At 63.6% G+C, this 56,857-nt stretch carries 55 protein-coding genes, 1 tRNA gene, 2 other RNA genes and 1 riboswitch (2 of these 59 cut by a window edge); of the genes, 18 read left to right on the top strand and 40 right to left on the bottom strand.

Annotated features, from left to right (window positions below; genetic code table 11):
* Positions 1-1,724: the 3' portion of a bifunctional diguanylate cyclase/phosphodiesterase gene (locus BN3266_RS12135; protein ID WP_059005343.1), read on the top strand. Its footprint begins 484 nt before the window's first position; 1,724 of the gene's 2,208 nt are visible here — the last part of the coding sequence; its start codon lies beyond the left edge, outside the window; its stop codon occupies positions 1,722-1,724.
* A gap of 62 nt (positions 1,725-1,786) precedes the next feature.
* On the opposite strand, the gene BN3266_RS12140 is transcribed toward BN3266_RS12135, so the two are convergent.
* A complete protein-coding gene (locus BN3266_RS12140) occupies positions 1,787-3,244 on the bottom strand; it encodes a nicotinate phosphoribosyltransferase (RefSeq protein WP_021659372.1) in 1,458 nt (485 codons plus the stop codon).
* A 187-nt stretch (positions 3,245-3,431) separates the two neighbouring features.
* The gene (locus tag BN3266_RS12145; RefSeq protein WP_195891626.1) at positions 3,432-4,136 is read right to left on the bottom strand and encodes a peptidoglycan recognition protein family protein; all 705 of its coding nucleotides are present in this window, start codon (positions 4,134-4,136) and stop codon (positions 3,432-3,434) included.
* Positions 4,137-4,342: 206 nt separating this feature from the next.
* Here BN3266_RS12145 and BN3266_RS12150 point away from each other — a divergent pair, with 206 nt between their 5' ends.
* From BN3266_RS12150 to BN3266_RS12165, 4 genes are all read left to right on the top strand, one after another.
* Positions 4,343-5,326 carry a nucleoside hydrolase gene (locus BN3266_RS12150; RefSeq protein WP_021659375.1) on the top strand — a complete coding sequence of 328 codons (984 nt, stop codon included), beginning with the start codon at positions 4,343-4,345 and terminating at the stop codon, positions 5,324-5,326.
* Between the two features lie 196 nt (positions 5,327-5,522).
* The gene (locus BN3266_RS12155; protein ID WP_021659376.1) at positions 5,523-6,113 is read left to right on the top strand and encodes a recombinase family protein; all 591 of its coding nucleotides are present in this window, start codon (positions 5,523-5,525) and stop codon (positions 6,111-6,113) included.
* Positions 6,114-6,345: 232 nt separating this feature from the next.
* Positions 6,346-6,600 carry a hypothetical protein gene (locus tag BN3266_RS12160; RefSeq protein WP_059005347.1) on the top strand — a complete coding sequence of 85 codons (255 nt, stop codon included), beginning with the start codon at positions 6,346-6,348 and terminating at the stop codon, positions 6,598-6,600.
* 910 nt (positions 6,601-7,510) lie between these two features.
* Positions 7,511-8,701: a cation diffusion facilitator family transporter gene (locus BN3266_RS12165; RefSeq protein WP_059005349.1), complete on the top strand. Its 1,191-nt coding sequence runs from the start codon at positions 7,511-7,513 to the stop codon at positions 8,699-8,701.
* 117 nt (positions 8,702-8,818) lie between these two features.
* Here the strand turns inward: BN3266_RS12165 and BN3266_RS12170 are convergent, their stop codons facing one another.
* The gene (locus BN3266_RS12170; RefSeq protein WP_021659381.1) at positions 8,819-9,718 is read right to left on the bottom strand and encodes an EamA family transporter; all 900 of its coding nucleotides are present in this window, start codon (positions 9,716-9,718) and stop codon (positions 8,819-8,821) included.
* Positions 9,719-10,053: 335 nt separating this feature from the next.
* Here BN3266_RS12170 and BN3266_RS12175 point away from each other — a divergent pair, with 335 nt between their 5' ends.
* Positions 10,054-10,266, top strand: a complete 213-nt coding sequence (locus BN3266_RS12175; protein WP_044992523.1) for a hypothetical protein — start codon at positions 10,054-10,056, stop codon at positions 10,264-10,266.
* A gap of 81 nt (positions 10,267-10,347) precedes the next feature.
* Positions 10,348-10,740: a pyridoxamine 5'-phosphate oxidase family protein gene (locus BN3266_RS12180; RefSeq protein ID WP_059005350.1), complete on the top strand. Its 393-nt coding sequence runs from the start codon at positions 10,348-10,350 to the stop codon at positions 10,738-10,740.
* 60 nt (positions 10,741-10,800) lie between these two features.
* On the opposite strand, the gene BN3266_RS12185 is transcribed toward BN3266_RS12180, so the two are convergent.
* Both BN3266_RS12185 and BN3266_RS12190 read right to left on the bottom strand, forming a co-directional pair.
* On the bottom strand, positions 10,801-11,148 hold the full coding sequence (locus BN3266_RS12185) for an ASCH domain-containing protein (protein ID WP_059005352.1): 348 nt from the start codon (positions 11,146-11,148) through the stop codon (positions 10,801-10,803).
* Positions 11,149-11,210: 62 nt separating this feature from the next.
* Entirely contained in the window at positions 11,211-11,666 is a 456-nt protein-coding gene (locus BN3266_RS12190; protein WP_207644013.1) for a 3D domain-containing protein, read from the bottom strand.
* Positions 11,667-11,890: 224 nt separating this feature from the next.
* Between BN3266_RS12190 and BN3266_RS12195 the strand changes: the two genes are divergently transcribed.
* On the top strand, positions 11,891-12,313 hold the full coding sequence (locus tag BN3266_RS12195; RefSeq protein ID WP_044992501.1) for an Hsp20/alpha crystallin family protein: 423 nt from the start codon (positions 11,891-11,893) through the stop codon (positions 12,311-12,313).
* A 66-nt stretch (positions 12,314-12,379) separates the two neighbouring features.
* On the opposite strand, the gene BN3266_RS12200 is transcribed toward BN3266_RS12195, so the two are convergent.
* Positions 12,380-12,958, bottom strand: a complete 579-nt coding sequence (locus BN3266_RS12200; RefSeq protein WP_059005357.1) for a rubrerythrin family protein — start codon at positions 12,956-12,958, stop codon at positions 12,380-12,382.
* A 144-nt stretch (positions 12,959-13,102) separates the two neighbouring features.
* Here BN3266_RS12200 and BN3266_RS14125 point away from each other — a divergent pair, with 144 nt between their 5' ends.
* Positions 13,103-13,249, top strand: a complete 147-nt coding sequence (locus tag BN3266_RS14125) for a hypothetical protein (RefSeq protein WP_195891627.1) — start codon at positions 13,103-13,105, stop codon at positions 13,247-13,249.
* A 72-nt stretch (positions 13,250-13,321) separates the two neighbouring features.
* Here BN3266_RS14125 and BN3266_RS12205 read toward each other — a convergent pair whose 3' ends face one another.
* Entirely contained in the window at positions 13,322-13,915 is a 594-nt protein-coding gene (locus BN3266_RS12205; RefSeq protein ID WP_021659391.1) for an RICIN domain-containing protein, read from the bottom strand.
* A gap of 395 nt (positions 13,916-14,310) precedes the next feature.
* Here BN3266_RS12205 and BN3266_RS12210 point away from each other — a divergent pair, with 395 nt between their 5' ends.
* Positions 14,311-15,681, top strand: a complete 1,371-nt coding sequence (locus BN3266_RS12210; RefSeq protein ID WP_059005359.1) for an MATE family efflux transporter — start codon at positions 14,311-14,313, stop codon at positions 15,679-15,681.
* 36 nt (positions 15,682-15,717) lie between these two features.
* Here the strand turns inward: BN3266_RS12210 and BN3266_RS12215 are convergent, their stop codons facing one another.
* Together BN3266_RS12215 and BN3266_RS12220 are read right to left on the bottom strand one after the other, a co-directional pair.
* A complete protein-coding gene (locus BN3266_RS12215; protein WP_059005361.1) occupies positions 15,718-16,464 on the bottom strand; it encodes a YaaA family protein in 747 nt (248 codons plus the stop codon).
* 76 nt (positions 16,465-16,540) lie between these two features.
* The gene (locus BN3266_RS12220) at positions 16,541-16,849 is read right to left on the bottom strand and encodes a helix-turn-helix domain-containing protein (protein WP_059005363.1); all 309 of its coding nucleotides are present in this window, start codon (positions 16,847-16,849) and stop codon (positions 16,541-16,543) included.
* Positions 16,850-17,398: 549 nt separating this feature from the next.
* Here BN3266_RS12220 and mgtA point away from each other — a divergent pair.
* On the top strand, positions 17,399-20,047 hold the full coding sequence (mgtA, locus tag BN3266_RS12225; RefSeq protein WP_059005365.1) for a magnesium-translocating P-type ATPase: 2,649 nt from the start codon (positions 17,399-17,401) through the stop codon (positions 20,045-20,047).
* An 86-nt stretch (positions 20,048-20,133) separates the two neighbouring features.
* Here the strand turns inward: mgtA and BN3266_RS12230 are convergent, their stop codons facing one another.
* From BN3266_RS12230 to BN3266_RS12345, 25 genes are all read right to left on the bottom strand, one after another.
* Positions 20,134-21,309 (bottom strand): metal-dependent hydrolase family protein, encoded by a 1,176-nt coding sequence (locus BN3266_RS12230; RefSeq protein WP_059005366.1) that lies wholly within the window; start codon positions 21,307-21,309, stop codon positions 20,134-20,136.
* Between the two features lie 516 nt (positions 21,310-21,825).
* Positions 21,826-22,581, bottom strand: a complete 756-nt coding sequence (locus tag BN3266_RS12235; RefSeq protein WP_059005368.1) for an ABC transporter ATP-binding protein — start codon at positions 22,579-22,581, stop codon at positions 21,826-21,828.
* An 11-nt stretch (positions 22,582-22,592) separates the two neighbouring features.
* Entirely contained in the window at positions 22,593-23,594 is a 1,002-nt protein-coding gene (locus BN3266_RS12240) for an ABC transporter substrate-binding protein (RefSeq protein ID WP_059005370.1), read from the bottom strand.
* A gap of 21 nt (positions 23,595-23,615) precedes the next feature.
* Entirely contained in the window at positions 23,616-24,386 is a 771-nt protein-coding gene (locus BN3266_RS12245; protein ID WP_059005371.1) for an ABC transporter permease, read from the bottom strand.
* Positions 24,355-24,663 carry a thiamine-binding protein gene (locus BN3266_RS12250; protein WP_021659402.1) on the bottom strand — a complete coding sequence of 103 codons (309 nt, stop codon included), beginning with the start codon at positions 24,661-24,663 and terminating at the stop codon, positions 24,355-24,357. The genes BN3266_RS12245 and BN3266_RS12250 overlap by 32 nt, the downstream gene beginning before the upstream one ends.
* 74 nt (positions 24,664-24,737) lie before the next feature.
* A riboswitch (TPP riboswitch) is annotated at positions 24,738-24,847 on the bottom strand.
* Positions 24,848-24,918: 71 nt separating this feature from the next.
* A complete protein-coding gene (locus tag BN3266_RS12255) occupies positions 24,919-25,641 on the bottom strand; it encodes an amino acid ABC transporter ATP-binding protein (RefSeq protein WP_059005374.1) in 723 nt (240 codons plus the stop codon).
* A complete protein-coding gene (locus tag BN3266_RS12260; protein WP_044992508.1) occupies positions 25,628-26,302 on the bottom strand; it encodes an amino acid ABC transporter permease in 675 nt (224 codons plus the stop codon). The genes BN3266_RS12255 and BN3266_RS12260 overlap by 14 nt, the downstream gene beginning before the upstream one ends.
* A 142-nt stretch (positions 26,303-26,444) precedes the next feature.
* Complete coding sequence (locus BN3266_RS12265) at positions 26,445-27,320, bottom strand: transporter substrate-binding domain-containing protein (RefSeq protein WP_059005376.1); 876 nt, start codon at positions 27,318-27,320, stop codon at positions 26,445-26,447.
* Between the two features lie 190 nt (positions 27,321-27,510).
* Positions 27,511-29,088, bottom strand: coding sequence for a citramalate synthase (gene cimA / locus BN3266_RS12270; RefSeq protein ID WP_075109755.1), 1,578 nt, complete (start codon positions 29,086-29,088; stop codon positions 27,511-27,513).
* A 183-nt stretch (positions 29,089-29,271) separates the two neighbouring features.
* A complete protein-coding gene (locus tag BN3266_RS12275) occupies positions 29,272-30,450 on the bottom strand; it encodes an AI-2E family transporter (protein WP_059005378.1) in 1,179 nt (392 codons plus the stop codon).
* Positions 30,451-30,601: 151 nt separating this feature from the next.
* Positions 30,602-30,922, bottom strand: a complete 321-nt coding sequence (trxA, locus tag BN3266_RS12280; RefSeq protein WP_044992510.1) for a thioredoxin — start codon at positions 30,920-30,922, stop codon at positions 30,602-30,604.
* Positions 30,923-30,947: 25 nt separating this feature from the next.
* Positions 30,948-32,258: a redoxin family protein gene (locus tag BN3266_RS12285; protein WP_059005380.1), complete on the bottom strand. Its 1,311-nt coding sequence runs from the start codon at positions 32,256-32,258 to the stop codon at positions 30,948-30,950.
* Between the two features lie 41 nt (positions 32,259-32,299).
* A complete protein-coding gene (locus tag BN3266_RS12290; RefSeq protein ID WP_059005381.1) occupies positions 32,300-33,673 on the bottom strand; it encodes an FAD-dependent oxidoreductase in 1,374 nt (457 codons plus the stop codon).
* A gap of 106 nt (positions 33,674-33,779) precedes the next feature.
* Positions 33,780-34,199 (bottom strand): RrF2 family transcriptional regulator, encoded by a 420-nt coding sequence (locus BN3266_RS12295; protein WP_021659415.1) that lies wholly within the window; start codon positions 34,197-34,199, stop codon positions 33,780-33,782.
* A gap of 3 nt (positions 34,200-34,202) precedes the next feature.
* Positions 34,203-34,625 (bottom strand): rhodanese-like domain-containing protein, encoded by a 423-nt coding sequence (locus BN3266_RS12300; RefSeq protein ID WP_059005383.1) that lies wholly within the window; start codon positions 34,623-34,625, stop codon positions 34,203-34,205.
* Between the two features lie 560 nt (positions 34,626-35,185).
* The gene (locus BN3266_RS12310; RefSeq protein WP_154669084.1) at positions 35,186-37,393 is read right to left on the bottom strand and encodes a hypothetical protein; all 2,208 of its coding nucleotides are present in this window, start codon (positions 37,391-37,393) and stop codon (positions 35,186-35,188) included.
* A 621-nt stretch (positions 37,394-38,014) separates the two neighbouring features.
* Positions 38,015-38,363, bottom strand: a transfer-messenger RNA (tmRNA) gene (gene ssrA / locus BN3266_RS13345).
* A gap of 43 nt (positions 38,364-38,406) precedes the next feature.
* Positions 38,407-38,874: an SsrA-binding protein SmpB gene (gene smpB, locus BN3266_RS12315; RefSeq protein WP_059005389.1), complete on the bottom strand. Its 468-nt coding sequence runs from the start codon at positions 38,872-38,874 to the stop codon at positions 38,407-38,409.
* Between the two features lie 95 nt (positions 38,875-38,969).
* Positions 38,970-39,569, bottom strand: coding sequence for a recombination mediator RecR (gene recR, locus BN3266_RS12320; protein ID WP_021659422.1), 600 nt, complete (start codon positions 39,567-39,569; stop codon positions 38,970-38,972).
* A gap of 3 nt (positions 39,570-39,572) precedes the next feature.
* The gene (locus tag BN3266_RS12325) at positions 39,573-39,920 is read right to left on the bottom strand and encodes a YbaB/EbfC family nucleoid-associated protein (RefSeq protein ID WP_044992516.1); all 348 of its coding nucleotides are present in this window, start codon (positions 39,918-39,920) and stop codon (positions 39,573-39,575) included.
* 49 nt (positions 39,921-39,969) lie between these two features.
* Positions 39,970-40,281, bottom strand: coding sequence for a hypothetical protein (locus tag BN3266_RS12330; RefSeq protein ID WP_059005391.1), 312 nt, complete (start codon positions 40,279-40,281; stop codon positions 39,970-39,972).
* Complete coding sequence (gene dnaX, locus BN3266_RS12335; RefSeq protein ID WP_059005393.1) at positions 40,205-41,629, bottom strand: DNA polymerase III subunit gamma/tau; 1,425 nt, start codon at positions 41,627-41,629, stop codon at positions 40,205-40,207. The genes BN3266_RS12330 and dnaX overlap by 77 nt, the downstream gene beginning before the upstream one ends.
* Positions 41,630-41,680: 51 nt before the next feature.
* Positions 41,681-41,780: signal recognition particle sRNA small type (ffs, locus tag BN3266_RS13350), an RNA gene on the bottom strand.
* A gap of 1,003 nt (positions 41,781-42,783) precedes the next feature.
* A complete protein-coding gene (locus BN3266_RS12340) occupies positions 42,784-43,473 on the bottom strand; it encodes a response regulator (protein WP_059005394.1) in 690 nt (229 codons plus the stop codon).
* Complete coding sequence (locus BN3266_RS12345; protein ID WP_059005397.1) at positions 43,449-44,996, bottom strand: ATP-binding protein; 1,548 nt, start codon at positions 44,994-44,996, stop codon at positions 43,449-43,451. Before BN3266_RS12345 ends, BN3266_RS12340 begins: the two co-directional genes overlap by 25 nt.
* A 165-nt stretch (positions 44,997-45,161) precedes the next feature.
* On the opposite strand from BN3266_RS12345, the gene BN3266_RS12350 reads away from it, so the two are divergent.
* The 3 genes from BN3266_RS12350 (at position 45,162) to BN3266_RS12360 (ending at position 48,287) form a co-directional block, all read left to right on the top strand.
* A complete protein-coding gene (locus tag BN3266_RS12350; RefSeq protein WP_021658406.1) occupies positions 45,162-45,686 on the top strand; it encodes a hypothetical protein in 525 nt (174 codons plus the stop codon).
* Positions 45,687-45,865: 179 nt separating this feature from the next.
* On the top strand, positions 45,866-46,534 hold the full coding sequence (gene pyrE / locus BN3266_RS12355; protein ID WP_059005399.1) for an orotate phosphoribosyltransferase: 669 nt from the start codon (positions 45,866-45,868) through the stop codon (positions 46,532-46,534).
* Between the two features lie 253 nt (positions 46,535-46,787).
* Positions 46,788-48,287 carry a putative bifunctional diguanylate cyclase/phosphodiesterase gene (locus tag BN3266_RS12360; RefSeq protein ID WP_059005401.1) on the top strand — a complete coding sequence of 500 codons (1,500 nt, stop codon included), beginning with the start codon at positions 46,788-46,790 and terminating at the stop codon, positions 48,285-48,287.
* 47 nt (positions 48,288-48,334) lie between these two features.
* On the opposite strand, the gene BN3266_RS12365 is transcribed toward BN3266_RS12360, so the two are convergent.
* Positions 48,335-48,535 carry a hypothetical protein gene (locus BN3266_RS12365; protein ID WP_021658401.1) on the bottom strand — a complete coding sequence of 67 codons (201 nt, stop codon included), beginning with the start codon at positions 48,533-48,535 and terminating at the stop codon, positions 48,335-48,337.
* A gap of 279 nt (positions 48,536-48,814) precedes the next feature.
* Here BN3266_RS12365 and BN3266_RS12370 point away from each other — a divergent pair, with 279 nt between their 5' ends.
* The 3 genes from BN3266_RS12370 to BN3266_RS12380 all read left to right on the top strand — a co-directional run bounded on the left by BN3266_RS12370 (position 48,815) and on the right by BN3266_RS12380 (position 51,050).
* Complete coding sequence (locus BN3266_RS12370) at positions 48,815-50,419, top strand: MBL fold metallo-hydrolase RNA specificity domain-containing protein (protein ID WP_059005403.1); 1,605 nt, start codon at positions 48,815-48,817, stop codon at positions 50,417-50,419.
* Between the two features lie 94 nt (positions 50,420-50,513).
* Positions 50,514-50,600, top strand: a tRNA-Leu gene (locus BN3266_RS12375).
* 135 nt (positions 50,601-50,735) lie between these two features.
* Positions 50,736-51,050 carry a helix-turn-helix domain-containing protein gene (locus BN3266_RS12380; protein WP_059005405.1) on the top strand — a complete coding sequence of 105 codons (315 nt, stop codon included), beginning with the start codon at positions 50,736-50,738 and terminating at the stop codon, positions 51,048-51,050.
* A gap of 118 nt (positions 51,051-51,168) precedes the next feature.
* On the opposite strand, the gene BN3266_RS12385 is transcribed toward BN3266_RS12380, so the two are convergent.
* Complete coding sequence (locus tag BN3266_RS12385; protein WP_059005407.1) at positions 51,169-51,447, bottom strand: hypothetical protein; 279 nt, start codon at positions 51,445-51,447, stop codon at positions 51,169-51,171.
* A gap of 453 nt (positions 51,448-51,900) precedes the next feature.
* Between BN3266_RS12385 and BN3266_RS12390 the strand changes: the two genes are divergently transcribed.
* A complete protein-coding gene (locus BN3266_RS12390) occupies positions 51,901-52,527 on the top strand; it encodes an SOS response-associated peptidase (RefSeq protein WP_059005409.1) in 627 nt (208 codons plus the stop codon).
* Between the two features lie 579 nt (positions 52,528-53,106).
* Here the strand turns inward: BN3266_RS12390 and BN3266_RS12395 are convergent.
* The 4 genes from BN3266_RS12395 to BN3266_RS12410 form a co-directional block, all read right to left on the bottom strand.
* Positions 53,107-53,667 (bottom strand): inorganic diphosphatase, encoded by a 561-nt coding sequence (locus BN3266_RS12395; protein WP_059005411.1) that lies wholly within the window; start codon positions 53,665-53,667, stop codon positions 53,107-53,109.
* Between the two features lie 66 nt (positions 53,668-53,733).
* A complete protein-coding gene (locus BN3266_RS12400) occupies positions 53,734-55,494 on the bottom strand; it encodes an AAA family ATPase (protein ID WP_059005413.1) in 1,761 nt (586 codons plus the stop codon).
* A 4-nt stretch (positions 55,495-55,498) separates the two neighbouring features.
* Positions 55,499-56,626 carry an exonuclease SbcCD subunit D gene (locus tag BN3266_RS12405; RefSeq protein WP_059005416.1) on the bottom strand — a complete coding sequence of 376 codons (1,128 nt, stop codon included), beginning with the start codon at positions 56,624-56,626 and terminating at the stop codon, positions 55,499-55,501.
* 12 nt (positions 56,627-56,638) lie between these two features.
* Positions 56,639-56,857 carry the 3' portion of a branched-chain amino acid transporter permease gene (locus BN3266_RS12410; protein WP_059005419.1) on the bottom strand. The gene runs 108 nt beyond the window's last position, so only the last 219 of its 327 coding nucleotides appear in the window; the start codon falls outside the window, past its right edge; the stop codon is at positions 56,639-56,641.

Below are 56,857 nucleotides of genomic sequence, written 5' to 3' on the forward strand. Positions count from 1 at the left end.
CGGGCGTCAAATCGAGTGAGAAGATGCGCGCCATCATCGACAACGACTGCTTTGACGGGCAGGGGAGCACCTGCGTCCTCGACAGCGATGGGACCATCCTCGTCTCCCCCACCCAGCGGCCCTTTTCCGCCTTCATCGCCGCCACCCAGTACTCCGAGACGGAGGGGTGGGCGCAGGAGATGCAGGAGGGCCTGCGGCAGGGCCGGGCGGGCAATGTCCTCCTCCCCACCGCCGACGGGGAGGAGATCTGGCTGGACTACCGGCCCATCGGCGACTACGGGCTGTATGTGGCCACCCTCATCCCCCGCGACCTCATCGCCGCCGACGTCGACCTCTCCACCCGGCGGACCATCGGCTTTGCCGTGGGCGCCGCCATCCTGCTGGCGCTGTTGAGCGCGGGCGGGATCATCTACCAGAACTGGACCCGCGCCCAGATGAGGCGGGTCGCCTTTTCGGACCCGGTCACCGGGGGATACAACAACACCCGCTTCCTCTGGGAGGGGGAGCGGCTCGTCCGCCAGCGCCCGGCAGAGGGCTGGGCGGTGATCGCCCTGAACCTGAAGGACTTTCGCCTGGTCAACGAGGTCAAGGGCGAGGAAAATGGCGACGACCTCCTCCGCCGGGTGCACCGCACCCTTCTGCAGCAGCTGGGCGAGGGCGAGTTGGCGGCCCGCGGCGAGGGGGACACCTTCTACCTGCTGGCGCACGGCCCCCAGGAACGGCTGGCTGCCAGGATGGAAGATCTCTCCACCCGGCTGGGGGACATCGACACCGCCGTGGGCCGCCTGCGGGTGAGCCAGGGTGGCTGTCCCGTCGACCCCGCCGACCCCGATTTGGGGGCGGCCGAGCGCCGGGCAAATCTGGCCCGCAGGACCGTGGCCGAGGAATACCCCAGCAGCGCCGCCCTCTTTGACGGCTCATTTGCCGTCCGCCAGGAGGAGGAGATCGAGCGCCTGAAGGAGTTGGAACAGGCCTTTGCCAGGGAGGAGTTCTGCATCTACCTGCAGCCCAAATACCGGCAGCGGGACGGCCATGCCGAGGTGGCTGGGGCCGAGGCCCTGGTGCGCTGGGTCCACCCGGGGCGGGGGTTGGTCCCCCCGGGCGAATTCATCCCCCTCTGCGAGCGCACCGGGCTGATCCGCCAGTTGGATCTGCTGGTCTTTGAAAAGGTCTGCCTGCTGCTCAAAAGATGGGCGGAGCAGGGGCTGGCAGAGGTGCCGGTATCGGTCAACGTCTCCCGCCAGCACATGAAGACCGCCCACTTTTTGGACAGCTACCGCGACATCCTGCAGCGCACCGGTGTCGACGCCCACCGGCTGGAATTGGAGCTGACGGAAAACGTCCTCTTCACCACCCGGGAGATCGGGGAGGCGCGGGACCTGATCGAGCGCATCCACCAGTTGGGGATGCACTGCTCGCTGGACGACTTCGGGGCGGGCTACTCCTCCCTGGGGCTGCTCAAGGACCTGCCGGTGGACACCCTCAAGCTGGACCGGCAGTTCTTCGCCGACAGCCTGCACTCCCCCCGCTCCCAGGCGGTGGTCCGCTCCATCCTCTCTCTGGCCAGGGCGCTGGATATCGAATCGGTGGCCGAGGGGATCGAGGAAGAGGGGCAGGCGGCCTTCCTCTGGGAGGCGGGCTGCGACCTGATCCAGGGATACCTCTACGCCCCGCCCCTGCCGACGGCGGCCTTCGAGTCGCTTCTCCCCCCTGCGAACAACTAAAAAAGGGCCCGCCGGAGCGACCTGCTCCGACGGGCCCTTTTCATCTGCCATGCGCCCTTTATTTAGAAGGTGTTGACCTTTTCAAGCAGGTCGCGCTTCATCCGCCACAGGCTGGGGGAGAGGTCGACATAGTAGCGGTGGGGGTTTTCAAACCGCTTGACCTCTTCCCAAAGGTGGTCCACCTGTTCCAGACAGTAGTTTTGCAGCTGCTGCAAGGAGAGGGGGGTGTAGAGGGACCTGCCCTCGGCAAAGACCTGCTCCAGCACCGGCACCGCGTAGACGTTTTCCAGGGTCTGCTTTTTCCAGGTGGCGTTGGGGTCGAAGATGGTGATGGGCTTCGAGGTGTCCACCTCCTCGCCGAACTCGGTCACATAGTCGGCGATGGCCTGGTGGGTGTCCTTGTCAAAAAAGCGCCAGACCTGCTTGAAGCCGGGGTTGGTGATCTTCTCCACCGTCTCGGAGATCTTGATTTTGGGGATGTAGTGCTCCCCCTCCTGAATGGCCACCAGCTTGTAGACCCCGCCGAACACCGGGTCGGACTTGCTGGTGATGAGGTTCTCCCCCACTCCGAAGGAGTCCACCTTGGCCCCCTGGGTGATCAGGTCGCGGATGATGTACTCGTCCAGCGAGTTGCTGGCCACGATCTTGCAGTCGGTGAGACCGGCCTCGTCGAGCATCTTGCGGGCCTTTTTCGAGAGGTAGGCGATGTCGCCCGAGTCGATGCGGATGCCCGCCGGCCGGTAGCCCCGGGGGATGACCACCTCGTTGAAGACCTTGATGGCGTTGGGGATGCCCGACTTGATGACGTTGTAGGTGTCCACCAGCAGGGTGCAGCTGTCGGGGTAGATCTCGGCATAGGTCTTGAACGCCTCGTACTCCGAGTCGAACATCTGCACCCAGCTGTGGGCCATGGTGCCGGTGGCGGGGATGTGGTAGTCCCGGTCGGCAATGGTGCAGGCGGTGGCGGCGCAGCCGCCGATGTAGGCCGCCCGCGCCCCCAAGATGGCGCCGTCGTAGCTCTGGGCGCGGCGGGAGCCAAACTCCATCACCGGCCGCCCGGCGGCGGCCCGCACCACCCGGTTGGCCTTGGTGGCCAGCAGGGACTGGTGGTTGACCGTCAGCAGGACCATGGTCTCCACCAGTTGGGCCTGGATCACCGGACCCCGCACAATGACCACCGGCTCGCCGGGGAAGACCGGCTCCCCCTCCTTGGCGGCCCAGACGTCGCAGGTGAAGCGAAAGTGCAGCAGGTAGTCGAGGAAGGCCTCGCTGAAGATGTGCTTGCCCCGCAGGTAGTCCACGTCCTCCTGGGTGAAGCGGAGGTTGTTCATGTACTCCACCAGCTGCTCCAGCCCGGCGAAGATGGCGTAGCCGCCCCCGTCGGGGATCTTGCGGAAGAACATGTCAAAGACGCCGATCTTGTCGTCCATCCCGCTCTCCAGGTAGCCGTTGGACATGGTCAGCTCGTAAAAGTCGGTGAGCATGGTCAAATTGCGCTCGTTTTGCAGATCCAGACCCATTTTGCGGTCCTCTCCTTTTTTTGGCTGCCCGGCTCATCCACCCCCGGCAGCCACTCTCATATTTTTCCATCTCCCCCCAAAACGGGGGGAGTGGGCGGCCGCTCTCGGCAGATTGCACAGAAGCCCTTTTCATCCCTCAAACGCGCAGCCGCTTTTCTGTTTATTATAGCACAGAGGGCGGGGGTTGTCATCCCGCCCGATAGCCCTCCACCTTCTGCAAAAAGGACTCCCAGCCGCCGGTGTCCCGCATGATCTGGGGGCAGTTTTTCTCCATGAAATCGTGGTGCTGCTTGATGTTCTCGATCCCCAGCCCGTAGTAGTCCAGCAGGTAGGCGGTGAGCTTGGCGGCGTTGTCCACCGCCCGGTCGTAGTCGCCGTCGTCGTTGACGCAGATCTCCACCCCGATGCCGCACTGGTTTCCCCCGCCGGCGGTCAGCTTGTCGCCGGCGTGCCAGCCCACCTCGTCGTCGGGCAGGTGGTGATAGATCTGGTGGTCGTCCACCGTGTAGTGCCAGGAGAGGGTGCTCTCCACCGATTTTTTCTGTATGTACTCGCTGTGGCGCTGGGCGTCCGCCCCGTCTGAGTGGTTGGCCGTCTCGTGGATGACCACCCACTTGATTTCCCGCTTGATGCCCGGCCGCCCGGCGTTCCCCGCGGGGATGAACTCCTCGGTCACCGGGATGCCGGCGATGGTCTGGGCCCGAGAGGGCTCCACCGGCTGCCGGTACCGGCAGCGCGAGAGGATGAGCAGCCCCCCCAACAGCACCGCCAGCAGCCCAAAGAGGATGGGGCGCAGGGGGAGGTGCCTGTCCCGCCCGCGCGGACGGGGGCGGGAGCGGGGGACCTTTTTCAGCGGCGGCCTTCGCCGAACGGTAGATGGCGGCAATTTCACACTTCCTCTCTCAGCGCTCTCATTTACTAGAGTATACACCATCTCCCGAAAAAATTCTTGACGGCTTTCTTTCGATTTGCCTGCCAACGGCTTCCTTTTTTTGGAAGACATCTGTCCTTGGCAAAGGGCCAATTTGGCGCTACACTGGTAAAAAAAGAGCGGGGGGCCCGCGCGCCGGCCGCCCTGCCACTGGAGGAATCGAGCCAATGGACAAGAGAAAAGTGATTTTAGATGTGGACACCGGCAGCGACGACGCCGTCGCCATCATGACCGCCCTGCTCTCCCCCGAGTTGGAGGTGCTGGGCATCTGCACCGTCAACGGCAACCGCTGCATCGAGATGACCACCGAAAACACCCTGCGGGTGGTGGAGTACCTGGGCAGCGACGTGCCGGTCTTCAAGGGCTGCCATCTGCCCCTGGTCAGCTCCCTGACCCCCGGCCGCCGGCCCCACATGCCCTTCACCGGCCAGGAGGACCCGGAGGAGAACGTCCACAGCGACTACCTGGACTACCTGCCCGCCGCCACCATCCAGCCCCAGCGGCAAAACGCCGTCAGCTGGCTGGTGGACACCCTGATGGCCTCGGACGGGGACATCACCCTGATCCCGGTGGGGCCGCTGACCAACATCGCCGCCGCCATCCGCATCCAGCCCGAGATCGTGGAGAAGATCGGGGAGATCGTCATCATGGGCGGCGCCTATGAGTACGGCAACATCACCCCCGCCGCCGAGTTCAACATCTGGATTGACCCGGAGGCCGCCAAGATCGTGCTGGACTGCGGCGCCAAGATCACCCTGGTGCCCCTGGACGCCACCCACCGCGCCTGCATCTCCCTGGGCGAGTGCGACCAGCTCGACGCCATGAACACCCGCGCCTCCAAGGCCACCTCGGAATTTGCCCGCTACCGCATCAAGGGCTACCGGGTCTTTCAGCCCATGGAGCAGGACGACTGGGGCCCCATCCACGACGCCCTGGCCGTGGCCGCGGTCATCGACCCCACCGTCCTCAAAGACGTCCGCCAGCTCTATGTGGACGTGGACTTCTCCGGCGGCTTTGCCGACGGCATGACCATCTGCGATGTGAACACCCGCGACAAAAAGGCCCGCAAGAACTGTGCAGTCGCCCTGAACGCCGACCGGGAGAAGTTTGTCTCCCTGGTGATGCGCGCCATGGAGCGCTCGCCCAAATAGGGCCTCCCGTTAAAAATCGCCTCTCCGCACTGCCGGAGGGGCGATTTTTTACCTAAAATTTTCCTTTTATTGCGGGGCGGTGGAAAAGCCTTCGCGGTTTTCACAAATCGTGAAACTTGTCGAAAAAAGGGGGCTGTACAGTGTCTATCTCCTGTATGATGCTTAAGGGAAGACTATCTACTAGGAGGTAATAAAAATGAGTACGTTCGCCTATGTGCGGGTCTCCTCCCGCGACCAAAACGAAGACCGGCAGCTGATCGCCATGCAGGAGTTCGGCGTGCCGAAGACCCACATCTACACCGACAAACAGAGCGGCAAGGACTTTGACCGCCCCAGTTACCAGCGGCTGATGCGCCGCCTCAAGCCCGGCGATCTCTTGGTGATCAAGTCCATCGACCGGCTGGGGCGCAACTACGACGAGATCATCCAACAGTGGCGGGAGATCACCAAGCGAAAGCAGGTGGACATCGCCGTGCTGGACATGCCCCTGCTCAACACCCGGCAGGGCGACCGGGACCTGACCGGCGTCTTCATCTCCGACTTGGTGTTGCAGATCCTCTCCTACGTGGCCCAGACCGAGCGGGAGAACATCCGCCAGCGGCAGCGGGAGGGCATTGACGCGGCCAAGCGAAAGGGGGTCGCCTTCGGCCGGCCGCGCAAGCCCATCCCCCCCGATTTCCCCCTGCTCAAACGGCAGTGGCAGGGCGGTTCCATCAGCTCCCGCGAGGCGGCCAAGCGCCTCGGCGTCTCGCAGGATACCTTCCTTCGCTGGACCCGGGAACACTGAAGAGATGCGGCTGATTGGAAATCTTTATGAAAAGAAATGGTAGACTTTACCTTTCGCGCTGCAACCGGCTACGCCCGCCTGTGCTGCGGAAAAAAGCTCCTGAAACCGAGCCTAAAAAAGGCCAACTTTTACAGGAAAACGTGCCTTTTGATGCGCCTTTTACACATTCTCTATTATACCGGCAGCGAAAGAAATTGTCTGCTATATCGAGCAGAAGAGGGAGGGGACGACTTTGCCAAAAGACCTGTTGGAAGAGCTGGCCGACAGCCTTCACTGCACCTATCTGTCCGACCTGCGCCGGGCAGACCTGCGGGCGTTTCTGCCGGAGGCCGTTGCGCGAGTGTCCGCCCACACCTACCCCCTGCGGGAGTGGAACGACGCCGTTGCCTATCTTTTTGGGGAGGATGTGGAGCCCTTTGACGACCCCGAGCAGGCCAAGGCCTTTTTGCAACGGCCCTCTTCTCCCCCGCCCAAGACCCAGTGCTAAATGGCCGCGCAAAAGTTCCCGGACGAGGGCCGTCCGGGACTTTTTTAGTGGGGGCAACTGCCCCGCGATCGGGCAAAAGCGTCCACTCACAGAGGACTCCCCCCGTCGGAAGGGCCCCCTTTCCCTCTTTTGCCGCTGCGTCCCTGGCCGCGGCGAAGACAGGGCCATCCCCCGCACCGGGCCGCCCCCAAACCCAGCGCCGTGTAGGCCCCGCACAGGGTACAGCGGGAGGTCCGGGGGGAAGGCCCTGGGGAACGACCCGCGGGCTTTCCATCCGCCCACCTGCACAGGGGGCGGCTAGAGGGCCCCGACGGCCAGAGGGGCAGCCGGCCGATTTCCAATCTGCGCACCAATGCGGGGTCCGGCTCGGGCCCCACCTGCCGATGTCCGTCTCCGCCTATTCCAAACCGCACGCCTGGACGGGGTGCGGCGGGACACTGTCTGCGCCATCCGCACCGCATACAGGATTTGATTTTCCCTCTGTACAGGGGACCACTTTTAGCCGCCCGGCGGCGCTGGGACGGCGCGAGAATGTCCATCCCCATCCCTCTGTGGGGGCGACCGGGATTTGATGGCCGCTGCATTTTTCGATCCCCGTCCCCGCATGGGAGCGGCTTTGCCGTCGCAGCGGCCAGATATGTGCCCACCCCTTCCGTCTCCCACCGGCGGCCATCGGATCGCGCCCCCCTGCCCTTGAAAACAGACCGCCCTCCCTCTCCCGCCCCCGGCAGGGCGGCGAGCCGGGAAGGGCGGCCAGACGTGTCCCTCGAGAGGAACACCTTGTTTTCTGCCGCCGGATGCGGTAAAATAGATAAGTATTTTTATCACCGGCACCAAAGCGCACAAGGGGGATACGGGGGATGCCTTCCCCGCCTTTTTGGCGCCAATTTTTTAGAAAGGGGGCAGTGATATGGTCTCTCTGCTGGTCAAGGCCTTTGTGCGAGACTGCGAACAGGTGGGGGATACCCGGGTCCGGGCCCGCTACGGCACCCTCTCCGGCGCGGTGGGCATCGCTGCCAATGTCCTGCTCTTTGCCGCCAAGTTGGCGGTGGGCACCCTGGCGGGAAGCGTCTCCATCGTGGCGGACGCGGTGAACAACCTCTCCGACGCGGGCAGCTCCATCATCAGCCTGCTGGGCTTCAAAATTTCCGAAAAACCGGCGGACCGGGACCACCCCTTCGGCCACGGCCGCACCGAGTATGTGGCCGGGCTCATCATCGCCTTTTTGATCTTGCTGCTGGGCTTTGAACTGGGGCGCACCTCGCTGGACAAGGTCCTCCACCCCTCCCCGGTGGAGACCTCGGCGGTGACGCTGGCGGTGCTGGCCGGCTCCATCGCCTGCAAGGTGTGGCTGTGGTCCTTCAACCGGCGCATCGGCAAGGCCATCTCCTCCTCCACCATCCTCGCCACCGCCCAGGACAGCCTCAACGACGTGGTCGCCACCTCGGCGGTGCTGGCGGCGTCGGTGGTCTCCCTGCTGACCCCCCTGAACCTGGACGGGTACATGGGGCTGGCGGTGGCGGCCTTCATCCTCTTTTCCGGGTACGGGGTGGCCAAGGACACCCTGAACCCCCTATTGGGGCAGGCCCCCGACAGCGCCCTGGTGGGCGAGATCTCCCGCAAGGTCCTCTCCCACCCGCAGGTGCTGGGCATCCACGACCTGATGGTGCACAACTACGGGCCGGGGCGGATCTTCGCCTCCCTCCACGCCGAGGTGGACAGCTCCGCCGACATCCTGCAGAGCCACGACCTCATCGACAACATCGAAAAGGACCTGGCCCAGGAGATGGGGATACAGATGATCATCCACATGGACCCCATCGTCACCAACAACGACACCGTCAACGCCCTGCGGCAGACGGTGCTGGAGTGTGTGCAGCGCGTCCGCCCCGACTTGAGCATCCACGATTTTCGCGCGGTGCTGGGCGAGACCCACAGCAACCTGATCTTCGACGTGATGGTGCCGGTGGACTGCCCGGTGAAAAACCACGACCTCTGCACCCAGATCGAGGCGCAGCTGCGGGAAGTCGACCCCCGCTACAATGCCGTCATCACGGTGGACCGAGGGTACCAGGTGGACTACGGCGAGCGCCACGGGTGAAATCCCCCGAAAACAGCCCTCTGACCGAGAAAAAGCCCCCGGCGGGATTTCTTTCCGCCGGGGGCTTTTGATTCGCTGTGCCGCCATTTTGAGGGGACTGGAGGCATGTGCAGGCAATCAGGCGTCGAAGAAGCCGAGGATCGCCATCCCCACCCCCGCCATGGCGATGAGGGCATAGTGTTTGGCCGTGAGTTTTTCCTTGAGGAAGAGCCGGCTCCAGACCACGCTGAGCAGGCAGTAGCTGCTGATGACCGGCGCGGCGATGATGGGGTTGGCGCCGATGGCAAAGACGTAGAAATACTGCCCCACCGTCTCGCAGAGGGCGGCGGCCATCTTGGGCTTTTCGTCCCAGACCACCAGCTTCTGCTTTTTGATGAGCACCACATAGACAAAGGCGCAGATGGCCAGGAAGAGGAAGGTGAACTCATAGGCCATGTTGGCCTGCTCCTCGGCGATCACGGTGTCCAGCAGCAGGGCGTCGGCAAAGGTGCCCAGGCCGTCGATGACGCAGTAGAGGATGGGGAAGAGGACGGCGATGATGCTGCGGGTGTACTTTTTGTCCGGCGAAAGGGCCGCCTCCCGCCGCAGCTGGTCGTCCCGCCGCTTTTCGAGCAGGCTCAAGAGGAAGACCGCCAGGCAGATGAGAAAGACGGCGAAGAACTGGATGCCGTTCATGGTCTGCTTTAGAAAGACAAAGCAGAGGAGGGCCGCCACCGCCCCGGAGGAGTTGCAGATGGGGCTGGAGATGGACAGCTCGATGTAGCGCAGCCCCACATAGCCGAAGATCATGGCCAGAATGTAGAGGAAGCTGGCGGGCAGGTAGGTGATGATGTCCCGCGGCGAAAAGGGGGTGCCGGTGACGAGGAGGTAGATGGCGTGGGTGCCCATCACCAGCCCCACGGCCATCACCATCTTCCAGTGGCTGTACTTGTCAGAGGGCTTGGAGCCCATTTTGCTGAAGAGGTCGGAGCCGCTCCACCCGAGCAGCGCCAACATAGAAAACCAAAACCAGGTCATTGTATCCAATCATCCTTTTGCACAATTTGCCGCCGGGGGAAACGGCCGGTCGCTGCGAAAGGGGCGGTCGCTCACCGCAGCGCGGCGGCTCCCTGCGGGGGCGGCCTGCGGGGAAAGCGGTGGGCAATGCTGTCCCAGCAGCCCACGTGGGGGCAAAACGAAACGGGTTTCACAGTGCATTGTCCTTTCTGCGCGGCCCGCGGGCCCGCCTGGTCTTTTGCAATCACGCAAAGCGGTTTATTGTATCACGGCGGGGCGCGCCCCGTCAAGCCAGGGGCATAAAAAGGCTGTTTGGGGCCCATACTCCCCCTAAATCAAAAGGAGGCGTTATGCAGATGTCTGAAATCAAGAGAAACACCGACCCCCTCGCCGAATTGCCCGAGGGGCTGGGGATGGCCCTGGCCCGCAACTTCCCCGCCATGGAGCGCTTTGGCTCCCTGCCGGAGGCGGCCAAGCGCCAAATCGTCGAGCACACCCACCAAATTGGCTCCAAGCAGGAGATGGCCGCCTTTGTCCAGCAGATCGCCGAGGGAAAAACCGGCTTTTAAGGGCCCTTGCCAAAACCGCCCAAACCGTGTACCATAGGGGTGTGGCAGAGATTGCCAACACAAAATTTGGGAGGTCTTTCTATGCGTGAAATCATCTCTTTTCTGCAAGATGCCGGCGCTTTCTTCCTGGCCACCGACGACGGCGGCCAGCCCCGGGTGCGGCCCTTCGGCTCGGTGATGGAGTTTGAGGGAAAGCTGTTTTTCTGCACCGAGAACACCAAAGCCGTGTACCGCCAGTTGGCGGCCAATCCCAAATGCGAGATCTGCGCCCTCAAGGGGGAGGAGTGGCTGCGCCTGTGCGGAAAGGCCGTCTTTGTAGACGACAAGGCCGCCAAAGAGGCCATGTTTGCCGCCGACCCCGCCCTGGACGCCATCTACGGCACCCCCGAAAACCCCGAGTACGTGGTCTTTTATCTGGACGGGCTGACCGCCCTGCTCTACCCCGAGGAGGGGGAGCCCACCAAACTGCTGTAAACGTTCACAGAAAAAAGCAGAGCCGCCCCCAGCGGGCGCCTCTGCTTTTTTTGTTTGCCCTTACAGCCGCTCCAGCAGCCGCATCTTGATGGCCACCACCCCGGCCGCCTCTTCCTGCGCGGGGGTGTAGTACTGGTAGATGCCCGCCATCTTCTTCTCCAAGCTGTCCGCCGGGCCGCAGCGGCCGTATTCCAGGTCGGAAAAGAGGGCGCGAAAGGTGGGGTAGCGCAGCAGCCCCTCCACCCGCACCACCAGCCGGCGGCTGCGGTCGGCAAAGTCGGTGAATACGATCTCGTCCCCCAGCTGCAGATCCCAGGTCTCCCGGTCGTACAGCCGCAGCTCAAACTCCTTTGAGCCGTTTAAAATATTCCCAAACGCCTTGGGGTTGATGTCCAGTTGGCGGCGCATCGCGCGTCCCCCTCTTCTCTTTTTTTCAAAGCATACCACAACCGGCAGGCTTTGAAAAGGGGTCACTGCACCAGCCAGACCCGGCGGTGCTGCACCCCGAACGAGAGGGCGTCGCTGTGCCGGCCCACCGCCAGGTCGATGGTCTGGCCGCGGATGGCGCTGCCGGTGTCCTGCGCCTTGCGAAAGCCGATCCCCTCAATGTAGAGGGTGGAGCCCAGGGGGATGACTTCGGGGTCCACCGCCACCGTCACCCCCGCGCAGACCGGGTCGCCGCTGCGGGTGGTGTCCGAGCCGCCGCAGATGTGCGCATAGCGCTCGGTACAGTAGGCACAGAGGGTGAATTCCCCCAGCTCCTCCGCCGCAAAGGGGGCGGTGAGGCCCCCCTCTTCCATCGCGGGGAAATGGGCGGAGACGGCCGCGCAGGGGCGGGCGGTCAGCGCGCCCCCCGCCCCGCTGCCGCCGGTGAGGAGGAAGGGGGAGAAGGCGCAGAACAGCAGGGCCACAAACCGTCGTTTCACAGTGCGCGCACCCCTTTTTCAAGTTTTAGCACTCTATACATTTGATTGCCAATCATTTTAAAATTGTTCATATTTCATCCCTTGATTTGTCACAAATGCGCAGTATACTGCAGTTGTAAGGAAGAGAAAGAGGGGATTTCCAATGGGACACAACCGAATGTGACCCCGCAAATGGAGTCCGAAAAACCGTTCACAGCAGAGAATGAGAAATGGAGGAATCGACAATGTTTGAACTCATGCCTTTTGGGACCATCCGCAACAACCCGTTCCACGAGCTGGACAAATTGGAAAAACAGCTGTTTGGCGATTTCGGCAGCGACTTTTCCCAGTTTCGCACCGACATCATCGAAAAGCCGGACAAATACGTTTTGAAAGCCGACCTGCCGGGGTTTGAGAAAAAGGACATCAAGGTGGACCTCAAGGGCGACACCCTGACCATCACCGCCCAGCACGACGAGTCCAAGGAGGACCGCCACGGCAACTACCTGCGGCGGGAGCGCAGAAGCGGCTCCTACACCAGGAGTTTCAGCGTCGCCGGCATCCAGGCCGACGGCATCGACGCCGAGTACAAGAGCGGGGTGCTGACCGTCACCCTGCCCAAAGAGCCCACCATCACTCCCCCGTCCCACCAAATCGAGATCCGCTAATACACCCGCAAAGGGGCCGCGCCGCTGGGCGCGGCCCCTTTTTTCTCCCTCTTCTAAGTCGCCAAGTCAGCCCTCTCCCCCGCCGGAGCGCGCAAATCCCCCCTGCCCGCCGCCGCAGAGGGGGCAATTTTGAGGCGGGGCGCAGTCGTAGGCGGGGAAGCCGCAGCGCCGGCAGCGCCAGCCGCGCGCCTCCCGTGCCCGCAGGAGGGTCCCTCCCTCGACCTGGGCCGCCAGCTGCCCAAAGCGGTCTCCGTGGGTCTTCTCCACCGAGGAGACCTCCAGAAAGAGGGCCGCCGCCTGCAAAAAGCCCTCGTCCCGGGCAATCTGGGAGAGGGCGGCGTAGAGCTCCCACTCCCGGTACTCGTCCTCCTGCGCGTCCCGCAGGGAGGCGCCCAGGTCGCCGCTGTGCACCGGATAGGCGGCGGTGAACTCGATCTGGCTGCCCGCCAACGGGGCCAGCAGCCGGTAAAAGGCGCGGGCGTGGGCCTCCTCCTCTTTTGCCGTCTGGCGAAAGACCCGGCAGACGGTCAGGCAGCCCTCCCTCTCGGCCCCGTCCGCCGCCAGCAGATAGCGGGTGCGGGCCTGGCACTCGCCGGCAAAGGCGCGCATCAAATGTTCTTTTGTCTTGCTGTCTTGCAGCTTCAAAAAAGAAGCCCCCTCTCGTTTTGCTGCCTTGAGTATGGCAATTTTTTGCAGGGGGTATGCACAAAGAGAAAAGCCGCCGGAATAACCCGACGGCTGCCGGCGCAGACTAGCAGTACAGCGCCATTTGACAAGGAGGATTTGGAGATGAACGAGTTTACCGCACACCTGAGCGAGGACAGCTACTTTGCCGGGCTGCCCAAACTGGTCCAGGAGACCATCAAGCAGACGGGGGTCGAGTTTTCCTCGCAGGAGGAGTTGCGCCAGTACGCAGAGAAGCTGATGGACCGCTAGGCGCGTCCACTGCACAAAAAAGGCGGGGAGGCCCAATGGGCCTCCCCGCCTTTTGTCGCGGTGTGAAAAGTGCTACTTCTCTTCGGTTTTGGGGGCCGCCTTTTTGGCGGCGGGCTTCTTGGCAGCCGGTTTCTTGGCCGGCGCCTTCTTGGCTGCGGGCTTTTTGGCGGCCGTCTTGGAAGCGGTCTTGGAGGTGCGGGTCACCGTCTTTTTGGCCGGGGTCACGTCGGTGATCAGCCAGGCCTGGTTGTCGCCGGCCACGTCGTCCCAGATCTGCAGCTGGGCGCCGTCGCACTTGGCCATATCGACGATGTCGAGGCACTTGCCGGTCTGCTTGGATTTGATGCGCACCAGGTTCTCGCCGATCTCCTCTAAAAACCAGAGCTGGTTGTCGCCGCCGGCGAACTCCCACTGGTGCAGGCGGGTGCCGTTGTCGGTGCCGCCCATCTCCACGTCCAGGCACTTGCCGGTGCCCTTGTTGAGGATCTTGTAAAAGCGCCCCTCTTTTTTAAACTGCCACTGCTGCTCCTTGGCGGCGCCCGCCTCGGCCAGGTAGATGGCCTCGCGGCCCTCGCCGGCGGCCTCGATCACTTTGGTGCTGTCTTTGGCGGAAATGGTGTAGACCTTGGTGGCGGTCAGTTTTAAGCTTGTCTCTTTTGCAGGCATGGTGTTGGCTCCTTCTCTCCAAATAGTCGTCTCATTTATAAACCGGCGGCAGGAATCGTCGACAAAACAATACTATGTATAAAGGCAAGACTGCCGGTGATATCGTGTACTCAGTATACCATTTTTTGAAAAAAAGGCAAATTTTTCGCTTTGTAAAGCGGTTTTTTCCCCCTTTGCCCCCAGTTTTTCGGGCGCAAAGGGGGGCGAAGCCCGTCGATAGGGGCTGGCTTTCTCCACCTCTTTGCCAAAAACTCTGTACCTGTCCCCCCGCAATTGGACAGATGCACAGTTTTTCCCAAAATCCCTATGCCGTCTTGACCTGGCGCCAAAAAGGAATACCATAGAAGAGTTGTCAAAAACCGGTTCTCCCGAACCGTCAAGAAAGGACGATCGCCGTGACCCGCGACATGACCCAGGGCAGCCCCATCCGCCTGCTGCTCACCTTCTCTTTTCCCCTCCTCATCGGAAACTTGTTTCAACAGTTTTACAACATGGCCGACACCATCATCGTGGGGCGCACCCTGGGGGTGAACGCACTGGCTGCGGTGGGGGCCACCGGCTCCATCATGTTCTTGGTGCTGGGGTTTGCCCAGGGCCTGGCCGGGGGGCTGGCGGTCATCACCGCCCAGCGCTTCGGCGCGCAGGACGCCGCGGGGGTCCGCCGCTCCTTCACCACCTCCATCCTCCTCAGCGCCGGGTTCACCCTGCTGCTCACCGCCGTCAGCCTGCTGGCCGCCCGCCCCCTGCTGGAGGGGATGAACACCCCCGCCGACATCATCGACGACGCCTACCGCTACCTGTCGGTCATCTTCATCGGCATCTTCGCCTCCCTCTTCTTCAACCTCCTCTCCAGCGTCATCCGGGCCCTGGGGGACAGCCGCACCCCGCTGCTCTTCCTCATCATCGCCTCGGTCTGCAACGTGGTGCTGGACATCGTCTTCATCGTCAACTTCGGCATGGGGGTGGCCGGGGCCGCCTGGGCCACCGTCATCGCCCAGGTCCTCTCCGGGCTGCTCTGCCTGCTCTACATCTTCCGGCGCTTTGCCATCCTGCGGCTGCACCGGGAGGACTGGGCCTGGCGCGGCCGCTTTGCCTGGGAGCACCTGCGCATCGCCACCCCCATGGCCTTTCAGTTTTGCATCATCGCCGTGGGCAGCATCGTGGTGCAGGGGGTGCTCAACGGCTTTGGCTCCACCACGGTGGCGGCCTTCACCGCCGCCTCGAAGATCGACCAGCTGGCCACCCAGCCCCTGGCCTCCATCGGGGTGGCCATCGCCACCTTTTCCGCCCAGAACTACGGCGCCGGAAAGTACCGCCGCATCCGGGAGGGGGTGCGCAAGTCCACCCTTCTCTCCCTGGCGTTCTCCCTGGCGGGGGCGGGGCTGGTCATCGGCCTGGGGCACCCGCTGGTGCGGCTGTTTGTGGGGGAGGCCGACCCCGCCGTCTTCACCCAGGCCCAGACCTATCTCAACTTGGTCTCCGTCTTCTACTTTTTGCTGGGCTGCGTCTTTGTCTACCGCAACACCATCCAGGGGATGGGGCGTGCCATGGTCCCCATGGTGGCCGGCGTCTTTGAGCTGGTGATGCGGGTGGCCGCCGCCCTGGTGCTGGCCCGGTTCATCGGCTATGCCGGCGTCTGCCTGGCCTCCCCCCTGGCCTGGCTGGGCTCCTGCGCCCTGATCGTCCCCACCTATCTGGCCACCCTGCGCCGTCTCCTCCCCCGGGAGGAGACCTCCTCCGGCGAGGGGACGGCCGACGAGAAATGAAAAAAAGGACTGGACCCGCATGGGTCCAGTCCTTTTTTACAGCCCCTTGGCAAAGGTGTAGGTCCGCTCCCCCGACAGCCGGGGCAAGAACTGGTAGCCGTCCTCGCAGAAATCCCGGACGGCGCGCGGGTCTGTCACCCGCTGCTTGACCAGGTAGCGCGCCATCCGCCCCCGGGCCATCTTCGCCTCGGTGGGGAGGCACTTGAGCTCCCGCCCCCGGCGCACCAAAAACCGGCAGGTGATCCACTCCTCCCCGCCGCCCAGGTGGGGGACAATGGCGCGGGCATACTCCCCCGACGCCAGGTTGAGCACCGGCCCGCCCCCCTCAAAGAGGGCCTTCGCCAGCCGGTCGCCCCAGTGGGCGTAAAGGTCGCGGCTCTCCCCCACCGCCAGCTTGCAGCCCATCTCCAGCCGATAGGGGGCCACCCCGTCGCAGGGGGCCAGCAGGCCGTAGAGGCCGCTGCCGATGCGCAGGCAGGTGTCGGCAAAGGCCAGCTCCTCTCCTGTAAAGTCCTCGGGGGCCATGCACTTGTACTGCAGCCCCACATAGGCGTAGAGGGCGGGGGCCAGGGGCCGCTCCACCCCAAACTCCTGGTAGAGGGAAAAGGCCTGCAGTCCTAGCTTGGGGCTGATTTTCATCAAACTCTCCAACTGCCAGGGGGCCAGCTCCCGCAACTGTCCCGCCAGCCGCGCGGCGTCGGCGGCAAAGCGGGGGGCGCGCAGGACCGCGTCGGGGCGGGTGTAGGGGCGCATCTGCTTGGCGGGGGACAAAAAGGCCCGCATCGCTCTCCCCTCCTCTCTTCCAATTTTCTTTCAGTGTACCACAGGTCGGCGGCGCATGCCAGTCAAAAGACGGGCTTCAGCGGCTGTTCAGCTCGAGGGCCAACGCGGCGAGGGCCCCACCTTCCACCGCCTGGAGCGGGAGGTCGAGAAGGGGAGAGAGACACTCCCTCACCTGGCGGTAGCGCGCCGCCAGCGCCTGGGCCGCCTGCTCTCCGGCGGGGGGCAAGCAAGGCCGCCCCTCCCGCTGGGCCACCAAATCGTCTGCCGCCAGGGCCTGCAGCATCCGGTCAACGCTGGCCTGGGCGACCCCCAGCCGCCGCGCCAGGTCGGCCGAGCGCAGCCGCCCGCCCGCTTTCAAAATGAGCAGGTAGCGCAGCCCTACCACCGTCGGCTGCGCCCCTCACAGCCCCTTTGCCCGGGTCTTTGCGGCCATCCCCTCTCCCCTTTGCAGCGCGCCGCGCCCAGCGGTTAGTATTGTATAACTTTGTTTTTGGTTTACCCTTTCCGACAGCGGTTGTCAACCGTCTTTTTTCCCGCTCCTGCCCCAAGGCAGGGGGCGCTTTCCTGCCCCAAATGCCCAAAATTCCGCCCGGGCACACCCCCATCTTCGTGGCAATTGGCCCTTGTTCCCATCCCCTGGCAGCCGTATAATGGGAGGGCCAAACGGGGGCGCAGAGACAGGCGCCCCCATACACTGTGCACATCGGGAGGTGAGAGAGGATGCGTGTTCGAAGGTGGAGGGACAGATCGGCCGGACCCGACTGCCCTCCGGGGCAAATCGCCCTGTGCGCCGCTGCGCGGCCTCTCCCCTCCCGCTTTCGGTAGGGGGCGCGCAGTCCGTCGCCCAGACGGCGAAAAAAAAGACAGTTTCGTTCGGTCCTGTTCATCCAGCTCTGCATTTTTGGCAACACTGGAATGGAGAGGATGATGCAAGATGTTTCTGCAAAGACACAGCGGAGCCGGTTCCAACCGCGCCATTCAAAAACGCCGGGCCAGCGAGGAGCTGCTGCGCCCTTACGCCCGTTGCACCGGGGAGGAGGCCCTGCAATTGCAGGGCAGCAGCCCTCGCGGCCTCTCGGCCGCTGCCGCCGCCGAGAGGTTGGAGGAGTGCGGCCCCAACCGCATTCGCAGCGAGGCGCGCCACGGCCTTCTCTACCGGCTGGGGCAAGCCTTTGTCAACCCCTTTAACCTGGTTTTGCTGCTGGTGGCGGCCATCACCTTTGTCACCGACGTGCTCCTCTCCCAGAGCGGCGACGTCACCACCGTCGTCATCGTGCTGGCTCTGGTGGGGCTGTCGGGCCTGGTCTCCTTTGTGCAGGGCGAGCGCTCGGGCAAGGCCGCAGCCGCCCTGCAGTCGATGATCTCCAACCAGGTCGATGTGGTGCGGGAGGGCGAGACCCGCTCCATCCCCATCGACCAGGTGGTGCCGGGGGACGTGGTCCGCCTCTCGGCGGGGGACATCATCCCCGGGGACGTCCGCTTTCTCGCCGCCAAGGACGCCTTTCTCTCCCAGGCGGCCCTCACCGGGGAATCGGCCCCGGTGGAGAAGTTCGCCCAGCTGCCCGGGGGCGAAGAGGGGGCCCTCACCGACCTGGGGGACCTGGGCTTTATGGGCTCCAACATGATCAGCGGCAGCGCCACCGCCCTGGTGGTGGCCACCGGGAACGACACCTACTTCGGCTCCATGGCCCAGAGCCTGTCGGGCGACCGGGCCAAGAACAGCTTTGAGCGGGGGGTGGACGGGGTCAGCCGGCTGCTCATCCGCTTCATGTTGGCGATGGTGCCGGTCATCTTTCTGGTCAACGGCTTCACCAAGGGGGATTGGGGCAGCGCCCTCCTCTTCGCCGTCACCATCGCCGTGGGCCTCACCCCCGAAATGCTGCCCATGATCATGACCTCCACCCTGGCCAAGGGGGCGGTGGCCATGTCCAAACACCAGACCATCGTCAAGACCCTCAGCTCGATCCAGACCTTCGGCGAGATGGATGTGCTCTGCACCGACAAGACCGGCACCCTCACCGAGGACCGGATCGTGCTGGAAAAGTACATGGACGTGCGGGGCGGGGACGACCTGCGCATCCTCCGCCACGCCTACCTCAACAGCGCCTTTCAGACCGGGCTCAAAAACCTCATCGACCTGGCCATCATCGGCCGCGCCGGGGAAAACGGCCTCCCCCCGCTGCTGGAGGGCTACACCCGGGTGGACGAGATCCCCTTTGACTTCAGCCGCCGGCGGATGAGCGTGGTGCTGTCCGACGGCAGCGGCAAGCGGCAGCTCATCACCAAGGGGGCGGTGGAGGAGGTGCTCTCGATCTGCGCCTTCGCCGAGCTGGACGGGGCCATTTTGCCCCTGACCCCCGACGTGCGGCAGGCGGCCCTCGCCGTCTGCGCCGCCCACAGCGCTGAGGGGCTGCGGATGATCGCCGTCGCCCAGAAAAACGAGCTCCCGGCGGCCGAAAACTTCTCGGTGGCCGACGAGCGGGAGATGGTGCTGCTGGGCTTCATCGGTTTTCTCGACCCGCCCAAGGAGAGCAGTAAGGCCGCCGTCGCCGCCCTGCGCCAACACGGGGTGCGCACGGTGGTCCTCACCGGGGACAGCGAGGGGGTGGCCGTCAAGGTCTGCGGCAAGGTGGGCATCGACACCGGCCACCGGCTCACCGGCGCCCAGGTGGAGGAGATGGACGACAGCGCCCTGGGCGAGGCCGTGCAGCGCTGCCAGCTCTTCTCCAAGCTCTCCCCCCTGCAAAAAAGCCGGGTGGTGGAGGCCTTTCAGCGCGCCGGGCACACAGTGGGCTACATGGGCGACGGCATCAACGACGCCCCGGCCATGCGCCAGGCCGACGTGGGCATCTCGGTGGACAGCGCCGTGGACATCGCCAAGGAGACCGCCGACATCATCCTGCTGAAAAAGGACCTGATGGTCTTGGAGGAGGGGGTGCTGGAGGGGCGTCGCACCTTCGGCAACATCGTCAAATACATCAAGATGGCCGCCAGCGGCAACTTCGGCAACATGATTTCGGTGATGGTGGCCAGCCTCTTTCTCCCCTTCCTCCCCCTGCTGCCGGTGCACATCCTCATCCAAAACCTCCTCTGCGACTTCGCCCAATTGGGCATCCCCTTCGACCGGGTGGACGCCTCCTACCTCCGCTCCCCCCGCCGCTGGGAGACCGGCACCATCCAGCGCTTCATGCTGATCATGGGGCCCCTCAGCTCGCTGTTCGACATCGCCCTCTACCTGCTGCTCTGGTTCTGGCTGGGGGCGAATACAGCGGGGCTGGCCCCCCTCTTTCAGTGCGGCTGCTTTGTCTTCGGCACCCTGTCGCAGATCGCGGTGGTGCACATGATCCGCACCGCCCGCATCCCCTTTGTGCAGAGCAGGGCCGCCCTGCCCCTGGCCCTCTCCACCGGGGTGGTGGGGGCCGTGGCCCTCTTTCTGGGCTTTGGGCCGGCGGCTGCAGCCATCGACCTGCGCCCCCTGCCCCTGGCCTTCCTCCCCTGTCTGGCCCTGCTGCTGGGCGGCTACTGCGTGGCCTCCCAGCTGGTCAAGCGGCTCTATGTCAGGCGCTGGGGCGAGTGGCTATAACCCCTCCCTTCTCCCACGGCGGGCAAAAAAGGCCTGGAAAACCGTCTGGTTTTCCAGGCCTTTTGGCGCGCTTTATAAAGGGGGCTTTACGCCCGGTAGACGACCTCGCCGTTTTTGATGGTCATCACGCAGTTGAGGGCGGCCTCGATGTTTTCCACCGGGTTCTCGGCAAAGACCGCCAGGTGGGCTTTTTTGCCCGGGGCGATGCTGCCCAAGCTGTCCTCCACCGAGCAGAGCTCGGCGGCGTTGATGGTGCCGGTGCGGATGGCCTCCATGGGGGTCATGCCCGCCTTCACCATCAGCACCATCTCGTAAGCGGTCATGGCGTGGCTGTTGAAGGGGGTGCCTGCGTCGGTGCCCAGGGCGATCTTGACCCCGGCCTCGTGGGCGCGGCGGAAGGTGTCCAGGTGGGCCTCCACCGCGTTTTCGGCCTTGCGCACCACGTAGTCGGGGATGCCCGCCTCGGTGCCCTTGACCACGATCCAGTGCACCGCCGCCAGGGTGGGCACGTAGTAGACGCCGTGCTCCTTCATGTAGTCAAAGCACCAGTCGTCCATAAAAAAGCCGTGCTCGATGGAGTCGACCCCCGCCCGCAGGGCGTTTTTGATGCCGGTCATCCCCTGGGCGTGGGTGCAGGTCTTGGCCCCCACCTTGTGGGCCTCCTCAATGGCGGCCCGCAGCTCGTCCTCACCCAGCTGGGGGGACCCCGGCTCCACCCCTTTGGTCATGACGCCGCCGGTGGCCATCACCTTGACCCAGTCGGCCCCCGCCTTGAGCTGCTCTCTGGCAGCCTTGCGGCAGTCGTCGGGGCCGTCGGCCTCCCGCCCCATGGACCAGCCGTGCCCGCCGGTCATGCAGATGCACTTGCCCGAGACCTGCATGTCCGGGGCGAGGATCTTGCCGGCCTTGGCCTCGTCGCGGATGTCCACGTCGATGTAGTGGATGCCGCCCACATCGCGGATGAAGGTCACCCCCGACTGGATGTGCATCTTCAGCTGCTCCAGGGAGAACATGGTGACCTGGGCGTCGGTCTCGGTGTAGGTGGGGTTGGCCACCGGCGCCAGGTTCATGTGGGTATGGCAGTTGAAGAGCCCCGGCAGGACGGTGGCGCCCTTGAGGTCGATCACCTCCGCCCCCTCGGGGGCCTGTAAGGCACCCACCTCTTTGATGCGCCCGTCCTCCACCAAAATGCTGCTGCCGGTGAGAACCGTTCCGGCCTCCACATCCACGATGTTGCCGCCGGTGATAAAGGTCTGTTTCACTTGCAAGATCCTCCTTCTTTTTTCCTTTTTCGATGGGCCTATTATACTCCAATCCCAGCAGATTTTAAAGGTGGAAAGCGGTAAAATTTTCTCTTTTCTCTCCGCCGGCAAAAGGCACTCCTCGCGAGGACCTCTCCCTATCGCCGGGGCGGAAGCCCACAAAAGAGGAGTGGAAGCAGCGCCGGCAATCAAAGCCGCCGGTTGAACGGGTGGGATACATCGGCCCTAAAAGGGTATCACACGGATTTCGTTCTGCAAGGGACACCGAAATTTGAGGCCCGGACGACCCGCACCGCCACCGGCAAATCGGTCGGCTGGGCGACTATTTTTTGCCATTCATCTCCAAAATCGCCTTGCTCGTTGCACCTGTTGCGCCCTTCCCTCTCGGGAAGCCCGATGCGAAGGTCCCCTGGCCCTCCCCGAAAAGAGGCCGCCAAAATTGCGACCAAAAACAGCCCGCCATCCGGGCGGGCTGTTGGGCGGGCTGTCGATGTGGAAAGGCGAACGGGAGGCCCTTTACTCCCCCTCCACCGACCGGCGGATGAAGTGGAGGATGCGCAGCTTGGTCTCCCGGAACTCGTCGGTGAGGGGAAAGTCGGCGTTCCGCCTGCCGCTGCAGTGCACCGGCAACTCCAGTCCAATTTCTCCAGGGGCGCCGGTGAGGATGTAGATGCGGTTGGAGAGGAGGATCGCCTCGTCGATGTCGTGGGTGATGAAGAGGGTGGAGGAGCGAACGGCCTCCATCACCTGCAGGTACCAGCTGTGGATCTGCGACTTGGTGATGGCGTCCAGGGCGCCAAAGGGCTCGTCCAGCAGCATCATCTTGCTGGAAAAGAGGTAGGCGCGCAGGAAGGCGGCCCGCTGCCGCATCCCCCCCGAGAGCTGGTTGGGGTACTGGTTTTCGCACCCTGTCAGGCCGAACTGCGCAAAGTAGGGGCGCACCCGCTCCTGGGCCTCCTTGCGCCCCACCCCCTGCAGCCGCAGGGGGACGCAGACGTTTTGCAGCACCGTCTTGAAGGGGAGCAGCAGGTCCTTTTGCTGCATGTAGCTGACCACCCCGGTGCGGCCGGTGATGTCGACCCCGTCCAGGGTCACCCGGCCGCTGTCGGCCGGCTCCAGCCCGGAGAGGACGTTGAAGAGGGTGGTCTTGCCGATCCCGCTGACCCCCAGCAGGCAGACGATCTCCCCCTCCTCCACCCGCAGGTCGATGTCGCGGATGATGGTGCGCCCATCATAGGACTTGGTGATTTTTTCGGCGGTAAAAAAAGACATGGCGTTTTCCCTCACTGGGCGGGCAGGTAGTCGTTGGTAAAGCCCTCGGTGCTGATGTCCCTGTCCACCAGGCCCTTCTCCTCCATCCACTTGAAGAAGTTCCCCCAGCGCTCCGGGTCAAAGGTGCCCCAGTGGGGCTTGTCGCCCTGGTACTGGTCGGCCAGCCACTTCTGGCTCTCGACGGCGATCGCCTCGTCGATCTCGGGGGCGTGCTTGACCAGGATCTTGGCGGCGTCCTCCGGGTTTTCCATGGCGTACTGGTACCCCTTGGCGGTGGCGGCCAAAAAGGCCCGGGCCTGGTCGGGGTGCTCCTGCAAAAAAGCGTTGCTGGAGGCCAGGAGAGGGGTGTACTCGTCAAAGACGGGGTTCAGGTCCTTCATGTTCATGTAGTCAAAGTCCATCCCCTTGACCTTGCAGGCGACCCCGTCCCAGGCGTAAAAGATCCAGGCGGCGTCGATGTCGGTGTTCAGGGCGGTGATCAGGTCGGTGGCGCTGTTGGGGATCATCTTCACCTTGTCGTAGTCCCCCCCGTCGGCGGACATGATGTCGGTGAGGGTGGCCTTTTCAAAGGGGCTGTCCCAGGCGGCGTAGCGCTTGCCCTCCAGGTCTTTGGGAGAGCGGATGCCGGTCTCCTTCAGGGAGATGATGCCGGAGGTGTTGTGGTCGATGATGGAGGCCACAGCGGTCACCGGCAGCGGGCTGTCCGAGGCGAGGGCGGCGGCGATCTGCTCCTGCACGCTGACGGCGAACTGGGCCTTGCCCCCGGCCAGCAGGGAGAGGGCGCCGTCCTCGGGGGGCTGCTGGATGCGCACCTTGAGCCCCGCCTCCTCGTAATAGCCCTTTTCCAGGGCCACGTACATGCCGGTGTGGTTGGTGTTGGGCACCCAGTCCAGCACCACGGTGATGTCGGTCAGGCCGCTCTCCGCGCCGGAGTCATCCTTTTTGCACCCGCTCAGGGGCAGGGCGCACAGGGTGAGGGCCAGCAGGACAGCCAAGCACTTTTTCATCTTCATCTCTTCTTTTCTCCTCGATTTTCAAGACTTCTGTTTTTGGTTGTAGGGCATTGCCTTCTTCTCCGCCCAGCCCACCAGCTTGAGCAGCAGCAGGCTGATGATGCTCACCAAAAAGATGACGGCGAACATCTTGTCAAAGGCATAGGACTTGCGCACCCGGGTCATGTAGACCCCCAGGCCCCCTTCGCCCCCCAGCCACTCGGCCACCACCGCGCCCACAATGGAGTAGGAGGCGGCGATGCGAAAGCCCGAGAAGAAGTGGGGCAGCGCCGAGGGGATCTTCACCTGCCACAGGATCTGCCACTTGGAGGCCCCCATGGAGGTGAAGAGGCGGATCACGTCCCGGTCCACCGCGGCAAAGCCCGAGAGCAGCCCGATGACCGTGGGGAAAAAGCAGACGATGACGATCAGCAGCACCTTGGGGGTGAGGCCGTAGCCAAACCAGAGCACCAGCAGCGGGGCGATGGCGATGGAGGGCACCGTCTGGGTGAGCACCAGCAGCGGGTAGACCGAGCGGTGCAAAAAGAGGAAGCGGTCCATCAGCACCGCCAGCACAAAGGCCAGGGCGGTGCTGCAAAACAGCCCCAGAAAGGACTCCCAGAGGGAGATGCGGGTGTGGTCCATCAAGAGCCCGAAGTCCTTGACAAAGGCCCGCGCCACCGCCCAGGGGGAGGGCAGCATATACCCCGGCAGGACGCCGAAGTAGGAGATGCCGCTCCAGATCGCCAGCAGCAGGGCGATGAGGGCAAAGGGGTAGAGTTTACTGGTGATGCTTCGTGACCTTTTTGTCAATGGACCACACCCCCACACTCGGATTGTAGGCGATTTTTACGTAGGAGCTGACCCCCGGCGCGCCGGCGCGGATACAGATCTTCTGGCACTCTTTGACCATCTCCATCAACTGGTCAAAGGGGCCCTCCACCGTGGTCTCAAAGGGGCCCACAAAGACCGGCAGACCGCTGGATTTCAGGTAGGCGATGACCTCGTCCACCACGCGGATGACCTCTTCGCCCTCCACCTTGGGCAGGACCTGGATGGCAATGCTGCACTCCGGTTGTTTTTCACTCATTTTTTCTTCCTCCTTCTCTCATCGCAGCGCAAAAAAGGCTGCACGGGCGCGCACCCGTACAGCCTTGGCAGTCTGTTCCCTTGCTGACAAATCCCTACGCCGGCATTATCCGTACAGGTTCGCGGGTCAGGGCAGGTCACTGCCCAATCTCAGCCGGTTTACGCCAGCCCCCCGTTTGACTATTTGTTTTTGATAGCGACTTCATCATACCCCACCGGTTGGGGTTTGTCAATTTCTTTTTTGCAAGGCCCCTGCTCAAAGCACCTTGGAGAGAAAGTCGACGGTGCGGGGGTTTTGGGGGTTGCCAAAGAGCTCCTCCGGGCTGCCCTGCTCCACAATGACCCCGTCGTCCATGAAGAGGATGCGGTCCCCCATCTCCCGGGCAAAGCCCATCTCGTGGGTGACCACCACCATGGTCGTCCCCTCCTGGGCCAGCTGCTTCATCACCGCCAGCACCTCCCCCACCATCTCGGGGTCCAGGGCCGAGGTGGGCTCGTCAAAGAGCATCACGTCCGGGTCCATGGCCAGGGCGCGGGCGATGGCCACCCGCTGTTTCTGCCCGCCCGAGAGGGAGTTCGGGTAGCTGTCGGCCTTGTCCGAAAGGCCCACCATCTCCAGCAGTTCCAGCCCCCGCTTCCGGGCGGCTTCCGGTTTCTGGCCCTTGACCTTGATGGGGGCCATGGTCACGTTTTGCAGCACCGTCTTGTGGGGGAAGAGGTTGAACTGCTGAAAGACCATCCCCATCTTCTCCCGCAGTTTGTCCTCGTCAAAGCGCTTGCCGGTGATCTCCTGCCCCTCAAAGACAATGGTTCCCGAGGTGGGCTGCTCCAGCAGGTTGAGGCAGCGCAGGAAGGTGGATTTGCCCGAGCCGGAGGGGCCGATGACCACCACCACCTCGCCCTTTTCCACCGTCTCCGAGATGCCTTTGAGCACCCCGTTTTCGCCGAAGGATTTGTACAGATCTTTAACGGTTATCACTGACTTTGTACCTCCTCTCCACCCAGAGCATCAGCCGCCCCAGGGTAAAGGTCAAAACGAAGTAGAAGGCGGCGGCCACCAGCAGGGGTTCCAGGGGCAGGAAGGTGGCGCCGGAGATGTTTTTCGAGGTGAAGAGCAGCTCCGCCACCCCGATGACCGAGGCCATGGAGGAGTTTTTGATGACCCCCACGAACTCGTTACCGATGGCCGGCAGGATGTTCTTGACCGCCTGGGGCATCACCACCAGCCACATGGCCTTGCGGCGGCTCATCCCCAGGCTGCGGGCGGCCTCCATCTGGCCCCGGTCCACCGCCTCGATCCCGGCGCGGACCACCTCGCAGATGTAGACGCTGGCGTTCATGACAATGGCGATCACCGCCGCCTGAAAAGAGGTGAAGTTGAAGCCCAGGGCGATTTTGCTGCCCGAGTAGACGATGATCATCAAAAGCAGCATGGGCACGCAGCGCATCACCTCGATAAAGGCCGATGCGAGGAGGGACAGGGGGCGAATCTTTTTATACCCCAGCCGGGAGGTCTTGAGAAAATAGAGCAGTACCCCCAGCAGGGTGGCAAAGAGGATCGAGACAAGGGAGAGCTTCAAAGTCATCCAGAGGCTGGAAAAATAGCTGGCCTTGTACCCGCTCCAAAAACTGAAATTCACGGTGACATCTTCCTCTCTGGCCCCCTCCCGCCGGGGCGGGGGGCCGATCGCTAACCCGCTTGGCACCGGCCGGGCCTGCCGGGATCCCGGCAAAGGAAAACGGGCGGCTTTGCTCGCCCGTTTTGCTCTGCGGTGTGGGGTGCTATTCCTCGCTGCCGGCGTTCTGCGCCGCCAGGGCACAGGCCTCGTCCACCAGCTTCTCCATCTGGCCGTCGGCTTTCAGGCGGGCGATGGTCTTGTTGATTTCGGCCGTCAAGCTGCTCTCCCCCTTGGGGATGGCCACGGCGGTGGAGTCCTCGTCGGGATTTTCGCTGGGGAACTCACAGCTCTGGTTGATGACCAGGTCCGGGTTGGAGATGACCATGGTGCGGCAGACCGTGTCGTCGGTGACGATGCCGTCGATCTGCCCGGCCTTGAGGGACATGAGCAGGGTGTTCATGCTGCCGATGTAGGTCACCTGGGTGCCCTGGGGCTCCAAGTTGTTCTGGGCGTACACCTGCTGGGTGGAGGACATCTGAATGCCGATCTTGTTGTCGGCCAACTCGGCCACGCTGTCCATCCCCGCGGTGTTTTTCTTGTTCATCAAGAGGAGGTTTTTGCCGGTGTAGTAGGGGTCGGAGAAGTCCACCTGCTGGCGGCGCTTCTCGGTGGTGGCCAGGCCGGAGATCAGCACGTCGCACTGCCCGGCGTTGAGGGCGCTGATGAGCCCCTCAAACTCCATCTCCTTGATTTCCAGCTCGACGCCCAGGTCGCTGGCAATGGCCTTTGCCAGCTCGACGTCAAACCCGGAGACCGTGTCCTTGCCGTCCACGATGGCGTGGAATTCATAGGGGGCGAATTCCGCGTTCATTCCCACAACGATCTTGCCTTTGGCTTTGATCTGGGCCAGCAGGTCCTGCCCCTCTCCCTTGGAGGAGGCGTCGGCCGCCGCTGCGCCGCAGCCGGTAAAGGTGGCCAGCGCCATCAGCGCCGCCAGGGCGATGCCCAAAATTTGCTTCACTCGATCCATCTGTTTCATCTGTGATTCCCCCTATTGGTTTTCATCGTGTCGGCGTCTCCGCCTTGTTGCTTCATCATAGTAGCATAGTAGCACGCTAAAGTCAACAAGAAAACAGAGGCGCCCTCTGTTTTTGGCAATTCCACCAGAGGGCGCAAACAATCCCCCAAATTCTGTACACCTTTTCCAGTTTTAGGGGGGCGGATGGGGGTCACAGGATGCCGTCGTCCCGGAGGAGCTTGTACTCCAGCGAATCCACCTGGGCGCGCAGGGAGGCGCGGATGATGTCGTGGGAGACCCCCACCGTGGTCCAGACGTTTTCGCCGTCGGTGGACTCGATGAGCACCCGCACCCGGGAGGCCGAGTTGGCGCTCTGCTCCACCACCCGCACCTTGTAGTCGGTCAGCCGCACCCGGGCGATGGCGGGGTAAAACCGGGTCACCGCCTTGCGCACGGCGTTGTCCAGGGCGTTGACCGGGCCCCGCCCCTCGTCGGCGGTCAGCTCGTACTGGTCCCCCACCCGCACCTTGCAGATGGCCGAGGAGGTGCTGAACACCCCCGCCTCCTGTTCGCTGAAGATGCGGTAGAGCTCCAACTTGAAGTGGGGGCGGTGCATCCCCAGGTGCTTGAGGATCAGCACCTGCAAGCTGGCCTCGGCCGACTCGTACTGGTAGCCCCGCAGCTCCCTGGCCTTCACGTCCTCCAACACCTCGGAAATTTCGGGGGCGTCGGGGGGCACGGTGGGGTCGACCTTGCGGATGCTGTGGTAGAGCACCGCCTTCCCCCCCACCTCGCTGATGAGGATGTGGCGCTTGTTTCCCACCAGGTCGGGGGAGATGTGCTCAAAGGTGCGGCTGTTCTTGTGCACGGCGTCCACATGCATCCCCGCCTTGTGGGAGAAGGCGCCGCCCCCCACGTAGGGCATGCTGTCGGGCAGGGTGAGGTTGGCCACGTCGGAGATGATGCGGGCGGTCTTGGTCAGGCGGGCCATCTGCTCCTTCTCCACGCAGGGGTGGCCCATCTTCAGTTGCAGGGTGGGGAGCACCGTCGAGAGGTTGGCGTTGCCGCAGCGCTCGCCAAAGCCCACATAGGTGCCCTGCACCATCCGCGCCCCGCCCTCCACCGCCGCCAGACTGGCCGCCACGGCGCAGCCGATGTCGTTGTGGCAGTGGATGCCCACCGGGCAGCCCAGCTCCCGGCAGACCTGCTGGGTCGCCCGGCGGACGTCGCTGGGGAGGGTGGCCCCGTTGGTGTCGCAGAGGACGACCCAGTCGGCCCCGGCATCCCGGGCGGCGCGGACGGTCTCCATGGCGTAGCGGGGATTTTGGCGGTAGCCGTCGAAGAAGTGCTCGGCGTCGTAGAGGACCTCTTTCCCCTGCCCCTTCAGGTAGGCGACGGTCTCCCCGATCATCCGCAGGTTTTCCTCCAGGGTGGTCTTGAGCACGTCCTTGACGTGGAGGTCCCAGCTCTTGCCGAAGATGCAGACCGCCGGGGTCCCCGCCTCGCAGAGGGCGGCGATCCCCCGGTCCTCCTGCGGGGCGAGAAATTTGCGGCAGGTGGCGCCAAAGGCCACCAACTTGCTGTGCTCCAGGGGGACCTGCCGCGCCCGCTCAAAAAAGAGCAGGTCCTTGGGCCCGGAGGAGGGGTTCCCCGCCTCGATATAGGGGATCCCCTGCCGGTCCAAGGCCCGCAAGATCTCCACCTTGTCCTCCACCGAAAAGGAGATGTTTTTCCCCTGCGCGCCGTCGCGCATGGTGGAATCCAACAGCCAGACCCGCTCTCTCTCCACTGCAAAACGCCCCTTCTGTCTCGGGCCCGCACGGCCCTTTTGTCAAAGCGCTTTCGGCGCGGCCCGCACCGGCCACAAGCGCCCCTTTCTCTGTTAGTTTACAAGCTGCCCGCCCCCCTGTCAACCGGCGCAAAAAAAGCGGGCCGCCCCTCTGCAAGGGGGCGACCCGCGCGGCGGGGGCGGTCACTCGGCTCTCTCCTCGAGAGGGAGGGCCTCGCCCCCCTCCCCCGCGGGGGCGAGGCCCCGACGCCGCAGCCGCCGGCCGACAAACTCGCCAAAGAGGGTGTAGAGCACCGAGAAGGTGGGCACGGCCAAAAACATCCCCAGGGGGCCGAAGAGACCGCCGCCCACCACGATGGACAGCATCACCCAGAAGGGGGAGAGGCCGATGGACTGGCCCAGGATGCGGGGGCAGATGAAGTTGCCGTCGATCTGCTGCAGGCAGACGATGAAGAGGACAAACCACAGGCACTTGACCGGGTCGGCGATGAGGATGATGATCCCCGAGGGCACCCCGCCCAAAAAGGGGCCGAACACCGGGATGACGTTGGTGCAGCCCACCACCACGCTCACCAGCGGCGCGTAGGGGATTTTGAGCAGGGAGGTGCCGATGAAGCAGAGCACCCCCACCAGCAGCGAGTCGGCGATCTGCCCGGTGAGAAAGCCGCCGAAGGTGCGGTGGGCCAGCGCCCCCACCCGCAGCGCGCCGTCCACCCGCCGCCGCGAAAAGAGGGCGTAGAGGACCCGCTTGCACTGGGAGCAAAACCGCTCTTTGTTGTAGAGCAGGTAGACCGAGGCCACCAGCGCCAGCAGGGCCTTGACCAAAAAGCCCCCCACCGACATCGACCAGCCCAGCAGCCTGGGCAGGGCGGCCTGCAAAAAGGCGATGGCCTTGTCCCAGATCCCCTCCCAGGACTGGAGGACGCCGGCGATCCGGTCCGGGCCGATGCCGTATTCGGCCAGCACCCGCTGCAAAAAGGCGCTCCCCTGGTCGATGAGGCTGCCGCTCTGGGCGATGAGACTGCGGATGCTGGCGACGAGCTGGGGGATGAGCAGGGCGACCAGGGCGGCGATCAGCCCCAGAAAGAGCAGGTAGACGATCCCCACCGCCGCAATGCGGCGGGCGCGGGGGCTCTTGACGCCGCAGAGCCAGCGCCGCTCAAGCCACCCGAGGGGCTTGGCCAGCAAATAGGCGATGCCAAAGGCCGCCAAAAAGGGGGCCAGCAGCCCCAGCGCCGCCCCCGCGGCCCGCGAGATCTCCCCAAAGTGGGAGAAAAAGGCGTAGAGCAGCACCCCCGCCAACACGATGAGCAGGTTGGGCAGCGCTTTGCGGACCAGCCGCCTGGCCTCTCTGTGCTCCATCCCCTCTTCCCCCTCTCTCTTCTCTGCTTATCAGTATACACGATCCCTCCGCCATCCAGCGCCCTTTTTTCTGAATATTTTATGACTTCTCCACCACAAAAGAGGCGCCCCGCTCCCCTCTGTGGGGGCGCGGGACGCCTCTTTGCGCTGTTCAGCGGTGTTTTTCGATGAGGGCGAGAACCGCCTTTTTGTCCTGAAAGCCGACGCTGGTGGCCACCGCCCGGCCGCCTTTGACCAGCAGCAGGGTGGGGATGCTCATCACCTGGTAGCGCACCGCCAGGCCGGGCTGCTCATCCACATTGACCTTGCAGACCTTTATCCCGGCGGGCGGGTCGGCCGCGATCTCGTCGATGATGGGGGAAAACATCCGGCAGGGGCCGCACCAGGGGGCCCAAAAATCGATGACCGCCAGGCCGTCGTAGCGCTCGACCTCCGCTTCAAAATTGGCTTCTGTCAACACCAGTGGTTCCATTTGCAAACGCATCCTTTCTCATCCCTCAAGACCGGCTGCTGCCGTCGAGGGTCTGCTGTACGATCTGTTCCATCACCGAGCGGGTGAGCATCCCCGGCACATAGCCGAAGAGGTTGCCGTCCCGGTCGATCATATAGGTGGTGGGGAAGGCGGTGACGCCGTATCCGTTAAAGACCGCGCCGGTCTCGTCCATCACCACCGGGTAGTCGTATCCGTTTTTCTGCAGGAAGGAGACGACCTCCTCCCGGCTGACGTCCTGGTTGCGGGGGTATTTGGCGCTCTTGGGGTTGGCGACCCCCAGCACCACCACGTCGCCGCTGTTCTCGCCGTACTTTTCATAGAGGGCCTGCACGTCGGGCATCTCCCGCTGGCAGGGGCCGCACCAGGTGGCCCAGAAGTTGAGAAAGACCACCTTGCCCCTGTACTCCGACAGGGTGTGGGTCTTGCCGTTTTGGTCCACCAGGGTGAAGTCGGGAGCGGGGAAGGCGCTGGTCTGCGAGCTGCCCCCCTGGGACTGGCTGCCGCCGGAGGAGGCGCCCCCCTCCCCCGCGTCGCCGGTGGAGGAGGAGGCGCTCTGGGAGGCCCCGTTTTGCTCGGTGCCGCCAGCGCCGATGCCCGAGAGATAGCCGGTGATGCCGTTCATCCAGCCGGTGAACATCATCACCCCCATCAAGATCATCAGCGCGCCCCCCACCTTGACGGTGTAGCGAAGCCCCTTCTGGTGGCGCTTGAAGAAGTTCAGCAGGCTGCTGGTAAAGAGCCCCACCCCCAGAAAGGGGAGGACAAAGCCCAGGGTGTAGACCCCCACCAGCCCAAAGCCCACCAGGGAGGAGCCGGCCGAGGAGGCCATCAGCAGCACCGAGGCCAGGGCCGGGCCCACGCAGGGGGTCCAGGCAAAGCTGAAGGTGAAACCCAGCACCAGGGCCACCAGGGGGCTCATGGCGAAGCGGTCCATCCGAAAGGGGAGGCGGTGCTCCCGGCTCAGCCCCTTGCCGCCGAAAAAGCCCAGTTGGTAGAGGCCGAAGAGGATGACGATCAGCCCGCCGATGCGGGCGAAAAGCGCCCGGTTGCCGCTGAAAAACTTGCCCAGGGCCGTGAAGCCAAAGCCCAGCAGGAAGAAGGCGAAGCTGACCCCCAGCACAAAAAAGAGGGTGTTCAGCAGCACTGTGCTGCGCTTGTAGCGGATCTGCCCGTCGGGGCCGAGCGACTTGGTCCCCCCCGCCAGGTACCCCACGTAGAGGGGCACCAGGGGGAGGACGCAGGGGGAGAAAAAGCTCAACAGCCCCTGCAAAAATACGGTGAAAACCGGCACACCGGTCTCGATGGACAAGCCCATAGAGGACCTCCTTCACTGAAAAGAATCGGCGCTGTTCGCGCTCAGGCGAGGGCGGCAAACAGGTCGTTGAGCGCCTCGCTCATGGTGGGGTGGGTGTAGATGCCGTCGCGCAGGGCGGTGTAGGGCAGACCCGCGTCTATGGCCAGTTTGATCAGGTTGATCATCTCGTAGGACTCCTCGCAGAAGAGGTGCGCCCCCAAAATCCGGCCGGTCTCCCCGTCCACCACCGCCTTGAGCAGCCCCGCCGGGTTTTGCAGCACCTGCGCCTTGGGGATGGCGGCAGCCGCCAGCCGGGCAACCTTTACCCGGTAGCCCTTGGCCCGGGCCTCCTCCTCGCTGAGCCCCACCCGAGAGAAGGCGGGGTCGAGAAAGACGCTGTACGGCACGGCGCCGCGGTTTTGGGTGGTGCGGCTGCCGTCCCCCAACAACTGGGAGCGGACGATCCGGCTGTCGTCCAGGGAGATGTAGGTGAACTGCAGTCCCCCCACCACGTCGCCCATGGCCCAGATGTGGGGGGCGGTGGTGCGCAGCCGTTCATCCACCTTGACGGCGCCCCGCTCGGTCAGCTCCACCCCCGCCGCGTCGAGGGCGAGCCCCTCCACATTGGGGCGGCGGCCGGTGGCCACCAGCACCGCGTCGGCCTGCAATTCGCGGGGGCCGTCGGGGGTCTCGAGGGCGAGGACCGCCTGGCTCCCCTCCTCCCGCACCTCCTTCACCTGGGTGGAGAGGAGCACCTCCGCCCCCAAGCTCTGCAGCCGCTGCAGGACGGCCTGGGCGATCTCCCCGTCCTCCCGGGGGAGGAAGCGGCCGCCGTCTTGGATCACCGTCACCTGGCTGCCGAAGGAGGTGTAGAGGGAGGCAAACTCCATCCCGATGTACCCGCCGCCGATGATGGCCAGCCGGCGGGGCAGCTCCTCCAAATCCAGCAGCCCCTCGCTCAAATAAACCTTGGGGTTCCCCTGTAAGCCGGGGATCGGGGGGACAAAGGGGTGGGAGCCGGTGTTGAGGAAGATGTTCTCCCCCTCTAGCAGCTGGACCTGCCCCGCCCCGTCGGTCACCTGCACCGCGTGGGGGCCGAGGAAGCTGGCCGTCCCGTCGATGACCTGGACATTGGGGTTGCCCGCCAACTTGTCGTAGTTTTTCTGGCGCAGAGCGCCGGTGAGCCGCCGCTTCTCTGCGATGGCCTCCCGGTACCGGGCCGCCTTCTCCGCAAAGCTGCCCCCCTGCGCCTTGGAGAGGGCGGCGCTGTGGACCAGCGACTTGGAGGGGATGCACCCCACATTGATGCAGGTGCCCCCGTACATCGCGGGCGAGCGCTCGATCAGGGCGACCTGTTTGCCCGCCGCTCCCAGCGCCCCGGCCAGGGTTTTGCCCCCCTTGCCGAATCCAATCACAATGGCGTCATACGTTTTCACTGAAAAGACCTCTTTTCCCTTTTGACAGGGCGGGCGCACTGGGCGCCTGCCCGCGTGTATCGACCCGGGCCGCGGGGGAAAGGCCTGCGGCCGGGAAAGCCCTGTGTCAGGGCTGCTTGCCGAATATCTTCTGGCCGATGGAGCGGATGGTGATCTTCTCCAGCCGCGCCTTGCAGCACTCGTCCAGTTCGCCGTAGATGTCGTCCATGATCCTGCCCATGCCGGAGGCCACCAGACAGGGCAGGTCGGTGTCCCCGCTGCGCCAGTTGGCCGAGACAAAGCAGCAGTCCAGCGCCTCGCCGATTTGGCGGAGGGTCACCTCGCCCGCGTCCCGGTCAAAGAGGTAGCCGCCGTCGGCCCCCTCCTTTGTCTCCACCAGGCCCGCCTTTTTGAGCTTGGAGAGCACCTTTCGCACCCGGGCAGCGTTGGTGCAGATGTTCTGGGCCAGCTCCTCGCTGGACAGGGTGCCGCCTCGGTGGCTCAAATAAACCAGGGCGTGCACCGCCACATTGAATTCACTGGTCAACCCCTATTCCTCCCCTCTGACGGTCTCGTAGGGCCAGTCGATGATGCCGCCGAAATCGTACACCTGCTGATACCCCAGGGCCGCCAACTGCTCGGCGGCAGCCTTGCTGCGCACCCCGCTGCGGCAGTAGATCAGCAGCTCCGCCCCGGTCTCCGGCAGGGCAGCGGGCCGCTGGCTGCCGATGGTGTCCAGCGGCACCAGCACCGCGCCGGGGATGTGGCTCTCCCCGTACTCCTCGGCAGTGCGCACATCCACCACCGTCGCCCCGCCGGCCTCCATCCGCTCCTTGGCCTCTCGGGGGGAGATCTTGTGGTACTCCCCCACAGCCGTGGAGGAAGCTGTCCCGCCGCCCGCCGCACCGCAGCCGGTGAGGGCGAGCAGCGAGCCCAACAGGGCGGCCGCCAGTGCCCTTCCCTTTTTCTTCATCTCGACTCACCTCAAACTGTAATTTGTTTTGTATCAGTTTCTAACTGTTATTATATCAGTTTCAGTTTGAATTGCAACCCCATTTTTTTGAAAAGGCGAAAAAATTTTAAGGCGTCTCTTCCGTCGCCCTTTTTAGAGGTGCCCCCCTTTCTTTCCCCCTCACCGCAGGGAGGGAGAAATCTCCCCTCTCCCTGTCCAGTTCCCCACCGCAGCTCCCTTTTCCCTCTGTCTTTGCCTCTCCCCAGCCCCTCCTTTTCTCCTCTCTTAATAAAAAGAGGAAGGGGACGCTGTAATCAGCATCCCCCCGGACTATCGGGTCTCTCTCCCCTTCCTTCTCTCCGCCAGGGCAATCAAAGCCATAGCGGACACCGCAGGAGCAGAACCCCCGTCCTCCATCCGGGTGTCACCGCCAGTTTTCGGGGTGTCCGCTCTGTCCTCGTCCTCCTTTCCCCATTCACACCTCCGAAAAACACCACTGTTTTCACCGCGCTTCATACCTCCCATCTTGTGGGCAAAAAAGGGAAAGAGGGCGCTGCAACCAGCATCCCCTCCCCTCCGGGCTATCGGGTCTCTCTCCCCTTCCTTCTCTCCGCCAGGGCAATCAGGGCCATAGCGGATACCGCAAGGGCAGAGCTCCAATCCTCTATCCTGGTGTCGTCGCTGGTCCGCGGAGTGTCCGTCCCCTTCCCCGGAGGGACAGAGCCCTCTGGGGGCAGCGGTTCTTCCGGCGGCGACGGCTCTTCGGGCAGGTCTGGTTCCTCCGGCGGCTCCGGCTCCTCCGGTTTCGGCGCGTTTGTTATGACGATGGACAGCTGCCGGTTCTCCCTGTCCCATTTGAGTTCGCTGTAACCGACCTGGTAGGCATCCCCCTTTTCGACGACGCCGACGGTGAGGCCACCCAAGCTCGCCGGGTCGGGCAGTTGGGTAAAGGCGGCCGTCCACCCGTTCTCCGCGCAGAGCACGACCTCGTCCAGCTGGTAACTGCCGATGGTCAGACAGACCTGCAGCTCTTTGTCCCTGTACTCCCCTTCCGGGATGCCGTCCCACACCTTGGCGACATTGAGGGTCCACTCGTCCCCCGGGGTGCCGATGACGACCCCGCCGTTGGAGCCGATCCCCCCGCCCCGCGGCGCCTTGTTGCCCCGTATCTCCACCTTTGCCGACGCACCGGCCAGCTCTTTGGCCGAGTCGGACAGGATGGCCTTCAGGGCGATCCCCTCACTGTTTAACTTGATGTTCTCCATCGGCTCGCCCGGGTCTGCCTCATCGTAGCGGGCGGTGCCGTCGGGGGTCCCCAACACGTTTCCGGCCTCCGGCGTCGTGGAGAGGACGCCGCCGTCCCGGTACCATTTCACCTGTCCGCCACCCAACACCCGGTCGGCCAGGGTGACGGTGTGCTTTTTGTCTGTCTGGGGAACGGCGACAAAGTCGTCCCCCGCCCCCTCTGCTGTGTTCTCAAAGATGGCGCCCCCGTTGGTCACGGCGTTGGTCGCATCCCCCGTGGGGCAAAACCACAGCCCGCCCCCCAAAATAGAGGCTGTATTGCCGCGGACCACCGCGTCGTAGATGCGCAGCACATAGGGGGTGGAGCCGACATAGACCCCGCCGCCCTGCCGCTGGGCGGTGTTGCCGAGGATCTTGCCCGATTTGATGACAGCGCAGTCGGTGGCGATGTAGACCCCCCCGCCGCAGCCGCCATCCTGTATGTCCTTGCGGTAGATCGCCTGGTTCTCGCTGATCGTCCCGCCGTCCACAATCAGTTCCGCCGGGAAAAATCTCTTCCAGTTGTTGTGATCCTGCCCCATCCCCATGGAGTGGTAGAGGTCGTAAGCGGCGATCCCCCCGCCGGTCAGGGCCTGATTTTTGGAGATCATCCCCCCGTTGATGGTCACCGTCGCCTGGCCGCAGACCATGATCCCCCCGCCGTAGCGGTCCGCCACATTGCCGGAGATCGAGCCGCCGTTCATCGTCATGGTGGCGATGACCCCGGGCTGGATGACGGGGTAGGCGGGTTCCCCCACCATGACGCCGCCATAGTCCCCGTGGTTGTCCGAAATGGAGCCGCCGTTCATCACAAAGGTGGAGTTGCCCTCGGCGGTCACATAGACGGCGGCGCTGTTGATCTCCCCGCCGGGCTTGGTTTCATTGCGGGAAATCGACCCGCCGTTCATTGTGAACGACCCGCCGTGGGACACCTTCACCACGCCGCCGGACTGAAAGGTGAACAGGTTTTCCTCCAGCACGCCCCCGTCCATCTGCATCCGCGCGCCCTTCCCGTCGACGACGATGATGCCCCCCAAAAATGTTTTGCTCCCCATGTTGCGAATGGTCCCCGACGAAAGGGTGAACTCGCCGCCGCAGTGAATAAAGGCCGCCTCGCCGTCGCGACCGCCCCTGACCGCGCCCTTTCCGTCAAAGCACAGCAGGGCATCGTCTTTTCGGCTTGTGGTTATGCTCAGATGCCCGCCCTGTTCGATCAGAAAGACACCGTGGCTGAGAGCATCGTCCACCGAGACCGTCCTCTGTGTCCCGTCGTCGACGAGGACGATATCCTGCCCAGCCTGGACGGCGATCGCCTCGGTGATTGTAAAATCGCCAGCAATGGCGATGGTCGTCCGGCCCGACGGCGCGTTCAAAATAGCCGCTTTTAGCTCGTCAAAACTCGCCGCGCGAGGGGGGCCTGTCCTTTCCTGCGGCACGGCGCTGTCCTGCGGCTGGCCCTCTTCCGGCCCTTTCTCCTCCTGGGGAAGGATGTCTTCCGCCTGCACGCCCGGCGCGCCATCCTTTCCCTGCTCTGTCCCCTCTTCGCTGGCCAAGCCATAACTTGTGAGCCCAATAGCCGACGCCCCCAGCACAACCGCCAGCAGACCTGCCAATATCCGTCTTTTTCTCATCCTCATTGTGTTTTTAAATCCCCCTATCCCCTGTTTTTCTCATCAAAAGATGGTGTTTTTTTAATAAAAAAAGGTACAGGACCCCATTTGGTCCTGTGCCTTTTCACTCTTCTATTGAAAACAGCTTTTCTGTCTGTCTGTCTGTCTGTCTGTCTGTCTGTCTGTCTGTCTGTCTGTCTGTCTGTCTGTCTGTCTGTCTGTCTGTCTGTCTGTCTGTCTGTCTGTCTGTCTGTCTGTCTGTCTAAAGTGTAGCAATCTCTAAAAATGGATGTCAACCCCTTTTTAGTTATTTACCAGTATTATACATGTTCCCCGCCTGGTTGTCCAGAGAAAACTAGATTCTTTTTATCTGTTTATTGGAAACGGCAGGAAGGAGCTGGATTTGTGGCACCCGCCCATCACGGCAATTTCTCATTCTGTTTTTAAAGTGGGCCCAACAGTGGGCCCAGAAAAGAGAAAAGCGCACGACAAATGGCTTTGTCATGCGCTTTTATTTGGTGGAGGCGACGAGAATCGAACTCGTGTCCGAAAACCGCTCCCCACGGGCATCTCCGAGTGCAGACCATCTTTTACATTCCCCGCCCCGCGCGCCGGTGGTCAGGCTCGCGGGCCAAGTATCCTCATATACCTGATACGCTACGAGGCCCTCGCGTATACATGTTCGCCACTAAAATGACACCCGAACGCGGTCCGTGGCCCCCCCGCGCCGGATGAGCGGCACTAGGCCGCTAAAGCGTAATCGTTGTTATCGACGTTTACTTTTAAGGTGCGGATTGTTGAGGCGGTCCCGCACCGCCACTCGCTTCCCGTGCTTCACGATCCCCGTCGAAACCATTGCGCCCCCTCATAAATGCGCCCCTGCGGGCGCCTGGGTGTGCCGGTTTTTATCAGCGGGTGCGCTCTTTGAGCGCCCGGTCGATCTGGCGCTTGGCGTCCCGCTCGGCGGCGGACGCCCGCTTGTCGTGCAGCTTTTTGCCCTTGCACAGGCCCAGCTGCACCTTGACCTTCGACCCCTTAAAGTATACCGAAATGGGGATCAAAGTCAACCCCTCCTGCTTGATTTGACCCAGCAGGCGGTTGATTTCCCGCCGGTGGAGGAGGAGCTTGCGCTCCCGCACCGGGTCCCGGTTGAAGATGTTCCCCTTTTCATAGGGGCTGATGTGCATCCCCAGCACGTAGACCTCGCCCTTGTAGATGTCGCACCAGCTGTCCTTCAGGTTGACCGCCCCCACCCGCAGGGACTTGACCTCGGTCCCGGCCAGGGAGATCCCCGCTTCGATGCTCTCTAAAATAAAGTAGTCGTGGCGGGCTTTCTTGTTCTGGGCGATGGTCTTGATGGCCTCTTTGTTTCCCACGGGTCTCCCCTCCTTCTTCGGCCCCCTCTGGGAGAGGGTATGCCGTTTTGCTCCGTTTCATGCGCCCCGCAACAGGGGGCAGAGCTGTTTTTGTGTCAGAGTTCGCTGCGCCCCTCCAGCGCCCGGTAGAGGGTCACCTCGTCGGCGTATTCCAGCACCCCGCCCACCGGGATGCCGTAGGCCAGCCGGGTCACCTTGATCCCCAGGGGCTTGATGAGCCGGGAGACATACATGGCGGTGGCCTCCCCCTCCACGGTGGGGGAGGTGGCCATGATGATCTCTTTGACCTCGCTGTTGTTCAGGCGGGCCAGCAGCTCTTTGATGTAGAGTTTGTCCGGCCCGATCCCGTCGATGGGGGAGATGAGCCCCCCCAAAATGTGGTAGGTGCCGAAGTACTCTTTGGTGCGCTCAAAGGCAAAGACGTCCCGCGGGTCCTCCACCACGCAGATGGTGCTCCGGTCCCGCCCCTCGTCGGCGCAGACCGAGCAGACCTCGGTGTCCGACAGGTTCTGGCAGACCTTGCAGCGCTTGATCTCTCGGTGGGCCCGAACGATGGTCTCGGCAAATCTCTGGGCGTCCTCGGCGCTCATTCCCAGCACGTAAAACGCCAGCCGCTGCGCCGTCTTGCGGCCGATGCCCGGCAGCTTTTCAAACTGCTCGGACAGTTCGCTGAGGGCGTTGATGTTGTAGGACACGGCCTAGAAGGGCATCCCGGGCAGGCCGGCGGCCCCGCCGGTGACTTCCGCCATCCGGGAGGACGCCTCGTCCTCCACCTTGCGCACCGCCTCGTTGACAGCCGCCATGATCAGGTCCTGCAGCATCTCGATGTCGTCTGGGTCCACCACCTCGGGCTTGATTTCCAGGGCGGTGAGCTCCTTCTTGCCGTTGATGGTGACTTCGATCATCCCACCGCCGGCCGATACCTTGAACTCGCTCTCCTCGATCTCGTCCTGCACCTGGGCGATCCTCTCCTGCATTTCCTGGGCCTGCTTGATCATCTGGTTCATATTCTTCGGGCCGTAGCCCTGGGGCAGTCTGGCTTTCATGGGCGCTTGCACTCCTTTTTCCATCTCATCAGCTGTCCGAAACAGCCGCCTATTCCTTGATCGTCACGTCGATTCCCTGGGCCTGTGCCCGGGCGATGAGCTGATCCAGCTTCTGGCCGCCCACCTCTGTGGGCGCGGCCTCGTCCTCCGGCTCCCGGTAGGGGCCGAGGCGGCAGGTCTTGCCGGTCACCTCGCTCACCGCCGCCCGGATGTCCGCCTTGGTGCGGGCGTTCTCCCGCATCATCTTCAAAAAAGTGGCGTTCTCCGAGGCGATGAGCACCAGGTCACCCGACAGGTAGGCCCGGGAGTTCGCCAGGGCCGCGGCGGCCAGCCGGTTGTGGTTTGCCAGGGCGTCGAGCACCTGGGGCCACTCCGCCAGCGGCTGGGGGGCGGCCCCTGCGGCCTTCCGGGACCGGGGGCGCGGCGGGGGCAGGGGCGACAGGCTCCTGCCAGCCGGCGTCCTCCGCCGGGGGCGGGGCGTCGGGGAGGGGCACCTCCTCTTCCCGCTCCTCCCGCACCGGTTTCGGGGCGGGGCGGGCGACCGGCTTGGCCTGGGGCGCGGCGGCCGGCTTGGCTGCGGACACCCGGACCGCGGTGACCTGCGGGGCTGTCGGCTGCTCCGCGGCGGCGGTGATCTCCACCAGCAGCATCTCCATGGCGATGCGGGGGGAGGCGGCCCGCCCCACCGCGTCGGCCCCCTTCATCAGCCGGGCCATCCAGCCCATCATCTCCCCCTGGGGGATGCGGGCGGCCTGCTCGACATAGCGCTGGCGGTCGTCGGGGGGACAGAGGACCAGGGTGTCAAAGTCCTCCATCACCTTGCAGAGCATCAGGTCCCGGCCGTGGCTGAGCAGTTCCTGTGCCAGGCGGCCCATGTCCACCGAGTGGGCGAAGAGGTCGTCGAGCAGGGCAATCGCCCGGCCCAGGTCGCGGTCGAGCAGGCAGTCGAACAGGTCAAAGAGGTAGCTCTTGTCGGCCACGCCGCAGAGGTCCTTGACCATCTGCAAGCTCACCCGCTCGCCGGTGGAGGCGCACTTGTCCAGCAGGGAGAGGGCGTCGCGCATCCCGCCGTCGGCCAGTTTGGCCAGCAGGAAGCGGGCGTCGTCGTCCAGCTGCACCCCTTCCCTCTCGGCGATGACCGCCAGCCGCCCGGCGATCTGCTCGGCGGTGATGCGGGCAAAGTCGAAGCGCTGGCAGCGGCTGAGGATGGTCACCGGCAGCTTGTACAGCTCGGTGGTGGCCAGGATAAAGACCACGTGCTCGGGCGGCTCCTCCATGATCTTGAGCAGGGCGTTGAAGGCGCTGGGGGAGAGCATGTGCACCTCGTCGATGATGTAGACCCGCTTTTTGCAGCGGGTGGGGACGAAGTTCGCCTCCTCCCGCAGGGCGCGGATGTTGTCCACCCCGTTGTTGCTGGCGGCGTCCAGCTCCACCACGTCGGTGATGGAATCCTCGTCGATGCCGGTGCAGATGTCGCAGACCCCGCAGGGCTGGCCGTCCTTAACGTTGGGGCAGTTGATGGCCTTTGCCAGGATTTTGGAGCAGGTGGTCTTGCCGGTGCCCCGGGAACCGGTAAAGAGGTAGGCGTGGGAGAGTTTCCCCGTCTCCACCTGGTTTTTGAGGGTGGTGACGATGGGCTCCTGTCCGATCACGTCGTCAAAGGTCAAGGGGCGGTATTTGCGGTAGAGAGCGCGGTAGATGGCGGCCACCTCCTTTTTTGAAAATAGCGCAAAAACAGGGCCCGTACACTGTGGTATGCGGACACACAGGTTGATCTGCGGCACACAAGACGACCCGCTTAATGCTGCTCGGTTCCCCGCCTGACATGGTTCACGGCGCCCTGTCGCACAGGACCCGCATATCCGCATACCAGAGTGCGCGTTTGCCCTGTTTCATAACGAGATAATTGTATCATATCCGCCCCCGGGTTGCAAGCAGAAATCCATCCCATCTCCCCCGGTGCAGGCAGCGCCTTTCCGCCCCTGCGCGGCGGGGCAAAGCGGTATTCCCGCCCGCGCGACCGGCCCATGCCGAGGGGGGCGGCCCAACACAGAAAAAAAGGTGGAAGGAGAGCGACGTTTCCTTCCCCCATGGAAACCACCCCGCGGCTTGTCTCCCGCCTCCCGGTGGCCGCTCCTTTTTCATGGTCTGCTCACCCCGTTTTGAGGGGACGGAGGACCTCAAAATTCGATGGGGCAGCCACCCAGGTTTTCCCCAACCGGCCTCCCCTCATATCCGTCCAGTTTTGCCCAGCCCACCGCCTTGGGTGGACGGAATGCGGACGCTGAAACCTCGTGGGATGGGGACCCAACATCCCCCCAAAGCTCCCCTCCCTTGACATCCGCCCGGTTTTGCGAAGCAAAATCGCCCACTTGAGTGGGCGAAGAGGGGATGTCGAAACTTCGTGGGATGGGGCCCAATGCCCCCCCAAAGCTCCCCTCCCTTGACATCCGCCCGGTTTTGCAAAGCAAAATCGCCCACTTGAGTGGGCGAAGGGGGATGTCGAAACTTCGTGGGGTTGGGACCCAATGTCCCTCCCAAGCTCCCCTCTACTGACATCCGCCCGGTTTTGCGAAGCAAAATCGCCCACTTGAGTGGGCGAAGGGGGGATGTCGAAACTTCGTGGGGTTGGGACCCAATATCCCCCAAAGCTCCCCTCTCTTGACATCCGCCCGGTTTTGCGAAGCAAAATCGCCCACTTGAGTGGGCGAAGGGGGGATGTCGAAACTTCGTGGGGTTGGGACCCAATATCCCCCAAAGCTCCCCTCTCTTGACATCCGCCCGGTTTTGCGAAGCAAAATCGCCCACTTGAGTGGGCGAAGGGGGGATGTCGAAACTTCGTGGGGTTGGGACCCACGAAGTTTTATTCGTCCACAAACCGATACCCCACCCCCACCTCGGTGAGGATGTAGTGGGGGTGGGCGGTGTCCGTCTCGATCTTGCGGCGGATGTTGGCCATGAACACCCGCAGGGACTGGGAGTCCTCGGTGCCGGAATACCCCCAGATCTCCTTGAGGATAAAGCTGTGGGTCAGCACCTTCCCCCGATGCTCGATGAGCAGCAGCAACAGCTTGTACTCGATGGGGGTCAGGTGCACCTCTCCCCCGTTTACCCGCACCTGCCGCCGGCCAAAGTCCACCGTCAGATTACCGGTGGAAAAGACCTCTTCCTGGGGCAGGGCGGCGGGCGGGGTGCGCAGCGCCACCCGCACCCGCGCCAGCAGCTCGCCGATGGAGAAGGGCTTGGTCACATAGTCGTTGGCCCCGCCGTCCAGGGCCTGCACTTTCTCCCTCTCCTGGGTGCGGGCGGACACGACGATCACCGGCACCTGCGAAAAGGAGCGCATCTGGCGCAGCACCTCCAACCCGTCCAGGTCGGGCAGCCCCAAGTCCAGGAGCACCAGGTCGGGCGGGTCGTTCATAACCTGCCCGATCCCCTCGATCCCGGTGGTGACCACCTGGATGTCGTAGCCGCTGGCGCGCAGGGAGATGGAGAGGAAGTTCGAGATGCTCTTGTCGTCCTCGACAATCAAAATACGGCGCTCTGCAAGCATGTTTTGCCCTCCTTGCTCTTTTCCAGCGGCAGCCAAAAGCGGAAGGTGGCGCCGCCGATGTCGTTGTTCTCCGCCTCGATCCCCCCGCCGTGGGCCTGCACGATGGACTGGCAGATGGAGAGTCCCAGGCCGATCCCCCGCCGGCTGTCCCCCGGCGAAGTGACGAAACTGTCAAAGAGGTGGGGCAGCAGCTCCGGGGCAACGCCCCCGCCGTCATCGATCACCTCGAAGACCACCCGCTCCCCCTCCCCGCGCACCGCCAGACGGATGGCGGCGCTGTCGGGGGTGTGGGCCACGGCGTTGCCCAGCAGGTTGACCAGCACTTGCACCATCAGCTTGCCGTCCATGGGCGCCAGCAGCAGTTCATCGGGCAGGGAGACCGCCACCGGGCGGGCGTGGGGCAGCCTCGCCAGGCGGGCGGTGGCCTCGGCCACCACGTCGTCCACCACCTCGTTTTTCACCTGCAGCGCCAGCTTGCCATCCTGAATGCGGGTCATGTTGAGCAGGTTTTCCACCATGCTCTCCAACCAGGCCACATCGCCGGAGATGTCGCCCAGCAGCTTCATCGCCGTCTCCCTATCCAGCCGGTCGTAGCTGTGGCGCAAAAACTCGGCCGAGCCGCCGATGCCGGTGAGGGGGGTGCGCAGGTCGTGGGAGACCGCCCGCAACAGGTTGTTGCGCAGCTTCTCCTTTTCGATCTCCACCTGGTTGCGCTGCTGCAGGGCGTAGAGCTGCTCCCGCTCCACCGCCAGGGCCAACTGGCTGATCACCGTGTCGATGAACAGGGTCTCCTCCTCTCCCAAGGGGGTGTTGCCGCAGTACACCTCCACCACCCCCAGGAGGCGGCTGCCGCTTTTAAAGGGGGCATAGCGCCACTGGGAGATGGCGAAATTTTTGGTGCCGCAGCCGCAGGGCGCCCCCTCCTTTAGACACCACCTAGCCAGGGTGTCGTCCCCCACTTCCACCCCGTCCAGGTAGTGGCCGGGCAGGTAGTAGGGCTGGGAGAGGCCCCCGCCCTCTTCGATGAGATAGACCACGCACCGCCGCTGCACCCCCGCGTAGATGCTGGCGATGCCGTGGCAGACCACCTCTTTTAGCCCCGAGAGGTTGAGGAAGCTGCGGCTGATCTCGTAGAGTCGCTGGGTCTGGTCCTCCTTTTTGCGGGCCAGCTGGGCGTGCCTTTGCAGCTGGGAGGTGAGGCTGGCGGCAATGAGGGAGACCAGCAAGAAGAGGATGAGGGTGACGATGTAGCTGGGGTCGGCGATGCGAAAGGTCAGCCGCGGCTGGGTGAAGAGGAAGTTGAAGACGAAGACGCAGACCAGCGAGGCCACGATCCCCCAGAAAAAGACGCCCGTCTCCACCACGATCACCAACACCCCGGTGAGATAGACCATGGTGATGTTCTCCTGGCGGATGCCGACGCGGTCGAAGAGGGCGGCCACGGCGGTACAGACAAGCAAAATCAAAACCGTCTGCCCCAGGTGGAGCAAGCGGCCCTTTGCGCGGGCTCGGTCAGGACCCATAACGGCCTCCTTTTGTCGGGAAAAGAAGAATTTTGTAACAGCAGTATAGCATACCTGCCAGCAAAAAGAAAAGCGCTGCCCGCCCGATTGCGCAAACGGGCAAAATGCGCTATACTGAAAAACAGTATTGAGCGAAATGCGATAAAGGACGGTTTGACAGAGAGAATGGACAAAAAGCAGAGACACGCCACCCTGATCCTGGTGGGGATCCTGACCATCGCCTGCGCCCTGTTGGTTCTGGTGCGCTGCGACACCGGCTATAAAAACGACGTGAAAGACGGGGCCTTTATCCTCACCGCCAAGCAGGTCACCGACACCTTCAACGCCAAAGCCGCCGGCAAGTTCCCCAACTTCAAGGCCGCCGGGGACGCCACCTATACGGGGGAGGAGATGACCCTCGCCTACACCGCCGAAAAGGAGGGGGGGGTGATCTCGGCCGTCTCCCTGACCGGCAAACTCGACAGCGAGGAGCACATGAAAAACTTTTCCGGCTGTGCCGGCGTCCTGATGGTGGTGATGGACAACAACCTGCGGGAAGAGGAGCTCAGCACCCTCATTGAGGAGTTGGCCTTTGCCAAAGTCGTGGCCGGCGAGGAGGAGATCCACACCCAGTACCGGTACAACCAGCGCGTCTATCGCTTTGACCGCACCGGCGACAGCGCCGTCTTCACCGTCACGGCCCAGAAGTAAAAAAAGAGGAGCAGTGCTCCTCTTTTTTTGTTGGGGCAGCCGAGGCTTCCCTCGGCCGGGGGATTGTGCCGCCCGGCGGGGCTGTGGTATAATTGGGCACAGTAAAGATTGTCCGCGCCGCCGGGCGGTCCCGCACCGGGGCTGTCCGGCGCGCCGGCGACGGGAGGATGTTGGAAGAGATGACCTACAAAGAGGAATTTATCGAGTTCATGGTGCGCTCCGGGGTGCTCACCTTCGGCGATTTCACCACCAAGAGCGGCCGCAAAACCCCCTACTTCATCAACACCGGCAACTACAAGACCGGCTATCAGGCCTCCAAACTGGGGCAGTTTTACGCCGCCTGCCTGCACGACAACCTGGGCGACCAGGTGGACGCCCTCTTCGGCCCCGCCTACAAGGGCATCCCCCTGGCGGTATCCTGCTCCATTGCCCTCTACGAGCAGTACGGGCAGGACGTGAACTACTGCTTCAACCGCAAGGAGGCCAAGGACCACGGCGAGGGCGGCACCATGGTGGGCTACAAGCTGCAAGACGGCGACCGGGTCGCCATCATTGAGGACGTCATCACCGCCGGCACCGCCATCCGCGAGTGCCTGCCGGTATTGCAGGGCGCCGCCAAGGTGGACATCCGCGCCCTCGTCATCTCGGTGGACCGGATGGAAAAGGGCACCGGCGACAAATCCGCCATCCAAGAGGTGAAGGAGCAGTACGGCATCGACGCCTACCCCATCGTCACCGTGCGGGAGATCATCTCCTACCTGCACGGCCGGGAAATCGACGGCAAGGTCTACATCGACGACGAGATGAAGGCCCGGATGGAGGCCTATCTGGAAGAATACGGAATCTGACCGGCCGGGGGCCGGATCGGGGAGGGCTGCGCCGGCCGGCGCGGCCCTCTTTTTTTGCTGTCCCACCGAAAGGAGCGCCCTTCCCATTAAAAATGCCCTCCCCCATCGCCTCCCTCTATTCTTCCTTTACTTCATAGAAAAAAGATGGTAAAGTGAAAGATAGATCAGTGGCGCAGATACCGGCAGCACCCGCAAAACAGCCCCTCTTACCGGGTTTTGTTTCCCCCCTATTTTGAAAGGTGGCGGCTCATCCGTGAAGCGCATCTCCGACAACAAGTTCATCCTCCTCTCCGCCCTGCTCTGTGCGGGGTTCTTCGCCCTCCTGTGGGGCACCGGCGCGGTCCTCTCCCCCCAGGCATTTTCCCCCCTCAACCTGCTGCTCCTCTTTCTGGGGGCCTTCCTGGCCATTTTGGTGGCGGTCTTCCTCTTTCGCCAGCGCTTCAACCGCCATCTCTACCGGCTGGCCTACGCCGACTTGCTGACCGGGCTCGCCAACACCAACTACTTTGAGGAGGAGGGCGACCGCCGGCGGCGCGCCGCCGGCCCCCACCGCCTCTGTGTCGTCTCCACCGACATCAGCCATTTCAGCACCGTCAACGACAGCTATGGGCGGCAGATGGGGGACGACATCATCCTGCGGGTATCCAAAGCCCTGCAGGAGGCCTTTGGCGAGGAGACGCTGCTGGCCCGGGTCAAGGCCGACCACTTTTTGCTGCTGCTCCCCTTTTCCAGCGAGGAGGAGACCCGCGCCGCCCTGCTGCGATTCGGCGCCCAAAACAGCGACTATTCCGCCGCCAGCCACCACATCAAACTGCGCTTCAATTTCGGGGTCGCCGAGATCGGCGACAGCCAGGTCCCCTTCACCGCCTTTATTGACGCGGCGGAGATCGCCCGCCGCGAGGCCCGCATCCGCCCCGAACCGGTCCTCTTCTTCTCGGGCGAGCTGGAGGAACAGCTGCGCCGAAACAGGGAGATGGAGGACCAGATGGAACAGGCCCTGGCGGACGGGGAATTTGTGGCCTATTACCAGCCCAAATTCAACATGGCCACCGGCGAGATCTGTGGGGCGGAGGCCCTGGTCCGCTGGCAGCGGGGCCCCTCTCACCTCTACTACCCCGACCAGTTCATCCCCCTGTTCGAGCGAAACGGCTTTATCACCGAGGTGGACTTCTGCGTCCTCGACCAGACCTGTGCCCTGCTGCGCCGCCGGCTGGACGGCGGGCTCCCCGTCTTTCCCATCTCGGTCAACCAGTCCCGCCTCCACCTGCAGGAGGAGGGGTACCTGCAGCGGCTGACGGAGATGGTCAAGCGCCACCGGGTACCCCCCAACCTCATTGAATTGGAGCTCACCGAGACCGCCTTCAACGGGTTGGAGCGCCTTGACGAGCTGGCAAAACAGCTCAAAAAAATCGGCTTTCTCCTCTCTCTCGACGACTTTGGCTCAGGCTACTCCTCCCTCTCCCTGCTGGGGGGATTTCCGCTGGACACCATCAAGCTCGACCGCACCTTTATGGACAGGGCCCTCTCCTCCTCCCGCTCCCAGACCATCGTCCAAAAGGTGGTGGAAATGGCCCACGAGATGGGGATCTTGGTCATCTGCGAGGGGGTGGAGCTGCCGGAACAGGCCCGTTTCCTCTTGCAGATCGGCTGCCAGCACGCCCAGGGCTACCTCTACGCCCGCCCCATCCCGGCGGATGCGTTTGAGGCCCTCTGCCGGCAAAACACGCCGGTTGCCCCCGCCGCAGACAGGTGAAAAAAGGCCCCGCCCTCTCGCAAAGAGAGGGCGGGGCCTTTTTTGGGTTACAGCAGTTTCTGCAGGTCTTCGCTCAGGTGGCGCATGTGGGTGATTTCAAACTCCACCGTGCTCTTGAGCATTCCGTTGTAGAGGTTGCCCTCTTTGGCGGGCTGCCGGTCCTCTGCGTACAGCCGGTCCAGGCCCTCCTCCAACACGGCGATCTGCTCGTCCATATAGGCTTTTACCTTTTTCTTGGCATCGCTCATCCTGTGTCCCTCCCTGGTTTTGGGTCGGCGGCCGCCGAAAACAGCCGCCTTCACCCTTCACTTTTCCCCGCCGCCGGGCAGATATGCACCAGCCGCCATCCTTTGCCCTTTTGCTGCAAAAAGCAGCGCGGTTTTGTAGCGTTTACCAAAACCGCGATCCGTTCACAAAAATTGCGAAAACTGCGCACAGACCGGACATAAAGTGCCTTTACAATGAAAATAGAGGGGGAAGGGGGCGTTCAGCCCCTTCCATCCCCCCTCAAAAAGGGGGAACGACCTGTGAAATTGACATTTTATGGCGCCGCACACGAGGTCACCGGCAGCTGTCACTGCATCGAGGTGGGGAACACCCGCCTGCTCGTCGACTGCGGCTTACAGCAGGGGCGGGACGAAAAGGACAACCAGCAACTCCCCTTCGCCGCCGCCAGCATCGACGCGGTGCTGGTCACCCACGCCCACATCGACCACTCCGGCCGGCTGCCCCTGCTGGTGAAGGACGGCTTTCAGGGCAAGATCTACGCCATCGACGCCACCTGCCGCCTCCTCTCCATCATGCTGCGCGACAGCGCCCACATCCAAGAGGTGGACACCCAGTGGGAAAACCGCAAGCGCGGCCGCTCCGGCGACGAAGGAGTGGAGCCCCTCTACACCGTGCAGGACGCGGAGCGGGTCCTGCCCCTGCTGACGCCCTGCCGCTACGGCGAGTTCGTGGAGATTGCCGACGGGGTGCGGGCCCGGTTCCAGGACGCGGGGCACCTGCTGGGCTCCTCCTCCATCGAGCTGTGGGTGCGGGAGGGACAGGTGGAGAAAAAGCTGGTCTTCTCCGGCGACATCGGCAACACCGACCAGCCCATCATCCGCGACCCCCAATTCCTCACCCAGGCCGACTATGTGGTGATGGAGAGCACCTACGGCGACCGGCTGCACGAGCCCTCCAGCGACTATGTGGCCGACCTGGCCGACATCCTCAACCAGACCTTTGCCAAGGGGGGCAACGTGGTCATCCCCTCCTTTGCCGTGGGGCGCACCCAGGAGCTGCTCTATTTCCTGCGGGAAATCAAGGACCGGCGCCTGGTGGGGGCCAACCCCCACTTCCCCGTCTACGTGGACAGCCCCCTGGCCACCGAGGCCACCCGCATCTATAGCAGCGACCTGCTGCCCTATGCCGACGAGGACACCCTGCAGCTGCTCCACCTGGGCAGCGACCCGCTGGAATTCGAGGGGATGCAGATGTGCGAGAGCAGCGAGGAGTCCAAGGCCCTCAACGCCGACCCCACCCCCAAAGTCATCCTCTCGGCCAGCGGGATGTGCGAGGCCGGGCGGATCCGCCACCACCTCAAACACAACCTCTGGCGGCCCGAGTGCACGGTGGTCTTTGTGGGCTACCAGGCCGAGGGGACGTTGGGGCGCGCCCTGTTAGAGGGCGCCCGCCAGGTCAAGCTCTTTGGCGAGGAGATTGCCGTCAAGGCCCGCATCGTCAACTTTCCCGGCCTCTCGGCCCACGCCGACAAAAACGGTCTGCTGCGCTGGATCGGCGCCTTCTCCCCCGCCCCGGCCCACATCTTCGTGGTCCACGGGGAAAACGGGGTCTGCCAGCAGTTTTGCACCGCACTGGAGGCACGGGGTCTCTCGGCCCACGCCCCCAACTTCTGTGAGGTGTACGACCTGGCCACCGGGCAGACCGTCAGCGCCGGGGTGCCCTTTGAGCAGCTGCGCCCCAAGGGCGAGCGCAAAAATGGCTCCTCCAACCAGGCCTTCGGCAAATTGCTGGCGGCCGGGACCCGCCTGCTGGATGTGATTGCCCACAACCAGGGCGGCAGCAACAAAGACCTGGGCAGGTTCCGCGACCAAATCATCGCCCTGTGCGAAAAATGGGACCACTGACCGGCCGCGCAAAAAATCTCTCTTTTCCCAGTTGACGAACGGGGAGATAGATGCTATAATACAACCTGTTAAACGGCTTCCGGGCCGTTTACATGCAGATGTGGTGGAACTGGCAGACACGCTACTTTGAGGGGGTAGTGGGCGTAAGCCTGTGTGGGTTCAAATCCCATCGTCTGCACCAAAAAAATCGCTTAGCCGTATGGTTAGGCGATTTTTTTATTGGGTCCCTCATACCCCGCGCCGTTTTTCCTTCCTGCATTTACCTGTAGATTGGCGCCGCCCCCACTGTTAGACTGTCCTTTAGGGGTGGTTTGACATGTGTTTGGAAAATCGCATTCGCAAAATACGTATACAGAGGGGACTCTCCCTTTGGGAACTGGCCGCCGCGATGGACACAACCGAGGACGCCCTATCTCGCTGCGAGACCTGCGATATGGGGAGTATAGAGGCCGACAAGGTCCTGGCCGCCGCGAAGGCCCTGGGGGTCTCCCCCCTTTATCTCATGGGGTGGGAAGACCGCCCCAACCACATCTACCGTGTTGACAGGGGGATCAAGGCGTGCGATCTGTCGGAAAAGGACATTGCATTCCTGATTCAGTTTTCCGCCAAGACGGCCAAAAAGAAGTGGTAAAGCGCCCCGATATGCCAAAAAGGCAGGCCGGGGCGCCCCTGTTTACACCTCAATTTTATCTTCCCTTTTGCGGTGCAGAGACCCATCTCCGCCGTGTCACAGACCCCTCTCCAATTGCTCACGAATAATCGATCTGGTCGGCGATGCTCTCGCCCTTGTATTTTTTGAATTCCTGGGACAGCCAGACCTCGCCGGCAATGTCCAGACCCATTCCGACCAAAGAGATCGTCAGGCCTATTGTGAAGCCAAAAATTTGGTTTGCAAATGTGTCCTGTGTAAACAGCGTCAACAGCACAACCACAAGACCTGCCAGCGATACAATTGTTCCCGACAGGATCAGTTGGTAGCTTGTGCTCTTTTCTCTCTTGCACTTTTTCCGGAATTCTCTCTTGGTCATTGTCCTTCCCTCCACAAAGTGATGGCGCTAGAAAAATTTTACTGGAATTATTATACAATTCCGTTCTCCGCTCTAAAAAGGCCCAAAAGTGCAAAAATAGCGCTTACAACGGCTTGCGCAGAAAGAAAAACGCTGTTTTTGCTGTTGCAAAACTGCGAACGAAATCGTATTCCTAATCTGTCGTTCGCTCCGACCTCTCCTGTACGGGGCATGGCCTTTGCCCCGCGACACAACCAGCGCATCCCCAGAATCCCGCACCTCCACAATCCCATTCGGAAAAGGGCGTCCCTCATTTTCCTTCCGCAGTGTGGAAAAGGCCCCCGCTGCACCGGCGCTCCCCGTTCCCGGAGGACACCGTCAACGTCGGACGGCCACGTCTTTTCCCTCCCCGCTTTCCTCCCCCCTCCCTTTGCGCTATAATGGAGAAAAGCGCAAAGGGAAGGGGGAATTTCTATGTGCGGCCGCTATAGCCTGTACACCGAGCGCGAAAACGACCAGCTGCAGGCCATTCTGGCGGAAATCGCCCGCCGCTACCCCGAACGGTTCAGCCAAGCCGCCAGCGGAGAGGTCTTCCCCTCCAACTGGGCCCCCGTCCTCGCCCATACCGGCAAGCGGGTGGCGGCAGGGCTGGCCAGGTGGGGCTTTTCCTCCCCCAAGGGCAGGGGGCTTGTCATCAACGCCCGGGTGGAGACGGCGGCCGAGCGCCCCCTCTTTCGCGACAGCCTGCTAAAGCGCCGCTGTGCCGTCCCCGCCACCGGCTTTTTCGAGTGGGACAGGTCCTGTCGGCCCAGCGTCAAGTACCGCTTCACCCTGCCGGGCCAGCCCCTGTTCTACCTGGCCGGCTGCTACCGGTTGGAGGGGGGAGAGGCCCGCTACACCCTCTTCACCACCGCCGCCAACGCCTCGATGGCCGACATCCACCCCCGGATGCCGCTCCTCCTCTCCCCCGGCCAGCTGGAGGGATGGCTGACCGACACCGGCGCCGCCCTCGCCCTGCTAGGGCAGACGCCGCCCCTGTTGGACAGAGAGCGGTGCGCTCCGCCGGAGGGGGATGAAATCCAGCAGAGCTGCCTCTTTTAACAGCGCAGCCAAAACCACCGGTGAAATGGGCGGCATGCACCAGCCCTAGAAGGGCACCATCTGAGCTTCATTTCTCAGGGGAGTCAAATGCTATCCCACTACCCACACCGCCACCGGCAAATCGGCAACCTGGGCTCCCATCTCGTGTCGTCCATATCCCAAGGCGGTCTCTCTTTTTGCGTCCTCGGTGACCTTTCATTCAGGAAACCTTCTGTCAGAGCAATTTGTCTCTTCCCGTGGGGTCAGTGGATTGGGCGCTAAAGCGACAACCAAAATCACCAGTTGCGCTGGCAATATATCCCGGCCCGAAAGGGACGTCATCCGAGTTTCGCCCCTCAAAAGGTATCGAATGCTATCTCATCACACACGCCGCCGGCAAGCCGACAATCCAGGACACCATTTCATGTCGTCTATATCCCAAGGCGGCCTTTTTTGTGCCCTTGACACCCTTCCATTCAGGAGACCTTCCGCCAAGGCGATTTGATTCTCCCGATGGGGTCGAGATTGGGGCGCTGAAGCGATAAAAAAGCGGGCGGGTGCGAAATCAATCGCACCCGCCCGCTCTCTCTTTGTGTCAAATCATCTCTCGTTCTCTTCGCCCTTGAGTCTCAGGCCGCAAAAGTGCACCTCGTAGCGCTGGATGCACTCGGCGATGATCTCTTCCGCCCGCTGGCGGCCCAGGGCCTCAGAGGTGGTGGTGTGGCCGTGTTCCAGCCCCTTGTACACCTCGAAAAAGTGTTTGATCTCGTCGCTGATGTGGGGCGGCAGGGCCGAAATGTCCTGGTAGAAGTTCCAGGTGGGGTCCTGGCAGGGGATGGCGATGATCTTGTCGTCCACCTCGCCGCCGTCGATCATCCGGATCACGCCGATGGGGTAACAGTCCACCTCCACCAGGGAGTCCAGGGTCTCGGAGCACATGACCAGCACGTCCAGGGGGTCGCCGTCGTCGGCGTAGGTGCGGGGGATAAAGCCGTAGTTGGCCGGGTAGTGGGTAGAGGTGTAGAGGATGCGGTCGAGCCGCAGCAGGCCGGTGTGTTTGTCCAACTCGTACTTCTTTTTGGTGCCCGCCGGGATTTCAATGACCGCGGTAAAGGTCTCGGGCTTGATGCAGGCGGGTTCGATGTCGTGCCAGATGTTCATCTCATATTCCCCTTTTCTCTCGTCTCGCTCTGTCTGGCTTTAGTATAGCAAACGGGCGGCAAAGTTTCAATCGCTTTCTCTGCCGCCCCGGCGCACCGACGCCCGGCTGCCGCCCCCCGGCAGGGGCCGCACCGCCAGCGCCACCGGCAGCCGCTCCTCCAGCCACTCCACATGGGAGATGATCCCCACCACCCGGTCTTCCCGCCGCAGCCGCTCCAGGGTGTCCACCGCGCACTCCAGCGCCTCGGCGTCCAGGCTGCCAAACCCCTCGTCGATAAAGACCGTCTCCAGGCTGACCCCGCCGGAGAAGAGCTGGATGACATCGGCCAGCCCCAGCGCCAGAGAGAGGGAGGCCTGAAAGCTCTCGCCCCCCGAGAGGGTGTTCACGTGGCGGGTCTTGCCGGTGAGGCTGTCGAGCACCTCCAGGTCCAACCCGGAGGCGCGGTTCCCCTTCTCCCGCTCGGTGCGCCGCAGCAGGGTGTACTTGCCCTCGGTCATCCCCGCAAAGCGGCGGTTGGCCGCCCGCACCACCTGGTCGAAATAGGCCGAGAGGACGTATCGCTCGAAGGAGAGCTTCTTGGCGTTCTGGCCGCTGGCCACCCGGTAGAGGTCCACCGCGTCCCGGTAGCCCTCGCCCCAGCGGTCGCGCTGGGCCAGCAGGGCGGCAATGGCCTCCCTGCAACCGCCGTTCTGGGCCAGGGCGACCTGTCCCTCGGACAGCTGCCGCTCCAGGGCCTCCTCCTCGGCGGCCAGCTGCTCGCTCCGGCGGGCGGCCTCCTCCAGATCGCAGGGGGCCTTTCCCTCGTACTCCGCCAATCCCTCCAGCCGGGCCTGCCACTGGGCCCCTCTCTTATACACCTCTACGGGGTCTGCCAGCAGTTTTGCACCGCACTGGAGGCACGGGGTCTCTCGGCCCACGCCCCCAACTTCTGTGAGGTGTACGACCTGGCCACCGGGCAGACCGTCAGCGCCGGGGTGCCCTTTGAGCAGCTGCGCCCCAAGGGCGAGCGCAAGAATGGCTCCTCCAACCAGGCCTTCGGCAAATACCGGCCACACTGGCCGGCGGGCGGCGGCGCGCTCCAGCTCCCCCTGGGCGGCCTGCAGGCTCTCCTCCAACTGCTGCAGGATGGCGTCGTAGTCGGGGTACTCCGCCCCACAGAGCCCCTCTAGCAGGCTGCCCGGCGCACAGGCGATCTTCTCCCGCTCCACCTGAAGGCGGACGGTCAACTCCTCCATCTTGGCCTGGGCCTCCCCCGCCTGCTCCCGCAGCAGGTCCTCCAAGCGGCTGAACTTCTGGGTGCCGAAGATGCGCCGAAAAATCTCCTGTTTCTCGGCGCTGGAGGAGTCCAGCAGCTTGCGAAACTCCCCCTGGGGCAGCAGCACGATCTGCCGAAACTGCTCGGCCGTCAGCCCCACCAGCTCCACCACCCGGGCGTCCACCTCCCGGATTTTGGAGAGCACCTCCCCCTTGGGGCCGGTGAGCACCGCCCCCGCCTTCACCGTGACATACCGGCCCTTGGCGTTCTGGCGCACCTGCTGGGGCTGGCGCTCGATGCGGTAGAGCTCGCCGCGGATGGCAAATTCCAGCGCCGCCGAGCAGACGGCCGTCTCCTCCGCAAAGTCGCTGCGAAACTGTTCGGGCTGGCGGCGGTCGCCACTGGCCCGGCCGTAGAGGGCGAACATCACCCCGTCGAAGAGGGTGGTCTTCCCCGCGCCGGTGGGGCCGGTGATGAGAAAGATGCCCTCCTCCCCCAGGGCCTCAAAGTCGATTTCCTGGCAGCCCCCAAAGGGGCCGAAGGCGCGCAGTTCCAGTTTGACAAGGTGCACGGCGCTACACCTCCCCTTCCAATTTTTCCAGCAGGGCGCGGATGGTCTCCATCTGACCGGGGGTGGGCTCCATCCCCTTCACGTCCCTGTAAAAGGCCGCAAACCGCTCGTCGGTGGGCCGGTCGTCCTGGGGCGTGAGGTCGGGCAGGTCTTCCCCCTGCACCCGCGCCTCCAATTTGACCCCCAGCAAGTTGGGGTAGAGCGCCCGCAGCCGGCTCACCGCCCCGTAGACCAGTTCGTTGTCGGCGATGACGGCGTAGAGGTAGTCCTCCCCCGGGGGGTGAAGGGCGCCGGATGCCAGCTCTTCAAAGCTGCCCCGCACCACCGCCAGGTCCCGGCGGACGGGCAGCCGCTCCTCCCGCACCGAAACGGCGCCGGCAGCGTCGATCTCCACCACCGCCACCGCTTTTCTCTGCCCCTGTTCCGAGAGGGAGTACTTGAGCAGCGACCCGCTGTACCGGGCCGTCTCCCGCCCGCAGGTCTGGGGGGCGTGCAGGTGCCCCAGACAGGCGTAGTCAAACCCCCGCAGGGCGGAGGCGGCCACCAGGTCGCCGGTCCCCACCGAGAGCTCGGAGTCGCTGCGCACCAGCTCCTCCCCCCCGGCAAAAAAGCCGTGGGCCACCAGCACGTTGGGCCCGGCGGGGAGGGACGTCCCCTCCAGCAGCGCCCGATAGGCGTCGGTGTAGGTGGGGTACTCCCCCTCCGGCAGCAGCCGCCGCAGCTGATAGCGGTCGGTAAAGGGGGCCAGGGTAAAGGTGACGGCGACCCCGTCGCGGCCGGTGACCGGCACCTGCGCCAGGGGGAGGGTACAGCTCCCCTCCACAAAATAGCCCTCGCTGCGCACCAGGCGGTTGGCGAAGGAGAGGCGCTGGGGGCTGTCGTGGTTGCCGGCGATAGCCAGCACCTTCACCCCCATCCCCACCGCGGCGCTGACAAAATCGTCAAAGGCGGTGACGGCGGCCGCCGGTGGCACCGAGCGGTCGTACACATCCCCGGCGATGACCAGGGCGTCCGCCCCCTCCCGCCGCAACAGCTCCAGCAGGCCGTTCATGGCAAAAATCTGGTCTTCCAGCAGAGAGAATTCCCCCAGCACCTTTCCCAGGTGCCAGTCGGCAGTGTGGATAAACTTCACGCGCGCGCCCCCCTATCCGGCAAAGACCAGTTGCACCAGCACCATGTAGAGGGCGGTGCCCCCCAGGATGCTGATGAGGTTGTTTTTCTTCCACAGGTGCAGCCCCACCACCGCGGCCCCCGCCAGCAGTTCCGGCAGGCCGTAGGGGTAGGTCAGCAGGCTGACCCCCCGCAGGCAGTAGACCACCAAAATGGCCATGATGGCCGGGGGCAGCACCCGGCCCAGGTAGTT

The sequence above is a fragment of the Bittarella massiliensis (ex Durand et al. 2017) genome (assembly GCF_001486165.1).
Taxonomy (GTDB): Bacteria; Bacillota; Clostridia; order Oscillospirales; family Ruminococcaceae; genus Bittarella; species Bittarella massiliensis.

Coding starts and splice junctions, on each gene's coding strand:
- BN3266_RS12140 (WP_021659372.1), bottom strand. CDS start 3,244: ATGGGTCTGGATCTGCAAAACGAGCGCAATTTGACCATGCTCACCGAC.
- BN3266_RS12150 (WP_021659375.1), top strand. CDS start 4,343: ATGGACAAGAGAAAAGTGATTTTAGATGTGGACACCGGCAGCGACGAC.
- BN3266_RS12155 (WP_021659376.1), top strand. CDS start 5,523: ATGAGTACGTTCGCCTATGTGCGGGTCTCCTCCCGCGACCAAAACGAA.
- BN3266_RS12165 (WP_059005349.1), top strand. CDS start 7,511: ATGGTCTCTCTGCTGGTCAAGGCCTTTGTGCGAGACTGCGAACAGGTG.
- BN3266_RS12170 (WP_021659381.1), bottom strand. CDS start 9,718: ATGACCTGGTTTTGGTTTTCTATGTTGGCGCTGCTCGGGTGGAGCGGC.
- BN3266_RS12175 (WP_044992523.1), top strand. CDS start 10,054: ATGTCTGAAATCAAGAGAAACACCGACCCCCTCGCCGAATTGCCCGAG.
- BN3266_RS12180 (WP_059005350.1), top strand. CDS start 10,348: ATGCGTGAAATCATCTCTTTTCTGCAAGATGCCGGCGCTTTCTTCCTG.
- BN3266_RS12185 (WP_059005352.1), bottom strand. CDS start 11,148: ATGCGCCGCCAACTGGACATCAACCCCAAGGCGTTTGGGAATATTTTA.
- BN3266_RS12195 (WP_044992501.1), top strand. CDS start 11,891: ATGTTTGAACTCATGCCTTTTGGGACCATCCGCAACAACCCGTTCCAC.
- BN3266_RS14125 (WP_195891627.1), top strand. CDS start 13,103: ATGAACGAGTTTACCGCACACCTGAGCGAGGACAGCTACTTTGCCGGG.
- BN3266_RS12205 (WP_021659391.1), bottom strand. CDS start 13,915: ATGCCTGCAAAAGAGACAAGCTTAAAACTGACCGCCACCAAGGTCTAC.
- BN3266_RS12215 (WP_059005361.1), bottom strand. CDS start 16,464: ATGCGGGCCTTTTTGTCCCCCGCCAAGCAGATGCGCCCCTACACCCGC.
- mgtA (WP_059005365.1), top strand. CDS start 17,399: ATGTTTCTGCAAAGACACAGCGGAGCCGGTTCCAACCGCGCCATTCAA.
- BN3266_RS12235 (WP_059005368.1), bottom strand. CDS start 22,581: ATGTCTTTTTTTACCGCCGAAAAAATCACCAAGTCCTATGATGGGCGC.
- BN3266_RS12240 (WP_059005370.1), bottom strand. CDS start 23,594: ATGAAGATGAAAAAGTGCTTGGCTGTCCTGCTGGCCCTCACCCTGTGC.
- BN3266_RS12250 (WP_021659402.1), bottom strand. CDS start 24,663: ATGAGTGAAAAACAACCGGAGTGCAGCATTGCCATCCAGGTCCTGCCC.
- BN3266_RS12265 (WP_059005376.1), bottom strand. CDS start 27,320: ATGAAACAGATGGATCGAGTGAAGCAAATTTTGGGCATCGCCCTGGCG.
- BN3266_RS12275 (WP_059005378.1), bottom strand. CDS start 30,450: ATGGAGCACAGAGAGGCCAGGCGGCTGGTCCGCAAAGCGCTGCCCAAC.
- trxA (WP_044992510.1), bottom strand. CDS start 30,922: ATGGAACCACTGGTGTTGACAGAAGCCAATTTTGAAGCGGAGGTCGAG.
- BN3266_RS12285 (WP_059005380.1), bottom strand. CDS start 32,258: ATGGGCTTGTCCATCGAGACCGGTGTGCCGGTTTTCACCGTATTTTTG.
- BN3266_RS12300 (WP_059005383.1), bottom strand. CDS start 34,625: ATGAAGAAAAAGGGAAGGGCACTGGCGGCCGCCCTGTTGGGCTCGCTG.
- BN3266_RS12325 (WP_044992516.1), bottom strand. CDS start 39,920: ATGAAAGCCAGACTGCCCCAGGGCTACGGCCCGAAGAATATGAACCAG.
- BN3266_RS12340 (WP_059005394.1), bottom strand. CDS start 43,473: ATGCTTGCAGAGCGCCGTATTTTGATTGTCGAGGACGACAAGAGCATC.
- BN3266_RS12345 (WP_059005397.1), bottom strand. CDS start 44,996: ATGGGTCCTGACCGAGCCCGCGCAAAGGGCCGCTTGCTCCACCTGGGG.
- BN3266_RS12350 (WP_021658406.1), top strand. CDS start 45,162: ATGGACAAAAAGCAGAGACACGCCACCCTGATCCTGGTGGGGATCCTG.
- pyrE (WP_059005399.1), top strand. CDS start 45,866: ATGACCTACAAAGAGGAATTTATCGAGTTCATGGTGCGCTCCGGGGTG.
- BN3266_RS12365 (WP_021658401.1), bottom strand. CDS start 48,535: ATGAGCGATGCCAAGAAAAAGGTAAAAGCCTATATGGACGAGCAGATC.
- BN3266_RS12380 (WP_059005405.1), top strand. CDS start 50,736: ATGTGTTTGGAAAATCGCATTCGCAAAATACGTATACAGAGGGGACTC.
- BN3266_RS12385 (WP_059005407.1), bottom strand. CDS start 51,447: ATGACCAAGAGAGAATTCCGGAAAAAGTGCAAGAGAGAAAAGAGCACA.
- BN3266_RS12390 (WP_059005409.1), top strand. CDS start 51,901: ATGTGCGGCCGCTATAGCCTGTACACCGAGCGCGAAAACGACCAGCTG.
- BN3266_RS12395 (WP_059005411.1), bottom strand. CDS start 53,667: ATGAACATCTGGCACGACATCGAACCCGCCTGCATCAAGCCCGAGACC.